Here is a 57,671-nt window from a genome sequence, read left to right as displayed (position 1 = left end):
ATTCGTTAATCTCAAAAATTCTCACTTTGATTTTTGGTGGCGGAGATAAACAAGCTGCACTAACGAGTTCTGTGTCCAATTTTGCAGGAATTAGTAATGATTCTACAAATTCAGTTTTGAATCTTGTTACTGGAGCTACTGCTGGAAGTTTGGGGAAATATATCAATGATAATAATGTTGATATCTCTTCTTTTGGAAATCTCTTGAATGACCAGAAAGGTTTTCTTTATTCCTTGTTACCTGCTGGATTTAGTTTAGGAGCTTTGGGGTTAGGGAATTGGTTTGGAACAGACGAGGGAAAAATCAATATTCCACCGAATACACCAGCTAATGAAGTTCAAGATGTTCCAGTTGTAGAAACTCCGAAAATTGATGTGACAAGAAGCGGAACTACCCATGAGATTGTTTCTAGTAATGATTCTGGAGGAAGTATCTGGAAATGGTTGTTACCACTATTATTGTTATTACTTTTAGGATGGTTTTTCTGGAAACAATGTAATAAAAAAGTAGAACCAGCGCCTGTTGCAACAACAGATTCTACAACAGTAATTGTAGATTCTACCTATACTGCAGATGATACAGTTGTTGTCACCAAGGAAACTACAGTTGTTATCTTGCCAAGTGGAAAAACATTACAAGCTTACAAAGGTGGAATCGAAGATCAAATCGTAACTTTCCTTAAATCTGATAATTATAAAAATGCTACAGAAGCGCAATTGAAAGATAAATGGTTCAATTTTGATAATCTTAATTTTGAATTTGGGAAAGCTGTTTTAACACCAGACTCTCAAGTTCAATTGGATAATTTGAAGGCTATTCTTACAGAGTTTCCAGATGCTAAAATCAAAATCGGAGCATATACTGATAAAAAAGGTGATGAAGCTATAAATCTAAAATTATCTGCTGATAGAGCAAATGTCGTGAAGTCTTCTATTAATTCTACTCAAGTTACAGAAGCAGAAGGCTATGGCTCCAAGTTTGCCAAAGTTCCTGCCGAAGCTACAGATAAAGAAAGAGAATCTGACAGAAAAACTGCTATAAGATTTGTAAAGTAAAAATAATAATTTCGAATAAAAATAAACTGCCAAATTTTGGCAGTTTTTTTATTGGCTTATTGCGAGTTAAGAAAAGTATTATTAGATTTGTTAGTCTAATCTAACAATAATAATTATTTGAATAACTCTGATATCAACAAAGGCTGGAGAAAAGATAAAAGTTCAAACTCTCTTCATGAGGTTTTCTCTAGTATCAATGTTCCGGCAAATGCAAGTTCTTGGAAAAAGTTTATGGCTTATGTTGGGCCTGGATTGCTTGTGGCAGTCGGTTATATGGATCCGGGAAACTGGGCGACTGATATTGCTGGTGGAGCGCAGTTTGGCTATACACTACTTTCTGTTATTTTAATTTCGAATCTATTTGCGATAGTTTTACAACATTTGTCTGTGAAGCTAGGTGTTGTTGCGGAACGTGATTTAGCACAGGCTTGTAAAGATCATTTTCACCCAAGTGTCAATTTTGTTCTTTGGATTTTTTGTGAGATTGCAATTGCAGCTTGTGATTTGGCAGAAGTTATCGGTTCTGCGATTGCTCTTAATCTCTTATTTGGAATCCCGTTGAGTGTGGGAGTCGTAATAACTGTAATAGATGTTTTTCTAATTTTATTCTTACAATCGAGAGGTTTCCGATATATAGAAAGCATTGTTGGAGGATTGATATTTGTAATTTTTGCCTCTTTCTTTTATGAAATAATTCTAAGTAAACCGGATATTTTTCCACTTTTGGAAGGATTAATTCCTAAGAAAGAAATCGTTACCAATCCATCAATGCTTTACATTGCAATCGGGATTTTAGGTGCTACAGTAATGCCTCATAATCTATATTTGCATAGTAGCATTGTTCAAACCAGAAATTATCCTAGAACGACTGAAGGTAAAAAAGAAGCTTTGAAGTTTGCAAGTTGGGACAGTAGTTTATCTTTGATGTTAGCATTTTTCATTAATGCAGCTATTTTGATTATTTCTGCTGCAACTTTCCATACTTCAGGAAACAAAGATGTTGCAGATATCAATGATGCTTATATGTTGTTGACCCCACTTTTGGGAACAACTTTGGCGAGTATTTTCTTCGGAATTGCATTGTTAGCTTCTGGACAGAATTCTACATTGACAGGAACTTTAGCGGGTCAGATTGTAATGGAAGGTTTTTTGAATATCAGACTAAAACCTTGGGTCAGAAGGTTAATAACAAGATTAATTGCCATTATCCCGGCTTTGATTATTTCGATTCTTTATGGGGAAAAGGGAACGGCCGAATTGTTGGTTTTCAGTCAAGTAATATTATCAATGCAATTGAGTTTTGCAGTTGTACCACTCGTTATGTTCACTGGAAGTAAAGCTAAAATGGGAGAGTTTGCTAATAAAATGTGGCTCAAAATATTAGCCTGGATTATTAGTGGAATTATCATTATTCTAAATCTTTATCTTCTTAAAGAAACACTTTTTCCTTAATAACTCATCTGGTAAATCTAGATTTTCGTAAAATTGCAAATTGCATATTTGTTAGAAATTAGAGTTTAAAAAAACAAAATACTAGATTATCACTTTGAAAAAAATCGCTTATATAGAACTAGATACACATGCGGAATTAGCGAATAATTTCTATGAATTGACTAAAGGTTTTGATAGAGCTTCTGTAGATTTTTACTTTTCCAAAAAGATTTTTAAATTCTTGAACATTCATGAGAAAAATGTTTTTCTGACAGACTATTCTCAACTTTTGGAAATTCTAGATAAGAAAAAATACGATTTGATCATTATTGGAACTGTTCATCGTCATTTTATTTTCTACAAAGCGATTGTGCAAAAATTCAATACAGCAATTCTTGTTCATAATCATAATTTTATCAAAGCTTCGAAGTGGGAATTATTCAAAAGTATTTTCAAAAAAGATTTTAAATATCGTCTGAAATTATTCCTTAAAGAAGGACTTCTAGAAGCTTCGAAAGTTTATCAGAAATCCAATTATCTTTTAGGAATTGATGAATTGATGTCAAAGAAAACGGGTATGAAGTTTTTACCAATTTATTTTAATCAATTTGACTCTCAAAATTTTGAAAAAGAAACCATAAAAATTGTGATTCCAGGTGCGGTTTCGCAACATAGAAGAGACTACGATTCTTTTTTTGAAAAGTTGCTGAAATTTGAAAATATTGGAATCAATTATGAAATTATTTTCCTTGGAAAAGCTTCTGGAAAAGAATTAGAAAGTCTAAAGCTAATTTTAATTAAACTTCCTCAATTTATTAAAATTCAGTATTTTGATAAAAAAATAAAACAGTCTATTTTTGATGATTGGATGAAAAAAGCCGATGTTTTATATTGTCCAATTCAGAAAGAAACAGAGTTTTTCTCTATCAAAGAAATCTACGGAAAAACTAAAATAAGTGGCAATATTGGTGATGCGATAAAATATGCAAAACCAGCTATTTTTCCAGGAACTTATGAATCTGATTTAGAATTTATTATTAAAGAACAACCAGACTTGCAAGCTCAATTTTCAGAAGTTAGAAATCTGAAATTCGATTTTAATAACTATTCGAAAGACAACATTTCAAAAAAAATATCGATATTAGTTGAAACATTAATTAATAAAAGTATTTAGATGAAAAATCATACTTTAGTTGCTGTTATTTCTTTATCAATCATTACTTTAACTCAACTGATATACATTTTTCCACGCTTTGGTTTTTCTGAAAATGTTTATAAAATAGCATCTATGTTACAAGTTTTAGGATTTGCTGGATTGACTGCTTTTTTCATCAAATTATATCAAAAACAGAAGTAATATGAACGAAGAACTGAACGAATTATTTGATATTAAAAGTGATAAAAACGAAAACAATAATATCTCGAAACCAAAACAAAATGTTTTAGTTCATAGCATTGTAAGAATTGTTATTCTGGTTGTTACAACAGTTGCAACTTGTGGTATTTTGTTAGTCGCGGCACTAGATGGTCAAATAGGACTTGCTATTTTGGCTGTTGTAATTATTCTAGCTTGGTTTGGAGCAATGATTTTTGAAACTGTAAAACTGAATAGAAAAAAATGTCGAGAATTAGCAAATTCTAATATTATTTTAATTGTCATTGCAATATTGATAATACTGGGAATAACAGCGGAGATTGTTTAGTCGATTTACTTGTCTCTTTGAAAACTTTTGCTCAGAGCAATTTTTGATTTTTTCAAATTCTTTATAGAACTGAACCTGATTCTTTCATTATACAAAAACCAACCGCCAATACAGCCAATAGTACTGCCGATTAAAATTTCTAATAGTCTCATTTTTAAAAGATAATCGGGATTGAGTGAAGTAGAACTTCCTGTTTCTGCGAGTAGGATTCCCATTGGAGTTAAAAACATTACTGCTAATGCATAATGTCTTGTAATCAGCATTTCTACTATGATTTGAAGAGAGATGATGCAAAAACAAATCAAAAGCGGAGAAGTGATGTATGAGAAAATCAACCAAGCAATTCCAAGCCCAATAGTTGTTCCAATAATCCTGTGCAGGCCGCGTTTCCAGATGTGGTATTGATTCACGCCCTGTAAAACTGCCAAACTAGAAATTGGAATCCAATAAGGATAATCAAGGTTGAAAAACTTGCCAATGAAAACCGAAACCAGCATACAAATCCCAATAATAAAGGATTCTACAAGATTCACGTAAGGATTGATGTGGAAAGTTGTAAGGTTTTTGTTTGTTTCTTTTTTTGAGTTTAAAAAACTGTATATTAGGCAGATAAGACAAGCGTTAACTGTTCCGATTGTGAAAATACCGATGCGTCTAGGGATGAGTTCTAAATTATGTGGGAGTCCGATTGCCATGGATGCCATCATGATAAAGAAAAAACTTCCCGGTGGTTTCAGATTAAAATATCTTGCTATATAATAAGCGATTGCCGAAAATATCCCGAAAACCAATGATGCAATCCAAAGATTAAAACTAAACGTCAACCCCAAACCGTACGAAATAATCATCCCAAAAGAACAGACAAACATTTTCATCATCGTTTCGATAAAATCATTGCTTGTTGGGATGTAAATAATAACCAAACCTGCCAAACTTGCTGTAAGAGCAGATTTTATATCACCTAAAAAATAACCAAATATCAATGGGATTCCCACTGCAAGACCTGCCAAGAAAGGGATGTGCCAGCTTCTGGGTGATGGTTTTAATTTGAAAAAAGAGAGAAATTCTTCTTTAATGTGATTAGTTTTCAATGCGTTGGTTTTTACTTTAGATTTAGATTTTAGCAGGCATAATAGCTTATTTTTGCCAAAGCAAAAATACCTATTAATACCCGAATTTCAAACTCGGATGCAATGATAAATTGCTTAAAAATCTCTATTTTTGTTATCTTAAAATTTTGAGAATAGAATGGATTATCTGAAAGGATTGAATGAGCCTCAGTTAGAAGCAGTTACGACTTTGCAAGGGCCGTTGATGGTTTTAGCGGGAGCAGGTTCTGGCAAAACGCGAGTGCTTACGATGAGAATTGCGCATCTGATTACGAATGGAGTAGACCCTTTCAATATTTTGTCTTTGACTTTTACCAACAAAGCGGCGAAGGAGATGAAAGAACGTATCGCAAAACTCGTAGGAGACAGCAATGCGCGTTCGCTTTGGATGGGAACTTTTCACTCGGTTTTTGCTAGGATTTTGAGAAGCGAAGGTCATCATCTTGGTTATCCTTCCAATTTTACAATTTATGATATGCAAGATGCTCTTAATGTGATGAAAAAAGTCATCAAGGATATGAGTATAGATGCAGAAGTTTATAAAGCTAAGAAAGTTTTATCAAGAATTTCTCAGTATAAAAATAATCTTATCACTGTCAACGCTTATTTCAACAATCCAGAATTAATGGAGGCTGACGAGAAAGCGAACATGAAACATATGGGAAATATCTACAAAAAATATGTAGAAGCTTGTTTCAAAAATGGTGCAATGGATTTTGATGACTTGTTGTTGAAAACCAACGAATTATTAACTCGTTTTCCTGAAGTTTTAGCAAGATATCAAGACAGATTTCGATATATTTTGGTAGATGAGTATCAAGATACAAACCATTCTCAGTATTTGATTGTCAAAGCTTTAGCGTCTAAGTTTGAAAATATCTGTGTGGTTGGAGATGATGCACAATCCATTTATTCTTTCCGTGGCGCTAATATTCATAACATTCTGAATTTCAAAAAGGATTATCCTGATGCTGTTACAGTTTCTTTGGAACAGAATTACCGCTCAACGCAGAATATTGTAGATGCGGCGAATGTTGTGATTTCTAAAAACTTACAGCAGTTCAAGAAAAATGTTTTTAGCGAGAATGAAGTAGGCGATAAAATCAAAGTTTATAGAAGTCTTTCTGATGCAGATGAAGCCAATTTCGTTTCAGCTAATATCTTCGAATTGCATAACACGCAACAGCGTCATTTTTCGGATTTTGCGATTCTTTATAGGACTAATTCTCAAACGAGAGCTTTTGAAGACGCGCTTAGAAAGAAGAATATCCCATACAAAGTTTATGGAGGTTTGTCTTTTTACCAAAGGAAAGAAGTGAAAGATTTGGTAGCTTATCTTAGGATTTTGGTCAATGAAAATGACTCCGAAGCTTTGTCTAGAATTATCAATTATCCGGCAAGAGGAATTGGAGAAACCACTCAAAACAAGTTGGTTGTCTTTGCAGATTCTCATAATCTTTCGATTTCTCAAGTTCTAGATAATCTTGGATTTTATGCATCTCAGTTAGGTCTTAATAATGGAATCATTACCAAATTAGGAGATTTCTGGGCCATGATAAAAGCGTTCCAGGTAATGCTGAAAACAGATAATGTGTACGATGTTGCGATGGAAGTGGCAAAACGAAGCGGACTTATCAAATTATTAAAAGAAGATGCAACGCCAGAAGGAATTTCCAGAGTTGAGAATATTCAGGAATTGCTGAACTCGATGCAAGGTTTTATTGATGAACAGACTCAAATTGAAGATGGTGACCCTAGTTTGTCCAACTTTATGGAGAATATTGCGCTTTCTTCTGATACTCAAAATGATAAAGAAGATGATGATAATAAAGTTTCATTGATGACAATCCACTTGTCAAAAGGTTTGGAGTTTCCAGTAGTTCATTTAGTTGGTTTGGAAGAGAATCTTTTTCCAAGTTTCATGAGTTCGTCTACAAGAGAAGAATTGGAAGAGGAAAGACGTTTGTTTTATGTAGCTTTGACTAGAGCCGAGAAACAAGTGTTTTTCACTTATGCAGTTTCCAGATTTCAATGGGGGAAAATCACCGATGCAGAACCATCAAGATTTTTAAGCGAAATAGATGCGAAATATGTCGAAATGATAAATCCTGTCGCCGAACTGAAGTTTATCAATCGTTCCGGATTGGATTCTAATATATTTGATGATACGCCATCAGAACCTAGATTTTATAAAAAGAAAGAGGAGAAAAAAACCTTGGAAAGAAATGCCAATGTTCCACCTCCGAAAAAAACATTGAAACCTGTTGCAACTGCAAGAATTATCAATCCTGCAGGACAATCTTCGCAAGATATAGAAGTGGGAGATATGGTAAGACACGACCGTTTTGGTGTAGGAAAAGTGGAATTCTTGGATGGAACTGATTCTCAGAATATCAAGGCTAAAGTAATTTTTGCCAACGAAGGCGAGAAGAACCTTATCTTGAAATTCGCTAAATTGACGAAAATTTAAGAGACAAGAAAAAAGGCAAAAGATTCAAGTTTATGAAACTACAAAAGACACAAAAGAAATTAAATTATTTTAATCTTTTTTAGACTTTTGAAAAGCTAGAAAACAAAGAAATTTTTGTGACTTTTGTGATTTTAATATATTGATTATAAAAAGCTAAAAGCAATTTGCCATAAGCAAAAACAAACTATGATTCGAGCAAAAAACATACACAAATCTTACGGAACTCTGGAAGTTCTAAAAGGTGTTGATATTCATATAAAATCAAGTGAAGTTGTTTCTATTGTTGGAGAATCCGGAGCTGGAAAATCTACCTTACTTCAGATTTTGGGAACGCTGGATAATCCTTCTGATATTGAAAAATATGGAACTGAAATAACTTTGGATGGCAATTCTTATTTGAAAATGAAAGATAAAGAATTGTCCAAATTCCGAAATAGAAATATCGGTTTTGTTTTTCAGAATCATCAGCTTTTACCAGAATTTACAGCTTTGGAAAATGTTTTGTTGCCTTCAAGAATCGGTGGAATTGCTGAAAAAGAAGTGATTGATAAAGCACATTATTTATTTGAAGACCTTAATATCGCAAGCAGATTGCATCATAAACCTTCGGAATTGTCTGGAGGAGAAGCGCAAAGAGTTGCGGTTGCAAGAGCGTTAATCAATTCTCCGAAGATTATTTTTGCGGATGAACCAACCGGAAACCTCGATTCCAAAAATGCAGATGCGCTTCATCAATTGTTTTTCGATTTGAGAGACAAGTACCATCAGACTTTTGTGATTGTAACGCATAATCCTGTATTAGCGGAAAGTACGGATAGAAAACTGGTAATGAAAGACGGACAGATTATGAATTTATAATTGATAGTTTATAGATGATGATTGATTTTTGCTAAAATTAATAACAAGTAAAACTTTGAGTATCAAATCCCTTGCGGAAGATGACCGCCCAAGAGAAAAATTCCTGTTGAAAGGAAAAGCTTCAGTTTCGGATTCGGAACTGTTGGCTATCATTATGGGAAGTGGAAATAGGGATGAATCCGCTGTGGAATTAGCAAGAAGAATTCTGAATTCGGTGGAAAATAATTGGCACAGATTGAGTCAATTATCAATAAAAGACTTAATGAAATTCAAAGGAGTAGGCGAGGCAAAAGCCATTTCTATTGCAACAGCTTTGGAAATCGGGAATAGAAAATCTCAGCAGGAAGTTCTTGAAAGACACCAAATATCAAGCAGTAAAGATGTTTTCGAAGTTTTACAACCGCATCTTTCTGATCTTTCAACAGAAGAATTCTGGGCGGTTTTCCTTAATCATCAGAATAAAATCCTCTATAAAACCTGCCTTTTCCGAGGTGGAATTGCAAGTTCTGTTGCAGATGTAAGAGTGATTTTTAAAACAGCCTTGGAACATTTTTCTACAAGAATTATCGTTGCTCATAATCATCCTGCAGGAAGTTTGAAGCCAAGTTCGGAAGATATTAATATCACAAAAAAAATAGACGAAGCTGGTAAATTATTAGAAATCGAATTGCTAGATCACATCATCATTGCTCAAAACAAATTTTACAGTTTCAAAGAAGAAGGGATTTTATAATGATAAAACGACTAAAATATCACGAAATTGATTTTGATAAATATAATGCTTGTATAGAAAATTCTTTACAAAATTCGGATTATGCACAAAGAGAATTTCTGGATATCGTAACAAAAAAAAGTTGGGAATTAATCATTTATGATGATTATGAAGCTGTAATGCCTGTTCCTTTGATAGTCAAATTTGGTTTTAAAATTGTTCTAATGCCAAAACTTTGTCAACAATTGGGAATATTCTCCAATCAGGATTCTGTATATATTAATAATCTATTCTATAATTATCTTACAAAAAATTACATTGTTTTATTTTATGCTTTTAATGGAAATAATGAAGTTTCAAATATTGGATTGAAAAAATCTTACATTATTCCAAAAGATCAATATTCTGAAGTCAAAAAAAGATATAGTATCCACAGAAGGAGAAATGTAAGGATAATTGGTGATTTGGAAAACAATATCATATTTCGCAATAGTTTAAAATCTGAAGACAGGGCATTTTTTGTGGAAAATATGAAAGGAATCAAAAAAAAGGAAGATGCCAGCATTTATTTTGATTTGATGCAAACTTTGTATGAGCAAAAACTTATGAATATTGAGATCCTAGAATATAAAAATCAAATAGAATCTATGGCTGGTTTGTATTGTGGTAAAACCAATCATTATCTCAGTCTTTTCGTTAATAAAAACCCTTTATCAAACACCAATATTCCATCTATAGTTATTGATAATTACTTAAAAAAAACTATTGCAGATCAAGATTTTGATTTTATGGGAAGTGATGTAGAAAACGTTGCAAAATTCAATGAACGATTTGGTGCTATAGCTTACAAATATCCTATAGTTTCTAACAGTAAAAAAGAAGTATTGATTCAAATTCTGAAGAAAATCTTCTTTCTTAGATAAATAATTTATTTTCTAATCAAAAAGCATTAATTTTGCAATCCGAATTTGAGATATGTTTGATTCAGATTATTTACCATACGCTGTTGCAGTTATCATCGCATTACCATTTTTGGTTTTTGCGAAACAATTCGTGAACAGCTTTGTCAGACTCAAAAAACAGGAAATTAATTTCTTAGCAACAAAATCAAATAGCGAAATAAAACTTCATTCTTTAGAAAGAATGACACTTTTTCTGGAAAGATTGAAACCAGCAAATCTCATTGCCAAATTTGATAAAAACCTTCAGCCACACGAGTTTGTTTTCTTGACTGAAAAAAATATCGTGGAAGAATTCGAATATAATGCTTCTCAGCAATTATACATTTCAAAATCGTCTTGGGAAGATATTATCACAAGCAAAAATAATATCATCCAAAGTCTTCACAAAACCTATGAAGAATTGAATGAAAACTCAAAATTAGAAGACTTCAAAACTGTTTTCCTGATGAGTTATCTTAATTCTGAAGACTATATTTCGGACACAATAGAGAATCTTAGAAAAGAACTTAACAAAATAATATAAATACTAGATAATAAATGATTCCAAATTTTAAAGCCCATCCGTGGCACGGGATTTCAGCTGGAGAAAAGTCTCCGGAAGTTGTAAACGTTTTTGTGGAAATTGTTCCTACAGATACAATCAAATACGAAGTTGACAAAGAAAGTGGATACTTAAAAGTTGATCGTCCACAGAAGTTTTCCAATATCATTCCTGCAATGTATGGTTTTGTTCCAAGAACCTATTGTGAAGAAGAAGTTAAAAACCTTGCAGCGGCAACCGGAGCAACAGAAGTTACAGAAGGTGATCACGATCCGTTGGATATCTGTGTTCTTAGCTCGCACAACTTCACATCTGGTAATATCCTTTTGGAAGCTATTCCAATCGGTGGATTCCAAATGATTGACAAAGGAGAAGCAGATGACAAGATTATTGCTGTTTTGGTAGAAGATCAAGTTTATGGTCACATCAGAGATATTTCTGAATTACCAAAAGCAGAAGTTAACCGTCTTTTACATTACTTCTTGAGTTACAAAAACTTGCCAACTGAACCTGCAAAAGTTAAAATCGATTTGATCTATGGCGCAGAGCAAGCTAAAAAAGTAATCGTAGCATCTCAAAAAGATTACAACGATAACTTTTCAAAATAGAAATTCTACTTTTCAAATATATAAAACCTTCTTGTCCAGAAGGTTTTTTTATTTCTAAATAATTTGGGCGCCTTTATCCGCCTTCCGTTCCCGCTTTTTTCTGTCATTGCGAACGAAGTGAAGCAATCTGTAGAACTCTTGTACAATCGCAATAACATAAAAAGAGCTCCACTCAAGTCGGGGCGCGCTTCCCCAAGATTGAAGATTTGTCAATCCTATTTTCGCTTTTTAACTTTGATGAGTTTGAAGTTTATACTGAGCTTGTCGAAGTACTTTTGCGAGTCTTAAAAATATTTTCAATAACTTAGATAAAACCTTTGCTGATTTTGCGTTAAATGTTTTTATAGAAGTTTCCCCGTAAGAAACAAACCTGCAACAGAAAAATAGATAATAAGTCCCGTAACATCTACAAGCGTTGCAACAAAAGGGGCGGAAGAAGTAGCAGGATCTAGTTTTAGTTTTTTAAGAACAAACGGAACCATAGAACCAGAAATAGTTCCCCAAAGTACGATGAGCATTAAAGAAACGCCAATACTTAATCCTACAAAAGTCCAATGTTCTCCATAGTTGAAAAGTCCAACTTTTTGCCAAAAAGCAATTCGCATAAAGCCAATAATTCCCAAAATACTCCCTAAGAAAATACCTGTGAAAATCTCTTTCTTCATTACATACCACCAATCTTTCAAACCAATCTCCTGAAGTGCCATTGCGCGGATAATCAAGGTTGCAGCTTGCGAACCAGTATTTCCACCACTAGAAATAATTAGAGGAACAAATAACGCCAACACAACAGCCTTCTGTATTTCATCTTCAAAATGTCCCATAGCAGAAGCGGTTAACATTTCAGAAAAGAAAAGAACAACTAACCAGAATCCGCGTTTTTTTACCATTTCAAAAACTGAAGTCTGAGTATAGGGAAGGTCTAACGCATCCAAACCTCCAAATTTTTGAATGTCCTCCGTATTTTGAGATTCGATCTGATCCAAGATGTCATCTATGGTTACAATCCCAACTAAAACACCATTTTCTGTAATGATTGGTAATGCACTTCTATCATATTTTTCAAAATAAGGAACTGCATCTTCTTTGGAAGTAGTGGTTGTAATAGCTACAAAATGATCGTCAGAAAGTTCTGAAATCAATTGGTCTTCATCTGCCAATAGGAGAGAACCGATGGTAATGTCGTCTATCAAACGATTCCTTTCATCTACAACATAAAGAAAATTGAGCGTTTCTACTTTCTTTCCAACTTTTTTGATTTGCTGAAAACATCTTTTAACGGTCCATTCTTTTCGGATTTGAACATAGTAAGGTGTCATCAATCTTGCGATTGAATCGGCTTCGTAACCTAAAAGTTTCAATGCGACACGACGTTCTTGCGGATTCAAAAGATTGATAGAAGACTTAATTAATTCATCTGGAAAATCTTCGAATAATTGTGTTCTGTCATCGGGTGACATTTCGTTCAAGATATCAGAAACTTCGTGACTTGCAATGCTTCTAATGGTTTCTTCTTGAAAATCAGGGTCTAAGTGAGAGAAAACATCCGCTTTTTCAGATTTCGGTAACTTCAGAAACTGTAACAGACGTTCTTTCACTGGCAATTTGCTCAATGATTCTGCTACGTCAGCTGGATTTAGTATGATTTCTGTATTCTCGATCTTTTAGAATTTTGCATTGCAAAAGTATTAAAATCTTAAAGAATTTCTTTAGAAATAGATTAATAAAGTGTGAATAAAAATTATACTAGAACTAATTTTTTAGCTCTTTGTCCAATTTTCGGATAGCACCTTTTGTTCCAATGATTACAGAATTAGAAGCGGTACCAAGTAATCTTCCGTTTCCTTTGTAAGTATCATAAGAAGTTTCCATGATGTATTCTCCTTTGGAGTTATACAATTTCATACTCACAATCACTTGATTAGAAAATACATACTTTCCAAACCCAACCTTGAAATATTTCACTTTTGGAATTACTGCGACATCTGCATTATTATTTTGACAAATCTCTTTTACAGTTTTAGTATCAACATCATCAAAAGAAATTGGTGTATCAACTTGTAGATATTTGATGTTTCCCAAAGATTTCATTTTATCAGAAGTTGCACTGTGAAAAGCCGTGTACGTTGGTTCTTTTATTTCATTAATATCGGGAAAAACTTCAGGATTAAAATAAAGGATAGTCTTTACCTTTGATACTTTTATATTTTTATTTTTATATAGCAACGCATCTCCATAATTTGCGCAGGAAATAAGAAGGGTTGATATATAGATTGTTATAAAAAAAGAAAGTAGATGTGTTTTCATTTGCTTGGTACAAAATTACAATCAATTTTCTATATATCAATACAATGGTTTAGGATTTTTTTAACAGAATTCAATAGTTCTATTTTAAATTCTTTCAGCCATTAATCATCACATTTTTATTACTTTTGTTTTTATGACTTCTACAGACAAAAGATTATATCTTATTGATGCCTACGCTATGATTTTCCGTGGGTATTTTGCATTCATCAAAAATCCAAGAATTTCTACAAAAGGATTGAATACTTCTGCGATTTTCGGATTCACTAATTCTTTGATAGAATTGATTAAAAGAGACCGTCCAACACATTTGGCAGTTGTTTTTGATGTGGGAAGAACCAATGTTCGACACGATGATTATGCAGATTACAAAGCCAATCGTCTGGAAACTCCCGAACCGATTCTTTTGGCAAAACCTTATATTAATGATATTTTGGAAGCGATGCACATTCCGATTCTTGGATTGGAAGGTTATGAAGCGGATGATGTCATCGGAACGATTGCCTGCAAAGCGGAAAAACAAGGTTACAATGTTTTTATGGTAACGCCGGACAAAGATTTTGCACAGCTGGTTACAGATAAAATTAAAATGTATAAACCAAGTTCCAAAGGCGGTGATATAGAAATTCTTGGCGTTGAAGAAGTCAAAGCTAAATATGAAATCGAAGATCCAAAACAAATCATCGATTATCTTGGAATGATGGGCGACGCTGTCGATAATATTCCCGGATTAGAAGGTGTTGGAGAAAAAACGGCAAAGAAGTTTATTCAAGAATTCGGGTCAATGGAAAATCTTTTAGCGAATACTCATCAGCTGAAAGGAAAACTTAAAGAAAAAGTTGAAGCAAGTGCAGAAAGAGGTTTGTTATCAAAGAAATTAGCAACAATTCTTTGTGATGCGCCAATTGAATTTATTGAAGAACAATACGACTTAGAAGTTCCGGATTTCGAAAAAGTAAAAGAAATTTTTGATGAGCTCGAATTCCGAAGATTGTACGAAAATCTTTACCGTGCATTTTCAAATAAAGAATATGTAGAAGAACTACAAGATTCTGACAACCACCAACCAACAACCAACAACCAAAATCCAGTTCATAAAAACGGAACAATGGATTTGTTCGCCAGCTTCGAACAACTAGAACAAGCGACTACTACCAAATCTACAATCGCAGAAAACGACCACATTTATCAATTCATTGATAACCCGAAAGCGCAAAAAATATTAGTTTCAAATCTCTTAAAGCAGAAAGCAGTTTGTTTTGATACAGAAACAACTTCGCTTAATGAGTTGGAAGCAGAACTGATTGGAATGAGTTTTTCCTACAAAAAAGGCTTAGCGTATTACATTCCGATTTCTGAAAATAGGGAAGAAGCACAAGAAACGGTTGAGATATTCCGTCCGTTTTTTGAAGACCAAAATGTCCTTAAAATAGCTCACAATCTGAAATACGATTACAAAGTTCTTCAGAATTACAACATTGATGTCGAAGGGAAAATCTTTGATACAATGATTGCGCATTATCTTCTGAATCCTGACGGACGACACGGGATGGATTATCTTTCCGAAATGTACTTGGATTACAAACCTGTTTCAATCGAGACTTTGATTGGAAAAAAAGGAAAAAATCAATTGACGCTTCGTGAAGTTGATATCCCAACTCAGACTAATTATGCTGCGGAAGATGCTGATGTTACGTTTCAATTATACGAATTATTTGCACCACAATTAGCCAAAGAAAATGCGGAAAAATTGTTTTATGATGTAGAAATGCCTTTGATGAAAGTTCTTGCGAAAATAGAATTGACGGGTGTTAAACTCGATAGCAATTGGCTTGCGAAGGAAAGTATTGATTTGGAAAATGATTTGAAATTATTAGAATCAAAAATTTTTGAATTGTCCGGAGAAGAGTTCAATATGAATTCGCCAAAGCAATTGGGAGAAATTCTTTTCGATAAAATGCAGCTTGATCCGAAAGCGAAGAAAACCAAAACCGGGCAATTTGCAACGTCGGAAGATGTTCTTCAAAAATTATCTTCAAAACACGAGATTATCTCTTCGATTCTGGAATACAGAATGTTACAAAAACTAAAGTCAACTTACGTTGATGCTTTGCCAGGTCAAATTGATAAAAAAGACAATCGTGTTCATACAACTTTTGCTCAAACTGTTGCAGCAACAGGACGTTTGGCGAGTGTAAATCCGAATCTTCAAAATATTCCAATACGAACATTAAGAGGACAACAAATTCGTGGTGCTTTTGTTGCTGACGAAGGCAAGAAAATCATTTCTGCCGATTATTCTCAAATTGAATTAAGATTAATTGCAGAAATTTCCGGCGAGCAGAATATGATTAAAGCGTTCCAAAACGGAGAAGATATTCACGCTTCAACTGCTGCGAAATTGTTTGGTATTGATTTGAGTGAAGTCTCAAAAACACAGAGAAGTCAGGCAAAAACAGTGAATTTTGGAATTATTTATGGACAAGGTGCTTTTGCTTTGGCGGAACAAACCGGACTCTCCAGAACCGAAGCCAAAAAGATGATTGATTCTTATTACGAGACATATCCGCGTTTGAAAGAATATATGGCTGAGCAAGTGAAAAAGGCGCAAGATCTAGGTTTTGTAGAAACTATTCTCGGAAGAAGGCGTCACTTGAAAGATATTAATTCCAGCAATTTTGTTGTAAAAGCTCACGCTGAAAGAAACGCTGTGAATGCGCCAATCCAAGGAAGTGCAGCCGATATCATCAAACTCGCAATGATAAAAATCGAAAACGAATTGGAAACTCAAAAACTGGAAACCAAAATGCTTTTGCAGGTTCACGATGAATTGCTTTTCGAAGCTCCGATTGATGAAGTGGAAACTGCAACAACACTCATCAAAAAAGAAATGGAATCTGCTTTTGAAACCAAAGTTCCTTTACTGGTGGAAGTTGGAGTTGGGGATAATTGGTTGGAAGCGCATTAATAAAATTATGAATTATAAGTTATAAATGATTAATTATTAAAAACAAACAAATATGAAAGCCGTAATTTTTTACGAACACGCAACTGACAAAACAATGGATGAGTTTATGGCAGTTTTTCCACGCCACGAAGAATTCGAAGCTGAATTTATAAAATCTGAGAAAGTTTTAGGAACCGGTGCTTTTGGTAATCCTGGAGAAGGAGCGATGGCGATTTTTGTGGACAAACAAGCTGCTGAAGCTTTTGTGAATGGCGATCCTTTTGTTCAGGAAGGTTTGATCGCAAAAGTGACTATCAGAGAATGGAATGACGAATTGGCGTAATAAAAATTAATAAAAACCACATAGACACATAGAATATCTGAAAATACAATCTAGAAATAGAAAAAATAGAATCAAAAATTGACTATTTCATCTTAATTTTCACTGAAAATCTATGTGACTATGTGGTTAAAAAATATTTTGTGTAAATTTAAATAGGCTCTTAAAATTCAATATTATGATATCACAGATAATTCCAAAAATTCCTTTTATAGATAAAGGAAAAACAATTGATTATTATAAGAATCTTGGATTCGAGTTTGTTGCGGATTATGATAATTATCTAATTGCGACTTATAATAATTCTGAACTTCATTTTTTTGAGTTCAAGGAATTGATTCCTTCGAAATCAGATTTTATGCTTTATCTCAAGATTTCGAATAATATTGATAAATTCTTTCAACAAGTTAAGTCCAAAAATATCGAAATCCATCCTAACGGAAACCTCGAAACAAAACCTTGGGGAATGAAAGAGTTTTCCTTGCTTGACCCAAATGGAACATTGTTATGTTTCGGAGAAAAAATATAAATTTTCTGTAACAATTAATCTTTGATTTCGACTTAATTATTAAATCTAATTATGAAAAATATAAAACTATACGGTTTTTTGATGGGCGCTGCGCTTGTTACTAGCTGTGCTTCAACAAAGAACTTTTCTTATGAAGGAAAAGGTTTCAAAGATGCTTATAACAGTATTACTTTGGAAGAACTGAAAACCAATCTTTATATAATCGCTGATGATAAGATGGAAGGTAGAGATACCGGAAGTGCAGGTCAGAAGAAAGCAGGCGAATATATGATTGAGCAATACAAAAAGAACGGAATTGGATTTCCTGCAAGCTTAGGTTCTTATTATCAGAAAGTTCCGTCTGAAGCAATGAAAAAATATGGAGAAACTCTTCCTGATTCTGAGAATATTTTGGCTTTCATAGAAGGTTCTGAAAAACCAGACGAAATCATCGTAGTTTCTGCACATTACGATCACGTTGGAATGAAAAAAGGCGAAATCTACAACGGAGCGGATGATGATGGAAGTGGAACTGTTGCGGTTATGGAAATTGCTCAAGCTTTCCAAGAAGCTAAGAAAAAAGGTTATGGTCCAAAACGTTCTATTCTTTTCTTGCACGTAACTGGTGAGGAGCACGGGCTTTTCGGCTCAGAATATTATTCGGATCATCCGGTTTTTCCTTTGGTGAATACAGTTGCTGACCTTAATATTGATATGATTGGACGTGATGATCCAGAGAACAGAGGCAAGCAATATGTTTATGTAATCGGTTCGGAAATGTTGAGTTCTGAATTGAAAAAAATCAATGTTGCAGCCAATGATAAAACTGTAAAATTGGAACTTAACTATAAATATGACGATCCAAAAGACCCTCAAAGATTATATTACAGATCAGATCATTACAACTTTGCGAAGCATAACATTCCGGTAGCATTTTTCTTTGACGGCATCCACGAGGATTACCACAAACCAACTGATACTCCTGATAGAATTGATTACCCATTACTTCAAAAAAGAGCACAATTGGTTTTCACGACAGCTTGGGAACTGGCAAACAGACCGGACAGGATTGTGGTTGATGGAAAGAATGACAGATAAGAGTAAAACTTTAATATAAAACAAAACCAGCTTGTTACTAAGCTGGTTTTTTATTTGAGATTAATTAAATTATTTATCAAAATCCGATTTTTTAATTTCGGAGCCCTCCAAGAATCGATACAGATAAGGCGCTTTGTTCGCCGAACCTGTAAAATGTTTTTCCAATCTTTCTAAGATGTTCATACTCAGTATCTTTCTTTGGAAATTGTTTCTTCTTAGAGGTTCTCCCAAAATAGATTCATAAAGATTTTGTAATTCTTTCATTGTGAATTTATCAGGAAGAAGATTACTTCCCATGACTTGATAATCAATGTTTTTTCTGAGATAGAGTAATCCTTTTTCAATCATTTCTTTATGGTCAAACGCCATATTCGGTAATTTGTCTACATCAAACCATTGACAAATCTCGTTGAAAGAATCAGGAAATGTGTAAGTTAAAGTGTAATCTACCAACGCACAATATCCAACAGATATAAAACGCTGATAAATCCAGTGATTGGAATCAACTTCTATATTTTTGTTTTCTAAAAGTTTCTGGTGCGTATTATTTTCAGTTCTTTTAATATCTCCAAAAGTGTAGAATTGCTCCATAAAAACATCCGAAAGATGTGTTCTCTCGTATAATGTTCTTGCGGCAGCATCATTCAGATTTTCATCATTAAAAACAAATCCACCAGGAACAGCCCAAAGATCCAAATCGTGGTATTTCAGCAACAAAACTTTGAGCGTATCTTTATGAAATCCAAAGATAACGCAGTCCACAGAAACGTGTTCTACAAAATCATTGGTATCAATTAATTCTCTTAGATTCTGTTTATTCTTATTGATTTCGGTCATAGGTTATAGGCGTTTTATTTAGAAAAAATGTGAGTCCAAATATAATTAATAATGGGAATAAAATAAATAAAGGATAAAAATTACTAACATTTTTATGAAAAATGCCAGCCATATACAGAGATCCAACTGAACTTCCCAAAGAAGAACAGACGACAACAATTGATACAAGAAGATGGGTTTTCTCTTTTGGAACTTTGTTTAATATTTCTGAATTGTAAAGTGGAAAAAGTGGTGATAAAAATAATCCAATCAATGGCATTATAAATATCAATAAAAATTTCAAATCCGTATAAAAATAATAGATCAAAACTTGGCAGGCAATCAATATTGAAAAGACAAAAAGTAAGCAAATCAAAACAAACTTGAACCAATGAAATCTAAGTATTAGCCGGCTTGTAACCAATCTTCCGATGAAAGAAAATAAAGCTAGAAAAGCAGATGCTTGTAAGGCAAAATAAGAGTTGACTTTCAAATTATTTTTAAAAAAACTTGGAAGCCAAGAATTGAAACTCTGCTCTACAAATACCATAAAAAAAACAATAATGAAGAAGTAAATCAATTTTGGTTTTAGAAAAAATTTCCATCCTCCAGATTCTTTTTTATTCTCTGAAATTTGCTCTTTCTCAATCTTTGAATTTCGTAACATCAGAACATTAATGATGCTTAGTAGGGCAATAATCCAAAATCCATATTTCCAATATTGCGCGTAATTACTCGTTAACAAGCTGCCAAAACCTATATTAACGAAAAAGATTCCAATCATAAAAGAAGCATCTACGCTGGAAACAGCACTTGCCAATTGCTTGTCCTTGAAATTATTTTTGATAATACTGAAAACTGTAATTTTTGCAATAGCAAAACCAACCCCAACAATACTTAACCAAATCTTAAAGAACCAAAAAACTTCAACCAACGGGAGAGCAATAGAGCTAATCATTATAAAAATTAAAGCAAAAATGAGAGCTTTCTTATTACCAGTTTTTGCAATCCAATTAACACATAATAAGGAAACTATCGCCATCGGAATGTCTTTAAAAGACTCCAAAACGCCAAGACCTTTGTAAGAAATTGTTGTCGACAATTGCAAGATAATCACACCCATACTATTTAGTAGCATTGAGAAGATCAAGAAATTAAGCATTAGAGGTAGCTTAATTTGATTTTTATTAACATTCATGTAATGAAGCCTTAACTTTTTTTAACAACTAAGAGCTATTTTAGTGATTTCAAAAGTACAAAAATTAATAGAAATCAATAAAAAAAATATGCACAACTGTTTATAAATAAAGGATAAATTAAAAAAATATAAAAATTATTTTGTGATGTAAAAAAAAAAACTACTTTTATTGTCTCAGTTTGAGATTAACAAAAATTAATTAAAATATGAACTTAAAGTATTCAAAATGTCTTGGTTTAGCTGCTGTGCTTTATTTCACTGCAAACTACTCAGCTCAACAACGGGTAATTGACACAGCTTCTAAAGAAAAAACAATAGAAGAAGTTGTCGTTATCGGTTATGGGACTCAAAAGAAAAGCAATGTTACGGGTGCAATTTCAAGTATCAAAGCTTCGGATTTAGAAAATGCTCCAGCAGCAGGTAGACCTGAGCAAGTCTTGCAAGGTAGGGCAGCTGGTGTTTCTGTAATATCTAATTCTGGGCAACCTGGTTCAACACCAACAGTGAGAGTACGTGGTATAACCAGCTTTGGAGCTGGAAGTAACACTCCTCTTTGGGTAGTTGATGGTATTGTTGTAGACAATATTGGATGGTTAAGCCAATCTGATATTGAAGGTATGGAAATTCTGAAAGATGGAGCATCATCAGCAATTTATGGTGTTTCTGCTGCAAAAGGAGTTGTTTTAATTACAACTAAAAAAGGAGCAAAAGGTAGAATGAACCTTTCTTATAATGGCTTTTATGGTGTAGGAAGCGCTGCGAAAAAGTTAAATCTTTTAAATGCTACAGAATATGCAACAATTATGAATGAGGCATATACTAATGACGGATTAACTCCCGTATTAGGAAATCCTTCTTCTTATGGCATAGGCACAGATTGGCAAAAACAAATTTTTAACTCAGCTGCACGTCAGTCTCAAGAATTTAGTATCAGTGGAGGAAGTGATAAATCTACATTCTTCTCATCTTTTGGCTATTATGATCAAGACGGCATTGTTTTAAAAGATATCTCAAATTATAAAAGAATTAATGCGAGATTAAACTCAACACATAAAGTTTTGGACTGGTTGACTATTGGACAAACTTTTGCCTACACACACGTAAAAGCACGTGGAATTACGGAAAACGGAGAATTTGGAGGACCTTTAAGCTCTGCTATCAACCTAGATCCAATTACACCAGTTGTATTAACTAATGGTACAAGTGGCCAGCCTAATGCAAATGATTACAACAACTCATTTATTGTTCGTGATCAAAATGGAAATCCGTACGGTATATCACCTTATGTGAGTAAAGAAATGACTAACCCACTAGCTTTCAAGCAAACTCAGTTAGGCATGTACAGATGGTCAGACGATATTATTGCTAATGTTTTTGCAGAGATTAAGCCTGTCAAGAATATTACCTTCAAATCAAGTATGAATGGTAAACTTTCTTATTGGGGAAATCAATCATTCACACCAACAAATTATTTGAGTTCTGCTGTTCAAAATAGTTTTAACAGTTTATTTAGACAAACAGAGCAAAAATTTGAATGGAGTACTGAAAATACAGTGACATATCAAAATAAATTTGGACAACATAGTTTTAATTTTCTATTAGGTCAAGGTTATTATGAATACAACATCTCTTATGGGCAAAATATAACCTATCAAAATCTGCCTGTTAACAATTGGCAAGATGCTTCTTTCAACTTTGATATTTCTGCTGATAATAAAACAGGTAATGCCTGGGATGGTGTAAACACTCATAAAGCTTCTTATTTCGCAAGATTGGTTTATGATTATGATAACAAATACCTTTTGACTGGTACTATACGTAGAGATGGTTCTTCTAAATTTGGAGCAAATAATCACTGGGGAAATTTTCCAGCAGTATCTTTAGGATGGAACGCATCCAATGAAAGTTTCTGGCCAGAAAATAATGTTGTTACAAGCCTTAAGCTTAGAGGAGGTTATGGAGTTTTAGGAAACGACGCAATTGATGATTTTCAATTCGCTAACTTTTTAGTAGGAAATGTCAATTATACATTTGGTGATAATATTATCCGTGTAGGGTATGCACCTAGTACATTGGAAAATCCTGATTTAAAATGGGAGCAGACATCTCAAATGAATATCGCTGCAGACCTAAAATTATTCAAAAATTTTGACTTAAGTGTAGATGTTTACAGAAAGAAAACAAGTGATATCTTAAGACAAGTAGAAGTTCCTGGATATTTAGGTCTACTTAATAATCCTTGGAGAAACATTGGAGATATGAATAATGATGGGATTGAAGTAACTCTAGGTTATAAAAAGAACTGGGGAGATTTTGGTTTTTCAGCCAATGGTAATTTTGGTTATTTGAAAAATGAAATCACAAGACTGGAAAATGATAGAGAATATCTGAACTTTGCTTCTTATCAAACCTTAGGTGCTGTTTCTAGATTACAGGTAGGTCAATCTTACGGATCTTTTTACGGTTACCAAAATTTAGGTATTTTTCAAAATCAAGCTGAAATAGATGCTTATAAAAATGCTTCTGGTGGGTTGATTCAGGATAAAGCAAAACCAGGAGATTTCAAGAGATTGGACGCCAATGGTGATGGAAAAATTGATGAGAATGATTATGTAAATCTCGGTAATTCTGTACCAAAATATACTTTTGGTCTAACAATTAATGCTAATTATAAAAACTTTGATGTAATGGTATTTGCACAAGGTCAAGCAGGAAACAAAGTATTCCAAGGTCTTAGAAGACTTGATATTCTTGAAGCTAATTATCAAACTGATATTCTTGGTCGCTGGACTGGTGAAGGAACATCTAATGATATTGCTAGAATTACAAGAAATGATGAAAATACCAATTACACAAGAATGTCCGATTATTATTTGCAAAAAGGTGACTACTTACGTTTGAAATTGGTACAAATAGGTTATACACTTCCTAAAGATATATCTCAAACTATTGGAGCCAACAAAGTAAGATTTTACGTAACAGGAGAGAACTTGGTTACTTTTACCAAATATACAGGTTATGATCCAGAAATTGCTGGTGGAGATACATTCGGAATTGATAGAGCTTATTACCCTCAAGCAAGAACTTTCCTTTTTGGAGCTAATATTCAATTTTAAATCTTAAGAACATGAAAAATAAAACATTTATATATAAAAGTATTTCTGCTCTAATGTTAGTAGGAATTAGTCTTGGAGCCGTTTCTTGTGATAATGGAAACCTCGAAGATGTGGAAAATAAAGGTGCTTTTGATGCCTCTAATTACTTTAATAATGAAGAACAAGCTTTTACAGGTTTAGTAGCTACTTATGATATGCTTAGAAAATATTCTGGTGGATTTGAAAATATGGTAACATTCTTCAATGGAGCTTCGGATGATTTCTATTCTGGTGGTGGGAACTCTTCTGATGGAGCAGGAATCCAAGGTTTTTCTAATTATACAATCAATCCGATTATTATGCCTGCAAGCTATTGGAAAGATTATTATAAAGGAATTGCAAGTGCAAATCTTTTGTTAGAAAGAATTCCTAATGCATCTATGAATGATCAGACAAGAAATAGATACATTGCAGAAGCTAAAGTTTTAAGATCATTATACTATTTCGAATTACTTAGGATGTTTAAAAATATTCCTCTTATTCTAAAACCTGTTTTAGTTTCAGATGATTATTATAATATTCCACAAGCAACTCCAGAGGCAGTTTATGCACAAATAGAAGGTGATATAATTTCTGCACTGCCAGATCTTATGATGAAAGCTTCAGGAGCAAACGAAAAAGGAAGAATCACGCAAGGAACTGCTCGCGCAATTTTGGGTAAAATTTATCTTTATGATAAAAAGAATGTAGAAGCTGCAGCTCAATTTGAAATGGTAAACGGTACACCTGGTGGAACAAGCCAATACGGATATAAATTAGTTGATAATTTTGCTGATTTGTGGAAAGTTGGCCCAGTGGATGACCCAGGAAGATATAAATTTTTATCAGAATCTATTTTGGAAGTAATGCACACCAACGGAAGTAGAGCAGATTGGGGCTTCTGGGGATCTGGTCAAGATGAAGGAAACTCTATTAATGTAATGTTAGGAATTATTTCTTACAAACGTACTGACGTAGCAAATAATGATGCACCTGATATCTATGCAAGCTGGGGATTCAACCCAATTACAGATGATTTGTTCAATTTTATGCAAGGAGATCCTAGAGCAGCAGCTACAATTCTTGATGCCAAAAAGTATAAAGAAGAAGGTAAAATCACTTATTCTCCAGGATTTAGAGACACAGGACGTTTCTTAAATAAATTTGCACCAAGAAATGCTGATAAAAGTAATCTTACAGGAGCTACAGAACTTAATTTTCGTCAAAACTATATAGCAATCAGATTAGCCGATACTTATCTTATGGAGGCAGAAGCGCTTGGAGCTAGTGGAGCAAGAGCACAGGCATTATTGGATGCAGTAAGAGCTAGAGTAGGATTAGCCTCAGTTCCTGTAACTCTTCAAGCTATTAAAGATGAGAGAAGAAGAGAATTGGCTGGAGAAGGGCACCGTTGGTTTGACCTTGTAAGATGGGGAGATGCGCCAGTAAAATTAGGTGGAAGAGGATTTGTAACTGGTAAAAATGAGATTCTTCCAATTCCTTTCAACGAGATGATTGGTACTGCATTAAAACAAAATCCTAATTATTAATCTTCATTTATTAAATAAAATTGAAGATACATTAAAGAAAGGATTTTAATTAAAAATTAATTTTTCTTATTATATTCTTAGGGTGAAAGAGGCTTTTTATGGCCTCTTTCATTTTTATTAAATTCTCTAGTAAAGAGCATTGCTCAAGCTTAAAAATTTGTTCCTCAGAATTCTCAAAGAATTGCTTCTACACAGCCGGGAAGCTTAAGTTCTGTAGCTTTTGTAACACCTAGTGGAAAAATCACACTTATAGTTCTGAATGAAGGTAACAATACCGAAAACTTCAATATCAGATATAATAATAAAAGTGCAGCAACTCCTTTAACACCTAAGTCTGTAGCGACTTTCGTATTTTAATCTGATAAATTAATTAATCGCCCGAAGATGAATCTTTTTCAAAATTTTTATATTTCAATTTTCCAGAAACCTTACTATGTATCAGGTTTTCGATTTTCAACGTGCGTTTGTTTGCCATCATTTTTTTCGCATGAATTTAAGAGAACAATTCCAGATAGAATTAACATTAAATTTTTCATAATCGTTTATTTTTAGATAGAATGAATTTATAAAATATTATAATAAAATATCAGATCAAAATAGAGCTAAATCTCTCCTTTTTCATAAATTATAAAATGTCCTATAATTTATATTATGTTAAATTAGATTATTTAATCATTTAATAATTAATGATTTTTACAAATTATCAATTCAATAAAAACAGCCAAAATTTGCAAGAATTTTGGCTGTTTTTATTTTCTGTGTGAGATTATCTTCACTAAAAAAAAATTACATTAGAATCTCAACGATTAGCATTTTAAATTATTCAATTCTAAAATCAACTAAAGCATCAAGCTTTGGAAATTTCTTAACGGAAACAAATTTCTTATCTGTACAGTCAATTTCTGTCCAGCCTTTTTTATGATTCAAATCACCAACTTCAATAACATACGGTTGATAAGTCAGATTTTTGTTATCATCCAAGATTTCTTTGTATTGTACAGCAATATCCAAAATACATTCGAACTCTGTGTTAAGTCTGACATTTCTGTAAATCAAATCAAAATGAGTTTCTCTGTTCTGTGGAATTTCAAAATAAGTTTCATAGCTGTAAGTATCACCTTTAAGCACTGAGATTGCCTTCAAAGCAAAATATAAAGCGTGCGTGTAATATTCTCGAGTTTTTTCTCTTTTGAGGTCATTCTCATAAAAACCACCTTCAAATAAAATTGGAGTAACTCCTGCTTTCATAAAATTGTCACCGCTTGATGTTGGGTAAAATTCGTCTGTATATTTAGCAATTCTGTTAGGTAGGATTTGCTTCATCTGAAGATAAATTGCCGCGATCACAGTCATACTTTTTTTTCTGTTTTCTGTAATGGTTCTTTCAACATTTTCTGAAGGAGCCAGAAATGATAATGTCGCAGGATGCTTACCATCAGTTGTGAAAATCGTGCGTTGGTCGTGGAGATTCAAAGCGTAATCGTAATTTCCTTCTAGAACGATAGATTTCAGGATTTTTATTTCGATACTAGACATTCTCAGATAATCTCTGTTGATATCGATATCAAAAGCGTTTCTTCTGGTCCAAACTTCAGAACCATCAGGATTCAACATAAAAATGAAATCTAACTGAATCAATTCAAAAAGCTTTTCTTTCAGTTCCGGATGTTTTTCCCAGATTGATAACAAGTCCAACATTGCTAGAGTTGCTGTAGATTCATTACCATGCATTTGTGACCAAGCTACAACTTTAGTTTTACCATTTCCCAAAGTCATCATATAAATAGGTTTCCCTAAACTAGATTTTCCGACCTCTTTTATGTAATCGCTGTAATTGCTCTGTAGGTAAGAAAATAATTTTTCAGGGGAAATATAGCGATTAGGAAAATCAGCATTTTGTGAGTAAGGAAAACTATTGGTCATTTTATCTTGGTTTGATTTGTCACAAAAATAACATTTAATCTCAAATTAGACTATTTACATTTGTAAAATATTTAAACAAAACCAAATGTCACTTTGTCTGTTGGTTTTTTTGTGGATTACATTATAATTATTTTAAAAAAATAAATTATTAATTATCAGTGATTTATATAATTTAAATAAAGTATAAATTTATATTTACTTTAATATGGTTTTTAGCTGTAGTCGTTGATTTGTTTATCAAAACACTAAACGTATTTTTAATCACAATTTATATAATATTACAAATGTATAACGTCTTATATTTCAATTATTTTTCTATTTTCACTCATCGTTATCCACAATGGATATATTTTGAATATGTTCTCTTTTATTTTTTCCAAGTACAACAATTATGTTAAATCAGAATAAGCAGAAAATCTCAATGTCATAACCACTTCCCTGCTCTACTCACAAATAACTAAGCTTAAAAATCAATGAAAATAAAGTCTATAATTTTATTCGTTACAATTCTAATTTCAACCAATATTTTTGCCTGTAAATGCGAAAATCCGGATATCAAAACATCTTTTGAGCGAGCAGATTTTGTTTTTATTGGAGATATTTATGATGTTCTCAGAACGCCATCCGGGTTCAAAAATGTTGATGATTATCTAAGCAAAGTGAAAATTGGAAAGATATATAAATCAAATAATTACGATGGCTTTTACAAAAGTAATGCGACAATTTACGCTTCACAACTTCGTTCTTGCGACATTATATTTGATGAGAAAGGAAAATATCTGATATTCGCTTACAATGAACCAGATACAGGCTTTTTGTTTTCGCAGCAATGTATGAATACAAAGAAACTTAATTTAGCTTCTAAAGAAGATTTAAAAACCTTAGATATTTTAAGCCATTCTTACTTCGAAAAATTGAAGATTGAAAGCTCAAAGCCGATTGATGTCGATAATATCGAAATTGTTATTGATGACTACTTTAATCAGCCGAATCGACAAATGATTAGACTTAATAATGAAAATGAACAATTAAAAATTGAAAACAAGAATTATAAAACCTGGATTCTTGTAATTTCTACAATTTCATTGTTTATAACTGTTATTTTGCTGTTTGTAAAATTTAAATCAAAAATAACAATTTCGTAATTAATTGATTTTATGACTAATGTTTGTTATTATCTAAATTTAATTTGAAGTAAGAAGAATTTGAAGTTTTAATTCAAGTATGAATATGAACAATAATTACTGATAGTTTTCAAAATAAGGTTTTCCACAAATCTTTATAGATGTGAATTTATATTACTTTTATAAACAATAGAATCTGCAACAAGTTGTATTTTAACTAATTATTGTTTAAATATGTGTAATTACAAAAGTAAATTAATGAAATTACAAATGTAATCTGAATTAAAATTAATTTCTTTACATTTGTAATATGGATTTTAATGATAGAATTACAAAAGTAATCGAATATTCTAAGTTGTCTCCTGCGGAGTTTGCAGAGGAGATTAATGTTCAACGTTCTAGTATTTCTCATATAATTTCTGGTAGAAACAAACCTTCATTAGATTTCATTACAAAAATAAAAACAGTCTTTCCTGATATCGAATGGGATTGGCTAATCAACGGACAAGGAGAAATGCTGATTTCCGAAAAAGTAATAGAACCTATTGTCGAAGAAAAACCAGAAATTGTAGAAAAGAAAAAATCATCTTTACCAGATTTGTTCTCTTTAATCAATGATGAGAATTTTGGACTTACAGAAAGTGAAGATAAAATTGAAAAAACTAAGCCACGAGAATCTAATATATCTAAGCCAATGACAGATAAAAATATTTTAAAGGATTCTCAGCCATTAGAAAATATTGATAAAAAACAAGAAAATTCGTCAAAAAAAATTAAACGAATTGTATTTTTTTATCAAGATGGGACTTTTGAAACTTATGAAAATTAATTAAATTTATTTCTATCTTTTTTGGCTTCATAGTTCAACGGATAGAATAGAAGTTTCCTAAACTTTTGATCCAAGTTCGATTCTTGGTGAAGCCACTATTTTCCAAGTTTATAAACCTTATCTTTGCAAAAAATTCCTTTTGAAAGATATTCTTCTTATCACGCCACCTTTCACGCAACTTAACACGCCGTATCCGGCAACAGCATATATAAAAGGATTTCTGAATACAAAAAATATTTCTAGTTATCAGGTAGATCTTGGTATTGAAGTGATTTTGTCGTTATTTTCTAAAAATGGAATTCAAAAGATATTCTCTAAAGAAGTCGTTATTAAAAGTATTTCTGAAAATTCCCGACGAATTTTTGCATTGAGGGATAAATACATCAAAACAATAGATCAGGTCATTCTTTTCCTGCAGAATCAAAATCCAACTTTAGCGAGGCAGATTTGTTCTATGAATTTTCTTCCGGAAGCTTCCCGTTTCAATCAACTCGATGATATGGAATTTGCTTTTGGAAATATGGGTTTGCAGGACAAAGCTAAACATTTAGCGACTTTATATCTTGAAGATCTTTCTGATTATATTGTTGAAAATATCGACTCTGATTTTGGTTTTAGTAGATACGCTGAACGATTGGGAAAAAGCGCAAATTCTTTTGACGAATTATATTCTAAAATTAATGATAATCAGACTTTTATTGATAGTATTACTTTGGATATTCTCAAAGAAAAATTAGATGTTGTTCAACCAAAATTAGTATGTTTTTCAGTTCCTTTTCCAGGGAATTTATATTCTGCTTTTAGATGTGCAAAATTCATAAAAGAGAATTATCCCAATATAAAAACCGCAATGGGCGGTGGTTTTCCAAATACTGAATTAAGAGAAGTTAAAGACAGGAGAGTTTTTGAATTCATTGATTTCATAACATTAGATGATGGTGAATTACCACTTGAATTGGTGTATGAGAATGTAAGTAAAGATTTTCAAGCTGAGACTCTCGAAGCAACTTACAAAAGAACATTCTTAATTGAAAACGAAGAAGTTACTTACAAAAATAATTCTACAAAACACGATTACAAACAAGCGCAAGTTGGAACACCGGACTATTCTGATTTGAAATTAGATCAATATATTTCTGTTATAGAAGTCGCTAATCCAATGCACAGTTTATGGAGCGACGGACGTTGGAACAAGCTTACAATGGCGCACGGCTGTTATTGGGGAAAGTGTACTTTTTGTGATATTTCACTTGATTACATAAGAATTTATGAGCCTGTTTCAGCTAAAATTCTAGTTGACAGAATGGAAGAATTGATTGCTTCAACTGGCGAAACGGGGTTTCATTTTGTGGATGAAGCTGCACCTCCTGCTCTAATGCGCGAAGTTGCGCTAGAGATTCTGAGAAGAAATCTGGTTGTAACTTGGTGGACTAATATTAGATTTGAGAAAAGTTTCACTCAGGATTTGTGTTTTTTACTTAAAATTTCTGGTTGTGTTGCAGTTTCTGGTGGATTGGAAGTAGCAAGCGATCGATTATTGAAATTAATAGATAAAGGTGTTTCTGTAGATCAAGTCGCACGAGTCACAAGAAATTTTACTGAAGCTGGAATTATGGTTCACGCTTATCTAATGTATGGCTACCCAACTCAAACCGTTCAGGAAACCGTGGATTCTTTGGAAATGGTTCGTCAGCTTTTCGAAATGGGAATTTTACAGAGCGGTTTTTGGCATCAGTTTGCAATGACAGCGCACTCACCTGTCGGGATTAATCCTGAAGAATTTGGTGTAACTCCAATAAAACAAGAGATTCTTTTTGCCAATAATGAAATCGATTTTACAGATAAAACAGGAATCGATCATTCTAAATTTAGTTTTGGACTGAAGAAATCTTTGTTCAATTATATGCACGGGATTAATTTTGAAATGCCTTTGCAAAGCTGTTTTGATTTTAAAATTCCAAGAACTACAATTCATCCGGATTATATTCACGACTCGCTTTTGGAAGAAGAAGATTTTAAATTTAAGCCCAATTCAAAAGTTGTTTTCTTAGAGAAAAATGCAATTAAAGAAGATTTTATTAAAACTAAAAAAGGTAATTCTTGGGAATTGACACGTCTTACTTTTCATTTGAAAACCAATATTCTAAAAATTGAATTAGATAAAGAAAAAGCAAGTTGGTTGATTAAAATCCTTAACGAAAATTCTATAGAAAGTTCTAAAAAATCAAGTCTTCTGCAGCTTAAAAATCAATTTGAAGAATATTTCGAAGATTTTGAATTGTTCTGGTTTTCAAAACCAATTCAGCAATTGAAAGAAAATGGAATTATATTGAGTTTGTAAAATAAAAAAATCCCGAAAAATTACTTTTCGGGATTTTTTATTTATATGAATTAGAAATCTATTCGCAAAGAATAATTCCTTTATCATTATTGAATTCTAGCACTCCGCTTTTGATCTCATAAGAATAAGATGATTTAGCTTCAGTTTCTTTGGTAAGGTATTTTTGGTAAGCAGAACCTACTTTTTCAGTATAGATTTTTACTTTTCCACCAACCAAAGCCGATACAATCGCAGCGTGATTTTCAAATATCTGGAACTGGCCGCTTTTTCCAGGCAATAGAACAGATTCTACCTCGCCATCAAAAACTACATATTCCGGAGTTAAAATTTTTATATTCATTATTATGAAATTATAGATTGTAGATTTTAAATTATAAATTATTGCAATTCAATCTAAAATCTAAAATTTGACATTTAAAATTTCTTAAGCGTTTTCAGCAAGCATTTTTTGTCCTGCAGCAATCGCTTCTTCAATGGTTCCTTTTAGGTTGAATGCTGCTTCCGGATACTGATCCAGCTCACCATCTATGATCATATTAAACCCTTTGATGGTATCTTTGATATCTACCAAAGATCCCGGGATCCCTGTAAACTGCTCAGCAACGTGGAAAGGCTGAGATAAGAATCTCTGTACTTTTCTAGCTCTGTAAACCACCAATTTATCTTCTTCAGACAATTCTTCCATACCAAGGATTGCAATAATATCCTGCAATGCTTTGTATCTCTGTAGAATTTCTTTTACTCTCTGAGCACAGTTATAATGTTCTTCACCAATGATTTCCGGAGCCAAGATTCTTGACGTAGAAGCCAATGGATCTACCGCCGGATAAATACCTAATGAAGCAATTTTTCTATCTAATACCGTAGTTGCATCTAAGTGAGCAAACGTAGTTGCCGGAGCCGGGTCAGTTAAGTCATCCGCAGGTACGTAAACCGCTTGTACAGATGTAATAGATCCGTTTTTAGTGGAAGTAATTCTTTCCTGCATCGCACCCATTTCAGATGCCAATGTTGGCTGGTAACCTACCGCTGATGGCATACGACCCAAAAGTGCAGATACCTCAGAACCAGCTTGTGTAAAACGGAAGATATTATCTACGAAGAACAATACATCTCTACCTTGACCAGTTTCTCCTCCATCTCTATAATATTCAGCCAAAGTAAGACCAGACAATGCTACTCTCGCTCTTGCTCCTGGTGCCTCATTCATCTGTCCGAAAACGAAAGCAGCTTTAGAATCTTTCATAGCTTCAAGATCTACTTTAGAAAGATCCCAACCTCCATTTTCCATAGAATGCATGAAGTCATCACCATATTTAATAATTCCTGATTCTAACATCTCTCTCAAAAGGTCATTTCCTTCTCTTGTTCTTTCTCCTACTCCTGCGAATACAGAAAGACCACCATGTCCTTTTGCAATGTTGTTAATCAATTCCTGGATCAATACTGTTTTACCAACACCAGCTCCACCGAACAATCCAATTTTACCTCCTTTTGCATAAGGCTCAACAAGATCGATAACTTTGATACCTGTGAAAAGAACTTCAGCAGAAGTTGATAACTGGTCAAATTTCGGTGCTTCTCTGTGGATTGGCAAACCTCCTTCTTTAGATAAAGACTGAATTCCATCAATAGCATCTCCAACTACGTTGAAAAGACGTCCGTTAACACCTTCTCCGATTGGCATTGTAATTTGAAGACCTGTCCCAGTAACTTCTTGTCCTCTCTGAAGTCCATCGGTAGCATCCATTGCGATACATCTTACCATATCTTCTCCAATGTGTTGCTCTACCTCCAATACCACTTTTTCACCATTAGATTTAATGATTTCTAAAGCGTCATATATTTTTGGTAATTGTTCAACTTCATTAAAGACTACGTCAATAACTGGTCCAATAATTTGTGAAATTTTTCCTTTAATTTGGTTTGCCATTACTAAATTTTTACTTGTGCGCAAAGATAATAAAAGTTTGCAATTCTGCATTGTCAGAAAAAAAGATTTTTATCATATTGTAATTAAAAAATGTCAAGAACTCAAATCTTGACATTTTATTGATTTTACAAATTAAACAACTTCCTATTTTTTTATAAATTTTTTGGTACTAATACTTCCTGTTTTAGAATTAAATGACAGTAGATAATTTCCTTTTGGAAGTTTTGAAACATCAACAGATTCACCTTTAGCACTAGTTTGCTTTACCACTTTCCCTGAAAGATCTGTTATTCTCACATTAGAAACTTCTTCTGAGAAATGGAGAATATCTTTTACGGGGTTGGGATAGAGTATTAAATTTTTATCATCATTTTTAATATCATTTGTACTCAAAGATATTGTTCCTGTGAATGGCGTTGTAAAATCTAATGTTGCTGAGTCTTGCATTAAAGAAGCCTGATAAAGACAACCTTGAGAAGTGCTACGATAGATTTCTACTTTAAGTGTGTAATTTGAGATGGGGGAAGGTAAGTTAATCTGAAAATCATTTTCTAGATTACTAATAGCAGGAATAAAGTACATATCATAGCAAACTTTTAGTGTAATAGTATTACCACTATAGTCGATGATAAATTCATTATAATCAGCTAAATCAGGAGAATAGACTTTTAGGTTTACATTTAGTTGGTTTTCGCTGATTTGCGTAATATCAAAATCTTTAATAAATAAATTTTTATCTTGCGATTGTAATTTGTTATTTGTTAAAAATATTAAAATCAGTAAAAGGTAAATTTTTTTCATGATAACATTTTTTATTGTTTGATTAATGCTTTAGAATCCACAACTTCACCATTTACTACTAAAGCAATGATGTATTGACCAGATAAGTAATTGCTAATACTTATACTTGTTTGCGTGGTATTTAAATCTAAATCATAAGTATTTGTAGAATTGTTACTCGATTGGCTAACAATCATCAAAGAAGCTGACCTTGCCTCTCGCAGAATATAATTAACTTCTATGTTGTGGCTTGCAGGATTGGGAGCAATACTTTCTAAAGTACTAAGTTGCAAAGGTTCTTGAAAACCTTGATTGCAAGGATTTGTGGAAAGTGTATTTCTTGCCATTAAAACAGCAGCATAAGCATCAATTAGACCATAACCCATTTGGTTATTCCAAGTTCCATTAGACCTATTTGGATTATTATCATATGAATAAAGATCTGTTCTTGTTTTTTGAGAAGTCTGTTCTATTATATCCCTTACTTGTTGACCCGTCAAGCAAGGATTTACCGATAATATCAAAGCTGCAAGTCCTGAAACATATGGAGCAGCAAAAGAAGTTCCTTGATCCTCGGAAATGTTTTGATTGGGACTTGTTGACCATATATTCTTACCAGGCGCAACAACATCTAACTTACTTCCAAATGATGAAAAATCTGCTTTTATACCATTATTACCAATTGCTCCGACAGTTACTATTCTGTCATCAAAACTACCTGGATAAAGAACATTTGAATTATTATTACCTGCGCTAAAGACAATAACACAACCCTTTCCATCTCTACCATAATCAATAGCATTAGTGATTGATTCTTCTAATAACTGACTATCCAACCATCCACTATTTGAATACCAAGAATTATTTATTATATCTGCATTCTCACTATTCCAAGCCCAAGAGATGCCAGATGCGAGTTGAGCGGAAAAAGTACTATTGACAATTGCTTCATTTTCATCTTTTTTAAAGTCGTGACTAATGGGAATGATGGTGGATTTTGGAGCAACTCCAACGATTTGTCTATTATTATTTCTAACAGCACTTATTACTCCTGCAACTTTTGTCCCATGGGTATTCCCTGCAATATAAACACTTCCATCATTGCCTGACTTGGCGTCATATCCAGCGCTGCCAATATTTGGACTCAAATCCAAGTGAGGTAAATAAATACCTTGATCCACAACCGCAACACTAATGTTCTTACCTTGAGAAATCCACCAAGCTTCACAAGCATTGATATCAATTTCAGGATTAGTAGTATTTTTCAATCCCCACAAAAGATTAAAATTTGAGTCATTAGAGCATATAATTCCATTGACGATGGGTGCCTTATTGCTAACCTCTTCAATATCCACCTCGTCATCATTAGAGAAACGAAGCATAAATGCCGGATCAACAGCTTCAAATAATCCGGTTTCATAAAATTGGTTACACATTTCTAATGATGCATTGCTATTTCCTGCTGATACTGCAAGAATATACCATTGTGGCATATTGGGAACTTGTTTTACAATTTCTACATTTTTTTGTAAAGCTGTCTGTTGCAAAACATTATAATCATTTATATTTTTAAGTTTTACATAAAAATGCTTAGAAATGCCTACAGGATCCCCTTCACCATTTTCAAAAAACAAACCTACATATTCTACATTAGGTAATTGCTTTACCTCATTTAGCTTTTTATTATAAACTGTAAAATTATTAGGTTCATTGATTAATTCTATTTGTGCATATTTTGCATTTTCAGAAGTAGCGTCATCCAATAGTGTATAATCTTGAACACCAATATTTGTAGTTGATAATTTTTGAAAATAAGCATTCGTAAAAATGTTAAATGATTTTTTGTCTACAGTAAGATACTTTTTCTGCCCTTTATAATAGTAATAAAAATTGTTTTGAGCATGTAAAAAGCTAAATGTCGTTAACAAAAATAAAAAAAGATAATTTTTTTTCATAATATCATGTTTAATAGTTTAGTTGTAAATTTAATGAATTATAAATAAAATGGATTAATGGTTTTTAATTTTTAAAAAAAATATTAAATTATTTATTGTTTAAACAATTTAATATTTGTCTGAAAAAAGATACTTTTGCAAAAGCAAAATTTCAGAGTTTGAAAATCATCAGAGATCTTACAGATTATCAAAGTAAAGCACCATTAGCATTATCATTAGGAATGTTCGATGGTGTTCATCTTGGGCATTTATCTATCATCAATAAATTAAATGAAATCGCAGAAAAAGAAAACCTTGAATCTGCTATCTTAAGTTTTTGGCCACATCCCAGAAAGTTTCTCAATCCTGATGATGATGTCAAAATGCTTAACACATTAGAAGAAAAATTAGAACTTCTTGAAAAAAGCGGAATCAAGAATATTTTTCTTAAGACTTTTGATGATGAATTTAGAAATCTTACAGGAACTGAATTTTGTGAACAAGTTTTGGTTAACAAACTGAATGTTAAACATATTATAATAGGTCATGATCATACATTCGGTAAGAATAAAAGCGGAAATTTTGAACTATTAAAATCTCTTTCTGATGAATTAGGTTTTGAAGTCAATCAGTTAGAAGCGGTTCAAACCAACGATCTCGAAATCAGTTCTACAAAAATTAGAATTGCTTTGACAGAAGGTAGAATCAAAGATGCGAATGAAATGTTGGGTTACAGTTATCCTTTGACTGGAAAAGTGATTCACGGAAAAAAATTGGGCAGGACAATTGGTTATCCAACAGCGAATATCGAAGTTCCGATTAATAAACTTCTTCCAAAAAAAGGGGCTTATATTGTTGAAGTTTGGATTGATGGACATTTCTACAAAGGTATGTTAAGCATTGGAACCAATCCAACAATTGACGACAAAAATGAATCTTTACATACAGAAGTGTATATTTTGGATTTTGATCAGGACATTTATGATAAAGAAATCACTATTAAATTCAGAGATTTTCTTCACGATGAAATTAAATTCGAAGGTTTGGAAAAATTGATTGAAAAATTGGATTTAGATAAAAAATTGACTGAGGAATTTCAGTTTTAAGAATTGTTAATTTCCGCTTGCAATTTTTTTGTCAAAGAGTTGAAAACCAAATCGTAAGAATGATCAATCAATTTCACAATCAATTCTTTTTTAAGACCTTCACAAAGAACTGAATTCCAATGGTTTTTATTTAAGTGAAATGCGCCAGCAATCTGGAAGTATTTTTCTCTGAGTTCCTCGCTCCAAGCTGGGTCGGTTTTTACAGAAAATGTTGGTTGAGAACTTTCCAAAGGCAGAAACAAAAATATCTTTCCTCCAACCTTGAAAACCAAAGTTTCATTATCAAAAGGAAAACCTTCCGTTACAGCTTTTTTGGATAGACAATATTCGCGGATTTCCTCGAATTCCATTGATGAGAAATTTAGAATTTAAAAGTATTCTTTGGTAATTCTTTATTGATTTCGATTTTATTAATCATCATTACATAATCGCTGTCTTTTTTAGGCGAAGACGACTCGATTCTGTAAGGCATTAATAAGTTTCCTACTTTTCTGTAATCAGAATAAGTCAACGTTTCATCTTTCTTGATTTCACGATACAGCGAATAATTTTTGACATCAAAATAATAGATAGTTTTATTAACGTTTTTTGTCAATTCTACTTTGAAATAAACTTGTTCTCCGATTTTTTCTTTTCCTAGAAGTTCAGCTTCAAAACCTTTACTTTCGTAATCGATAAAATCATTATCAAAGTTTTCAGGAACATAGTCATTATATTGCGTAAGCTTGTTCTGAGCGTAATTCATCGCATAACCATTCTTCCCATCAAAACCTTCAACAGGCGTTTCTTTTCCAGCTAAAAGGATGGCTGTTTTAGTAAGATTGGGGCGTTGCTGATAGATTTTCATTAGATAAGAATCATTCACGCCAAGCGTTACTCGTCCTTGTATTTGTACTGTATTCAGAAGTTTCCATTGGGTAAGACCTCCCGAACTTTCGATATTTCTATCGATGATTTCCTTTGCGGTTTGTGCAAAAATAATTTGTGAAAATATAATAGCAAAAAGGACAATTATTCTGTTCATTCAAAAATTTTAGGATTTCAAAGATAGGATTTTTATTAAGTTTTGAAATTTTTAGAGATATTAAATCTAACTAAAAACGACATTAATCATTATATCAGTAGTTTGGCTTTCTCCAAATCTTCCGGAGTATCAATCCCAATTCCAACAAAATCCGTTTCTACCATTTTAATTTTCATTCCGTTTTCCAAATAGCGCAATTGCTCTAATTTTTCAGAAATTTCCATTGGTGTCATTTCCAAAGAAGAAAATTTAATCAAAGCTTCTTTTCGGAAAGCATAAACGCCAATATGTTTATAATAGTTGACATTATAAGATAATTCTCGGTGAAAAGGAATTACAGAACGACTGAAATACAATGCAAATCCATTATTATCTGTAACGACTTTTACGTTATTTGGATTCTGGATTTCCTCCGATTCTTTTAATTGAATTTTCAATGAAGCTAAAGAAACTTCTTTTTTATCGTCTTTAGTAAAAACGTTAATTAATTGTTTCAAAGGTTCTTTTTTGAGAAAAGGTTCATCGCCTTGAACATTGATGACGATATCACAATCGATGTTTTGAACAGCTTCTGCAATTCTATCGCTTCCCGTTTCGTGTTCGCCCGTCATTACAGCTTTTCCTCCGTTTTTTGAAATTTCATCAAAAATCAATTCGGAATCTGTAGCAACAAACACTTCATCAAACAAACCTGTTTCCACAACATTCTGATAAGTAGTTGTGATAATAGTTCTGTTCCCCAAAATCTCCATCATTTTACCCGGAAATCTTGTAGAATTATAACGAGCAGGAATAACTGCGATGATTTTGTTCATAGATTTTTGTTATTTTTTTTAAGGAATTCACGAACCTTTAGGTTTCATTATTTGTATTGTTTTACGATTTGTTCCAATCTGTCATCAGGTTCAAAATTGAGAACGTCAATTAATTTTACTTTTTTAAAATCTTTATGAAATGTATTGATTACGATATTCCAATTCTCCGGAACTACCGCAGAAGGAACTTTCAGACAAAGCTTTTCATCAGCATCAAACCAAGCATTTCCAATCTTTTGACAATCGGAATAATTCCGAAAGTCTCTCCAATTTTTAGATAATTCTGAAGTCTCAACAATTTGAAATTCTGCATTATTAGGAATCTTGATGACCATTATTCTAAAGTCTTTATTAAATCCCAATCCCTTTCTATGTGCTAGAGTTTCCAGATAAGCCAAAGAAATGCTATCAGCTGTGTAAAGAACTTTTTTTCCTTCGGAGTTCCATCTTCCTTCCAGCCCACTTGCAAAAAGAGAATCGGTGTATTTTTTATGAACAATTCTGTAAACCAACATTGTTATACCGGATAACCTTGTGCTAATTTCTCAATTTCCTCATAAATCAAATCTACACCACCAGAAGTAGAAATAAAATCGATTGGCTTATCCTCAGAATTCCAAAAAGGACGGTTCATCCAAAGTGTAAACTCGTCCAGATTTCCAAAAATCTCTTTTCCAAAACTGTAAAGATTGATTAGTTTTAAGAGGTGCTCACTGTAAATTGGATCCAAATCTTTTTCCTGATCTCTATAATTGCTAATAGTTCTTGGCGAAAGATTGATGACAGATGCCAAAGTTTTCTCTGGCATCTTTATAGCATCTGCAAGGGAATAGAAAACATCTGTTTTCAAACCTTCTCTTGCTTTTTTCAAAAGTTTATAATCGTCTTGGATAGAAAACCGATTAAAGATAGAAGGTCTTGCTCCATAAGTTGCAATTGGTTCTTCTACTTTTGATTTTTTCGGATTTTCTTTTGGTTTATAATTTTCCATCTCTATAATCTTTACACAAAGATAGAATTTTTTCCAAACACAAAACGAATTTTTTCTATTTATTTCAAATTTTCTAAAGCTTGTTCTAACTTTGGAAGACAATCTTTAATATCATCCAAAGAACAACCTCCAACAGAAGCTCTGAACCAAGGCACTGACTTATCGTTTCCAAATGCTGAGAACGGAACCAAAGCCATTCCTGCATTATTAATCAGATAGAAAACCAAATCGCTAGAGTTTTCTATTGTTTTCCCATCTGGTGTAGTTTTTCCAAGATAATCCAATTTGATTGTCAAATAAAGCGCTCCCATTGGCGAAATACTTTCCACAGCAAAACCTTTCGACTTCAAATCTTGGATTCCTGCGTGAAGTTCTTTCAGGCTTGTATTCAGTTTTTGTTTGTAATCGTCTAAGAATGTATCCACTGCAGAATCATCAGCTAAAAACTCAGCAACAGCTTCCTGTTCCGGTTTTGGCGCCCAAGCTCCTACGTGTGTCAAAAGAGCTTTCATCTTATCAATCACCAAACTTGGTCCAAATCCCCAACCAACTCTAACTCCGGTCGCTGCGAAACATTTAGATGTTCCGTCAACGTAAATCGTGTAATCTTTCATTTCTGGGAAAAGATTTACCGGATTGTAATGGTCTGAACCGAAAGTCAACATTGCGTAGATTTGGTCATACATCAAATAAAGCGGTTTTTCGTCTGCTCCTCTTCTTTTATTTTCTTCTAAAACCAATTCGCAAATATCGGACAATTGCTCTTTTGTGAACATTGTTCCGGTTGGATTGAGTGGAGAACAAAGGCAAAGTAATACTGCGCCTTCTAAATGTGGTCTTAAATCTTCCGCTGTTGGTAAGAAATTATTAGATTCCTGAGTCTGAACTTCAACCGCATTTGCATTGGTTAAATAAGCGTAATGATTGTTATTCCAAGAAGGAATCGGATAAATCACTTTATCGCCTTCGTCCACAATTGTTTTGAAAACTGCGTAAATTAAAGGTCTTGAACCTGCTGTAATCAGGATATCATTAGCTGAGTAATCCAGATTCCAACGTTTTTTCAAGTCATTGCTTACCGAAGTTCTTAAAGATTGAACACCATTTGCAGGCGGATAGTTTGTAAGATTATTCTTATAGGCTTTCTCAATTCCTTGTTTCAACTCCGATGGAATTGGATAGATATTAGAATTAAGGTCGCCGATTGTAAGATTTGAGATTTGTGCACCTTTGGCTTTCAAATCGTTAACTTCATTTCCGATTTTTATGATTTCTGAACCAATCAGGTTTGATGCGAGTTTTGATACTTTCACTTATTTATTTTTTGATGTTTTTCCGAAACTTAATTCGGATTTTTATTTTTTATGATTTACAAAAGTCTTAAATGCAACTGAGTAAATCAAATTACATAACAAAAAAGTTCTCAAAACTAAATTAAATCAGTAATTGAGAACTTTATATTAAAAATATTTTAGATTATATTTCTATTCTAATAAAAATTTTCAATTACAGATTTAAATCCTGTTTTACCTTAGCGATTTTCTCTTCAAGCTTAGGAAGTTTGGCAACAAAATCTTCTTTGGAAGAGATGCTGTCTTTTACAGAAACATAGAATTTGATTTTTGGTTCGGTTCCTGAAGGACGAACACAAACCTTGGTTCCGTCTTGAGTATAGAAAATCAATACGTTAGACTTTGGAATATCGTCCATTACTTTTTTCTCGTTCTTAGAAACAACGAAACAAGTCTGCTCTTCGAAATCCTTTATTTCTTCTACAGGAGAACCAGCAATTTCTTTCGGCGGATTACTTCTGAAATCGCTCATCATCTGCGTGATTTCTTCCGCTCCTGTTCTACCTTTTCTTACAACATTAATCAAACCTTCATAATACAATCCAACTTCTTTATAGATATCAATCATGTATTCATACATGGTTGTTCCATTGGCTTTACACCATGCAGCGATTTCACAAGCAGTCAAGATTGAACCACAAGAATCTTTGTCACGAACGAAATCTCCGGTCATAAAACCGAAACTTTCTTCACCGCCACAAATGAATTTTTCCTGACCTTCAAAATCACGAATCATTTTTCCAATCCATTTGAATCCAGTCAGTCCAACTTTGCAATCTACTCCGAATTTCTCAGCAACATCAAAGAAAACATCAGAAGTCACAATCGTAGAGCCAATGAATTCTTTTCCTGTGATTTTTCCAGCTTTTTTCCATTGGTCGAGGATATAATAAGTCAGGATTGTATTACATTGATTTCCATTCAACAATTGGATTTCGCCTTCAAGATTTCTAACTGCAATTCCTAATCTATCGCCGTCTGGGTCTGTTCCGATAACGATATCAGCATTGGTAATTCTAGCCAAATCCATTGCCATAGAAAGCGCTGCAGGTTCTTCCGGATTCGGAGAAGCTACCGTTGGGAAATTTCCACTTGGAATCATTTGCTCCTGAACCAAATCTAATTTTGTAAATCCTGCTTTTTTCAATGCTTTTGGAACAGTTGTATAAGTTGTTCCGTGGATAGATGTGAAAACGATGTTTAGATTATCTCTTCCAACATTTTGGTAAAGAGAATTTTCCATACAAGCATCGATGTAAACATCATCTTGGTCTTCGCCAACCCATTCGATTAGATCATCATTTCCATTAAATTTGATATCTTCAAACTTAGTCGCATAAACTTCTCTGATGATATTTTCATCATTAGGAGGTACAATTTGTGCACCGTCATTCCAATATACTTTGTAACCGTTATATTCTGGTGGATTGTGAGAAGCCGTCAAAACGATTCCTGCGTTACATTTTTTATCACGAACGGTGAAAGATAATTCCGGAGTTGGACGGTGTTCTTTGAACAACAGAACTTTGATTCCGTTCGCTGTCAAAACATCAGCAACGATTTTCCCGAACTCTTTCGAATTGTTACGAACGTCATAAGCAATTGCTACTTTGATTTCTTCATTTGGAAAAGATTGATGAAGATAATTTGCCAAACCTTGAGTAGCTTGTCCTAATGTGTATTTGTTAAGACGATTGGTTCCAACGCCCATTACGCCACGCATTCCGCCTGTTCCGAATTCTAATTCTCTGTAAAAAGAATCTTCCAAATCTGGCGAATTTGAATCAATGAGGGCTTGAACAGCTGTCTTGGTTTCAAGGTCGAAAGCATCAAGAAGCCAAAGTTTTGCTTTATCTAATGTTGATAATTCTGTCATTATTTTATAGTTTTTTGTTTCTTAAATAATTTTTATTTTCCGTGAGTTACTTGTATAACTTCTCCATTATTTGAATCGATTATAATATTGAATGTACCTCCAAATTTTAGAGTTCCTAATTCAGAGTTTTCCATTGTTCCGTTAATTATCCAATAATTGTTAACTTTATTTATTTCATAAGGACGTTCCTCTTTAATCTTTTCTTGACCATAAATCTTAAAAAGAATAGGCTCCGCTACTTTTACAGCTGTTTCTTCATCAGTTATAAGAGGTTTCAAACTATTAAACTGTTGCTTATTTTTAATAGCATCTGACAACTGATTACTTGCAAATCTAGAATTTTCACCAATGTAATAATCCACTTTCTGTTCACAAGAAATGAAAAAAATTAAACTAAAAAAAAGTATATTGAGTTTCATGTTTAACTTAATCCAGTTTCTTATTTTCCAAAGTCGCTTTTTCAGTGACTTTCAGTTTTTTCGAAGGATTTCCATAATAAACCAACTTCGAAGTATTACCGATTTTTCCTTTGATTTCTTCATCCACATTCAGTTCTGCATAATTTCCGTTCTGAGACTCGATTTCCAAATCTTTGATATACCAATATGGCGAAATAATACTCGCTGTATCTTTGATATTAAGCTTAGCTAAAGTTGTTTTTCCCAACAGATTAGCCCGGCTTTTGTTCATCATTTCTATCTCCGACTTCTCTGAAATCACTGAACCGATAAATTTAGCATTATCTTTTAAATGAAGTGCGAAATTTTCAACTTTCATTTGGCTTGAAATGTTAAGTTCTACAGAATCAGCGATTTTAATCACATCAAAAGGATTTTTTCCATAAATCGTAATATTATAGAAATCCACTTTATCCGTTTCCCTTTTCTCTGTGATTGACAGATTTTTATCTTTAACTTCAATATTAAGATTATCAAAGAAATTAGGGTAAGTTTCTACATTCACAAAGTTATGTGGACTTTGAACATAAAACACACGGAATTTTCCTTTCAAATCGAGTTTTGAAAACTCAGAAAGCTCAATGTCTTTGGATTGGATTTCGCCTTTTGGAGAGACTTTTCCGCAGGAAATAGCAATTATCGAAAAGATAAAGAGATATGTAAAGGAATTAAGAATTTGTTTCAATTGAGTAATTTTTAGTCGAAGCAATTTACAATTATTTTCAGAAAATCAGAAGATGACTTTAATCAAAAAGAAAGTCCGCCGTATCTTACGAAACTTCCTAATAGTAACATCAAAACACCGATTGTTGTCACAGATAAAATGTGAAAAGCCATTAATGGTAAAGTTTTAGCAGTCAGTTTTGGAATCACAAAAAAATTAGCGCTGATTGCAAAAAGTACAGTTATCAGAAGTAAAATCAATTTCAGAGAAATTACAGTTTCTATAGGATTCGAAAAATGAAACCAATTTGAAAATCCAATTCCGAATTTGTAAGACATCCAAACGCCAGAAATGACCATCAAAAGCAAAGCTGGAATTCCTATTTTCTCATACTTTCGTTCGAAATCGAGGAGAATTTCCACATCCTTTTTTTTCAAAACTTCTGGCAAAATTGTTACCGCTAAAATCAAATGTCCGCCAACCCAAACCGTAGCGCCTAAAAGATGGATAATCAATAGCAAATGATGACTCATAATTAAATAATTTCCTCAATATGATAATTCTTGTGGTCGCGATTGCTTCTGATAATCAATTCGCCTAAGAATCCTGCCACAAACAATAAACTTCCCAGAATCATCATCGTCAATGCAATGAAAAACCAAGGATTATCAGCAATCAGATTTCCATAAATTTTGAAAATATAAACGTCAATCAGTTTTGAAACACCCAGCCAAATTGCAGATAAAAATCCAATAATGAACATTAGCGTTCCTCCTGCACCAAAGAAATGCATTGGTCTTCCACCAAATCTGCTCACAAACCAAAGTGTCACCAAATCCAAAAAACCACGAACAAAACGTTCCGTTCCAAATTTTGAAGTTCCGTAAGGTCTTGCCTGATGCTGAACCGGTTTTTCCGTAATATTTCTGAAACCTGCATTAGCAGCCAAAACCGGAATATAACGGTGCATATCACCGTAAACATCAATAGATTTTACAACTTGTTTCTTGTAAGCTTTCAAACCACAATTGAAATCGTGAAGTGAAACCCCCGAAACCTTTCTAGCTGCTGCATTGAAGAGTTTTGAAGGAATATTTTTGGTCATCACATTATCGAAACGCTTCTTTTTCCAACCGGAAACAATATCGTAATTGCCTGTGGTTACCATTTCGTAAAGCTCAGGAATCTCTTCTGGGAAATCCTGTAAATCAGCATCCATTGTAATAATTACGTCGCCATTTACTTTTTCGAAAGCCGCGTGAAGCGCCTGAGATTTTCCATAGTTTTTGGAGAATTTAATCCCGTGAATCTGCGGATGCTGGATTTTCATATTTTCTATGATAGACCAAGACAAATCTGTACTTCCGTCATCTATGAACCAAACTTCGTAAGATAATTTGTTGTCTCGACAAACTTGGTCGATTCTGGTAAAGAGTTCTTCCAGAGATTCTTCTTCGTTGAGAAGTGGAACTATAATAGATAAATTCAAATGGTTCAACTTTTAAGTTTTTTATTAATGTAAATAATTGCTTCGTCAGGTGCAAAAACCGAAATTTCTGAGGTAGAGAAATCTTTCATATCACGGGTGATAATGCCTGTTAAATTTTCTGTTTTATGAGCACAAAAAATCTGTACAGCATCTTCATAATCTTTATGAATTGATTTTAAACCTTTTTGCAAAATTATTTTATCTACAGAAATAATCTCTATTATTTCAAGAATTTCTGACAGAGATTTTCTCACTTTTTCTTCTGCAAAAGCTTTTTTTAAAATATAATGTGAGGTTAATACCGATTGTGATGATGTATAAAGAAAAATATGTTTGTTATAAGCCAAATTGAATATCTGATTGGCATTTTCTGCAAATGGTTTGCGTTCTGATAAGAAGTCTAAAATCAGATTGCTATCTATAAAGAAATTCATTATAAATCATATTTTTCTTTATAATAATCATCTAATGCTTTATCATAATCAAAATTTTCAGGAAGTTTCAAACTACCGGCTAGCTTTTTGATTTTGGGCGAAAGTTCACTTTTATCGGATTCTTCAACCAAAGATTCCAAATATTTCTGAACCATCTCAGAAAGGCTTCTCTGTGTTCCTTTAGCGTATTTTTTTGCTTTTTCTATAACTGATTTTTCCACAGTCAAAGTCAATTTTGTTGTCATCACGTATTATTTTAGTAAAGATACGTATAAAATTGATACCAAACTATTCGTAGCGTTTTTTGTTTTTCAAAAATCCTGCAATTACGATGGACAAAAGTAAATAAAATAGTAAAACGCCTCCAAAAATAGCAGACAAAAAACTGAATGAAAAATAATTAATATTTTGCTTTTTGGCGCCATTGATACCGATGCTCATTTTTTTGTACTCATCATTCAAGCTTTTAATTTTTTCCGTGTCTTTTGGATTTATCTCTTTGATTTGCTTATTGTAAGACTCATCCAACTTTGTCAATTCTGATTCAATATGTTGATGATTCAGCATATCTCTGGCATCTGTATCAACATAATTAAGAAACAAAAAAATCGACATAAAAGATAGAAAACCGCCAACAAATAATGTCACGAAAATCTGTTTAAATGCCTGAGGATAAGTGATTTCTCCAATATTCTTTCTCAGATAATAAACAGAAAGAAACCCCATTAAACTGTAAATGAAAGTCAATCCAAACGCATTAACATTAATCGATATATTGAAATAATCTGGTCCTGCGAAAAAATAATACACTACGAAGAATAAAAACATAGTGATTGCGTACAAACCAAAGCCAAAAGCTATCGGGTTTTTTGTCATAAATCTAAATTTTGATACTTAATTAATTAAAAAAATGAAAAATTTTGTCCTTAACAATCAATTTATTAACCTCAATTATATCGATAGTTAAAGGATTTTTCATTAATTCTGTTTTTGAAATTGCAATATTTTCCTATCTTTGCACCGGCAAGTCCTAAACAACCAGCTCCTGAGAATCCTCCAGGGTGGGAACGCAGCAAAGGTAATCGGTTGTAGCGGTGTGATTTAGGTAGCTTGCCATTTTTTATTTCTATAGGTTAAGAGATTAAGTCATCTTCAAGATTTTGAATTGACTTAATCTCTTAATTTTTTGTTAGAATTCGAACTCCTCTCCTAATTTTGGTAAAGAAAACTCGATGTTTTTATCAGAGAAATGCTTTTTAGCCTCTTCGTGATTAATTTCAATCGGTGGAAAAGTATCGAAATGACATCCGATTACTTTTGGTGTTTTCAATAATTCTGATGCTGCGAAAGCTGCCTTTCTAGGACACATTGTGTAATGTTTTCCAACCGGAAGAATTGACAAATCCAACTTTCCAAAGACCTGTGGAAACAAGCTCATTTCTGCTGTTACACCCGTATCTCCGGCCAAATAAAGATTTCTTCCATCTGCAAATCTAAAGATGTATCCAGAAGCCAATCCGCCGTAAGAACCGTCTGGAAAAGAACTTGTATGTAATGCAGGAACCATAGAAATCTTCAAACCTTCCAATTTTGCAGAACCTCCAAAATTGAGATCGATATTATTAGAATGTCCAAAGTATCCGCAAATCTCAGGCTGACCAATTAAAGTCGCTTCAGGATGATTTTCAAGAACTTCTTTCACATCTGCAGTGTGGTCGCCGTGCGCGTGCGTAATCAAAACATAATCGATTTTCTGAGCCGTGATATCAAAACCGGATTGCGCTTTCTGATAGTTGTAAAAAGGGTCAGAAAGGATTGTTATACCGTTGTATGTGAACAAAAAACAGTTTTGTCCTAAGAATTTTATTTTCATTTTTTATTTGATTTATTAATTAACAAAATTAAGTCCGACAGCGGTCAAAACAGCCATCATAAAAGTTAAGATTCCAACTTGCTTTAAGAATGGGTCAAGCAATTTTGGCTCTTGAATTTTCATAATTGTTCTTCGTAATTTCATAAAAGGAAATATCAGAATCATCACGATAAATGGATAATAAAGACCTTTTTCCTGAAATCCGTTGTACATTAAAAAAGCTAGCATCAGCAAGATTGGAAGTTGCAACAAAATAATCTCATAAACCATCGCCTTCTTAAATCCTAATCTCAGTGCTAAAGTTTTTTTGCCAGACAATTCATCATTTACGATGTCTCTCATATTGTTCAGATTAAGAACTGCCATACTCAACATTCCAATTGCTGAAGCTGGAATTAAAATATCATAATCAAATGATTTGGTAAACAGAAAATAACTTCCACAAACCGAAACCAATCCGAAAAAAATAAAGACAAAAATATCGCCCAATCCCATATATCCGTATGGTTTTTTCCCAACTGTATATCCAATTGCCGCCAAAATACAAGCAATTCCTAATCCGATAAAAATCCAGAATTCTCTAATATTTGTAGGATAAAAAGCAACATATAGTAAAGCAACTGTTGCTACAAATGATAAAATAGAAAGCAAAATAACAGCATTTCTCATTTGAGTTGCAGTAATTTTCCCTGAAGCTACTGCTCTACTTTCTGCTTCTCCAATTCTATTTTTGTCTGTTCCTTTTACACCATCGCCATAATCGTTGGCAAAGTTGGAAAGGACTTGATAAAATAATGTTACGAGAAGCGCCAAAACGAAAATTCTCCAATCCCAAATTCCACCTTCTTGAGAAAGTCTCCATTTTGCAATGAAAGCTCCCATAATAATCCCACTGAGTGAAAGTGGTAACGTTCTAAGCCTTGCAGCTTGTATCCAATGTTTCATTTATTTTTTTGTGAAAAGTAAAATGTACAACGTACAATGTACTTTTTTGTTTGAAGTTTATAAATACCTTTTGCTTTGTACTTTTGACAATGTAAAATATCAAGAAATCCACTGGTCATCACCAAAGTTAGGCTTACGTTTTTCTAAGAAAGCATTTCTACCTTCTTTTGCTTCTTCTGTCATATAAGCCAAACGTGTTGCTTCGCCTGCAAAAATCTGTTGACCAACCATTCCGTCGTCTGTTAAATTCATTGCAAATTTTAGCATTCTGATTGATGTTGGAGATTTAGCAAGAATTTCCTGAGCCCATTCGTAAGCTGTATCTTCTAATTCAGCATGAGGAATTACGGCGTTTACCATTCCCATTGCTTCAGCTTCCTTTGCTGAATAGTTTCTTCCTAAAAAGAAAATTTCTCTGGCTTTTTTCTGACCAACCATTTTCGCCAAATAAGCAGAACCATAACCTCCGTCAAAGCTTGTTACATCTGCATCGGTTTGTTTAAAAATAGCGTGTTCTTCACTCGCCAAAGTCAAATCGCAAACCACGTGAAGTGAATGCCCACCGCCAACTGCCCAACCATTAACTACAGCAATTACAGCTTTTGGCATAAAACGAATCAAACGTTGAACTTCTAAAATATTCAAACGATGTCTTCCGTCTTCGCCAACGTAACCTTGATGTCCGCGAGCTTTTTGGTCGCCTCCGCTGCAAAAAGCGTGACCACCGTCTTTTGGACTTGGCCCTTCGCCTGTTAATAAAACAACTCCGATTGATGAATCCTCGTAAGCGTCATAAAAAGCATCGTATAATTCTGAGGTTGTTTTTGGTCGGAAAGCGTTTCTGACTTCTGGTCTGTTGATAGCGATTCTTGCTACACCATTTGATTTTTTATAGGTAATATCTTCGTATTCTTTGACGGTTTTCCAGTCTGCCATTTTTTGAAAATTTAGAGTGTAAATATAAGCAGAATTGATGGGGTTTCAAAAGAATTATGCAAATGAGAATAGGATAATTATTTTCAAAATCTATATCTCTATTTCTTTTATAAACACAAAGTTTGCAAAGATTTTTTGAAATTATTGAGAATATTACAAGGTTCGCAAAGGCGTAAAACTCAGCAAAGAAATTAATTGATTCAAATTGAGAAAAGTTACCTCTAGAAAAGTGTGAATCTTCTGCCATTGCGTAAGGGATAGTAGCGGTTATCCTTTTTTTGATTTGGGAAAAGCTTGGGCAAAAAAGATATGAGCGGATAGCCCGACCCGCTTGTTTTTCTATGGCTAATTTTGATTTTTCTTACCAATGTTTTGGAAAAACAAAGGGTTACGCCCAAATAAAAAAGCTCCGGAAAAATCCAGAGCTTATAAATTATATTGTAATCAAATTATTCTACAACTTTGATAGCGCTTGCCAAAAATCTTGTTTCAGTTTTCGGTTCTGTAATAGCATCTATTTCTGCTTGTGGTTTTTTAGCATCTTCTGCGTAATGTTGTAATTCTTTTACAGAAGTGGTTTTGCTTTCTGCACTGCCTTCCAACACAACAGTTTTACCTTCCAAAGCCGTTGGAACGAAGAATGCGTAATCTTTCATCTTAACGAAAAAAGATTCGCCAGAATCGGTTGCAATACTTACCCAACATCCTTTTTTAGGACAAACGCCGGTCACTTTTCCTTTCACGGAAGTTTTAGCGATTTTTGGAGTTGCTTTCAATTCTTTATTAAGTTTATCCGTAGAAATGGCTTTTTTAACGGCTTTTAAAGAAACATCCTGACCGTAGAACTCTCCTACTTTTGCATCACCAGCCGGTGGGCCAGATTGCGCAAATGCGGAAACAGACAAACCAATCAAAACGAATGCGAATAATATATTTTTCATAAAGAATTGTTTTATTTTTAATGATGTAAATTTAGAAAATTAATTAAAATGAAAAATTTTATTTTTTGATGTAATGAAAACAACTTTTCAATTGTCATATTAATTAACAAATCAAAACTATAAAAAATTATTCTTATGAAAATAAAACTTTTATCCCTAGTTCTTTTGGCATCGGTTACCAATTTTTCTTGCATACAAACCAAAAACGGTTCCAATGATGTGATGTTTTCTCACCTATTATCAGATTCCGGAAAAGGTGAAGTGATTGAGAAATCTTATTCGGTTGACTTTGACGAATTGCAGATTTCGACTTCTCTGAGCGCAGAAGTTTATAAATCCAGTGAAGAAAAAATTGTTGTTTACGCACCTTCTGACCTAATGCAATATGTAGTTGTAAAGCAAGAAGGAAGAAAAGTTCAGGTAAAAATCCAATCTGAAGGTAAACTGAATATATCAACCGACAGAATCAAAATTAAAGTTTATGCAAAAGATTTTGAAGGATTAGTTGCCAACTCAAGTGGAAGCATTGTTTTGAAAGATGATTTCAAATTCTCGGACCTTGATGTAAAAGTTTCAAGTTCTGGAAATATCAAAGGAAACATTAATGGTGATAAAGTGAATATCCAAGCTTCCAGCAGTGGAGATTTCAACGGAGAAATTATGGCTAGAAGTCTTAATCTTCAAACTTCTTCATCAGGTGGAATCAATATCAAAGGAAAAGTTGACAATGTGAGCGCACAAGCTTCTTCATCAGGAGATATCAAGGCTGAAAATCTAACAGCAATCAGCGCGGTTCTTACAAGTTCTTCTTCAGCTGACATTACAATTGGTGTTCGTAATAGTTTGACAGCAAGTGCATCTTCCAGCGGAGATATCAATGTTGTGAAAAGAGGCGACTTGAACAAAATAACCAAAAACGAAAGCAGCTCCGGTTCTATTAATATCCGGTAATTATATTATTTTCTCAAACTGAAAAGAGACCTGATTTTCAGGTCTCTTTTGTTATTTATCAAAATCAAATTCTGATTAGAACTTGATAATATCTTCCATTTTAGCAGTTTCTTCGTTTACCAACTCGTCATCTACCAAGATTTTTCCAGAATGCTCATCGATAATGATTTTCTTTCTCTGAGCAATTTCCATTTGCTTTTGTGGTGGAATCGTGAAGAAAGAACCTTTTGGTGCACCTCTTTCCAATCCTACAACTGCAAGACCTGTTGATGAACCTTGACGGATTCTTTGGTAAGAAGCTAACAATCTATCGTCGATTTTTTCTGCAAATTCCTTAGATTTTTCCAATAGATAATCTTCTTCTTTCTGAGTTTCAGAAATCAAATTATCCAATTCGTTTTTCTTGTGGTTCAAGTGGTTTTTCAACTCCTCGATTTTAGCATTCAAATCAGACAAAGTTTCTTTTTTGTGGTCGATTTTTCCACCGAATTCTCTGATTCTTTTTTCAGCTAACTGAATTTCCAATTCCTGATATTCTACCTCTTTTGATAAAGCTTCGAATTCTTTGTTATTTCTAACGTTATCTTGCTGTGTTTTATATTTATCAATAAGAGATTGAGCTTGTTTAATCAAGTCTTTTTTGCTGTTGATTTCAGCATTTTGCTCAGCAATTTCAGTTTCGAATTTTTGGGCTCTTTTTTCAAGACCTTCAATTTCTATCTCAAGATCTTCTACTTCAATCGGCAACTCGCCTCTTGTATTGCGAATCTCATCCAAACGGGAATCGATGATTTGCAAATCGTAAAGAGCTCTTAATTTTTCTTCAACAGAAATTTCGTTTACTTTAGCCATATCTATATAAAATAATTAACAGGATTTGTTTTTATTGTCGTTTTAGCGATTGCAAATGTAGTGAATTTTTCGGACAAAATTTCAAATAATTGTTGAGTTACAAATTGTTCTGATTCAAAATGTCCAATATCGCAAATCAGCATTTTATCTTCCGCTGAAAAGAAATCGTGATATTTTACATCGCCGGTCAAATAAGCATCACATTTTGCTGATATTGCGGACTTAATTCCACTTGCTCCACTTCCGCCTAATACACCTACTCTTTTGATTTTTTTTTGAGTTAAAGAATTGTGTCTGATAATATTAAGATTAAATTTTTCTTTAACGAATTTTAGAAAATCAGTTTCATCCATTTCCGTTTCCAAATCTCCAAATCTTCCCAAACCTGTATATTGATTTTCGTTTTCGAGAGAAATTAATTGATAAGCCACTTCTTCGTAAGGATGATTTTGTTTCATCGCAAAGAGAATCTGATGTTTTTTATAATCTTCGAAAATCACAGAAAGTAAGACTTCATTGGCGTTTTCTCTTTCATTTTGAGTTCCGGTTACGGGATTTGAGCCTTCTAAAGGTCGAAAAGTTCCGTTTCCGTTGATTGAAAAACTACATTCGTCATAAAAACCAATATTTCCAGCTCCAGCTTCGAACAAAGCATTTTTCAAATTTTCAGCGGAATCAACAGGAACATAAACTTCCAGTTTTTTTAATTGATTTTGTTTTGGTATTAATATTTGCTGATTCTTCAATCCAAGAACTTCACAGATTTTATAATTAACCCCAAAATAATCATTATCAAATGCTGTATGAATCGCATAGATTGCAATTTTATTTTCCAAAGCTTTCAGAACTGCTCTTTCAACATAATTTTTTCCAGTAATTGATTTTAATCCAGAAAAAATAATTGGGTGAAAGCAAAATATAAAATTGAGATTCTTTTCAATAGCTTCATCAACTACGGCTTCTAAAGCATCGTGAGAAATTAAAACTCCTGAAATTTCTCTATCAGGATTTCCGCAAAGCAAACCAACATTATCAAAATCTTCCGCTTGTCTTGCCGGAATTATTTTTTCAAATTCATTTATAAATTCTTTGATTTTCATTTAATTTGATTTTTATCTGATGAACAATCTGTCATCAAAAGTAAACTTTTCTATTTTCTTGATTCTGACTTCAGAAAAATTAATATGTCGCGGATTAATAATATAATTGAATTCCCCTTGCACCGCCGCAGAAGGAATTTTCATCAATAGAAACTTATTCTCTTTAAGAAATTTATCTCCAATTTTCTGAGTACTGTTTGGATGTGGAAAAATATTCCAATCTTTCGGTAATCTTTTCGGTTCAACGAATTCAACATCTGGAATTTCTATATGAACCAAACGATAATCTTTTGGTAAAATCCCCAACGGAATATGAACCGCAATTTCCGCCACGCACAACGCAATCGACTGCCCTGTGTAAAGAGCAGGTCTTCCTTTGCTATTCCATCTTGCACCAGCAATTTCTGCACCTTTTCCAGAAAGGTCGTTGGCGTAGATTTCTTTTGAAAGTCTGTAAACAATCATCCGAATTATGCTAAAACGCCGTGTTCTATACGAGTGAGTTCATCCATAAGAAGAGATATTCCGAAAACACTTCCTAATAAATCCTGTGGTTTTGTTTTTCCTAGAGCAACGTTTTCTGATTGTAACCATATCAAGAAATTCTCAGAAGAACCAAAAACCTCCTGGCCTCTTTTGTAAAGGATTTCTATTTGTAAGATTTTTTCTGATTGTAATACATCAAATGATTTATCTTCTTTCTGATAACGAGATAAGGTTTTGCCAGAAATATGAAGATAATCTGCCCAATCTTGCATCGTAAAAGGAAACTTTTTTGAAATACCGTCGAAGAGTTTGAATGAAATACCTTTTTGAGTAATATCAATCAAGTTAAAAACACCAACATCATCAAAGTTTTGGTAACTATAAGTCATAGCAGTCTCTTGAACAACATTTTTAGAAGGCTCTGAAGTTTTATATTTTTTCATTTTTGTAATTTTTCTTTTACAAATATATGACTTTTGTCTATGTTAAAAAGACTTTTGTCTGTTTTTTTAATAATTAATTAGATAATATTTTTTTACTACATTCATCGTTTATTTAGCTGTTATGAAAATTAAGCCAGAATTTGACCTTATCTCTGAAGAAGGTTGGAGAAAGAAAATTTATGAAGTTATTTATTTATCGCACACTAGAGCTGGTAAAATATTTGATATTAGTTTACTTGTCTTGATTTTGTTTAGTACGATTTTATTAATGGTGGAAACCATTCCTATTATAAGACTTCAGTATTACAAAGAGTTTTATTACGCTGAATTTTTCATCACTTTAATATTTACAATAGAGTACATTCTTCGGATTATTTGTATAAAAGACAAGGAGGAGTATGTTTTTAGCCCATTGGGAATTATAGATTTTTTGTCAATTGTTCCTTTTTACATCAGTTTATTTTTCCCTATTTGGCATTTTGTAGCAATCATAAGAATGTTGAGAATCTTAAGGATTTTCAGAATCTTCAATCTTGCAGACTATATGCACGACGGAAGATTTATTGTTTCTGCTTTGAAGCATAGCTCAAGAAAAATTTACATCTTTCTTTTGTTTATAATTATTTTCATTGTTATAATTGGCTCGTTGATGTATATTGTTGAAGGTGGTAAAAATGGTTTTAGTAGTATTCCGCAAAGTGTCTATTGGGCTGTTGTGACTATAACTACAGTTGGCTATGGAGACATATCACCCGGGACACCTTTTGGTAAAGTATTATCAATGATCGTTATGCTTTGCGGTTATAGCATTATTGCGGTTCCAACAGGTATTGTGACTTCTGAATTCAGAAAGCAGAAAAAGACTAATTTCCAATGTCGAAGATGTGGAAATCAAGACAACGACGAGGATGCAAGGTATTGTAAAACTTGTGGAGAGAAGATAAGAGACTCTCACGTATGATTATTTAGTCTTATCGTGTGAGAGCGTATTAAAATTAGTATTATTATTTTATAATCAAAATATCGAGACCCTTTAAGAAGAAAAAAACAGTAAGTAATTATTGCTTTCTTAAAAACATTAAAGTGAATTCTTCCTCATTTTCTATAAAAGAACGTTTAGCTTCATTGTAGCCGATTTCAAAAATCTCATCTAAACGTTGAGGGTTTCTTTCGAAAATACCATATTTCGATAGCTTTTTTGATGTAATGAACCAATCACAAAAAGCGAATTTATAAATCTCTGTTCTATGAGATAACAATTCGTAAGCTCGAGTTGTCACAGAACGGATACTTTTCAGGTCATTTATTTCTACATCTTGTGGAGGTGTTACATAAACGCCAATTATGTTTTCACATTCGTTATGGATGATATCAGCTGGAAAGTTGTTCAGAACTCCTCCATCGCTGTACATTTCATCATTAATAAAATAAGGTGTGGAGATTCCGGGGATACAGGACGAAGCTATAATCGCATCCACAACTTTATAGTTTTTTTCAAATACTTTTTGATTCCCAGTAATGAGCTCAGTTGCGACAATTCTGACATCTTTTTGTAAGTCTCCCAAAGTCATTTCTTGAAAAATAGGATTAAGATAAGTTGTGAAAATAGCAGATGAAACCAAGCCCGGTTGATTAAATGTAAAATGTTTCCAATTGAAAAAATAGATAGATTTAAAAAAATCCAAAATCTCTTCCGGTGATTTTCCGAAAGCATAAAGAGAACCAACAATAGAACCTGCACTACAACAAGAAAGGATATCTGGTTCGATATTTTTTTCTTTAAGAAACTTTAGAACTCCTGCGTGAGCTAATCCACGTGTTCCTCCTCCAGATAAAACCAATCCTATTTTCGAATTCTCCATTAAGTAAAATTAAAAAAACCACAGATATTTCTGTGGTTTTATATTATGAATATTATGTTAATCTCATTAAATATGAATCACCTCTCCATAAGCAGCAGCAACAGCTTCCATTACCGCTTCTGAAATTGTTGGGTGTGGGTGAATAGATTTAAGAACTTCGTGTCCTGTAGTTTCTAATTTTCTAGCAACAACAGCTTCAGCAATCATATCGGTAACACCATCACCAACCATATGACAACCTAACCACTCTCCGTATTTCGCATCGAAGATTACTTTGATAAATCCGTCAACATCACCGTTTGCCGTAGCTTTTCCGGATGCTGAGAATGGGAATTTACCAACTTTGATATCGTATCCTTTTTCTTTGGCCTGCTTTTCAGTCAAACCAACAGAAGCGATTTCCGGGTGACAATAAGTACAACCTGGAATATTTCCGTAATCGATAGCTTCTACATGAAGGCCTTTGATTTTCTCAACACAAGTGATTCCTTCTGCTGAAGCAACGTGAGCTAAAGCCTGAGTTGGGATGATGTCTCCAATTGCATAGTAGCCAGGAACAGAAGTCTGATACCATTCGTTAACCAAAACTTTTCCTTTTTCAGTTTTGATTCCAACAGCTTCTAGACCGATTCCTTCAACATTAGCCGCAATTCCGACAGCAGAAAGAAGGATATCAGCTTCAAGCGTAATTTCTCCTTTTGCAGTTTTCACTTTCGCTTTCACACCTTCTCCAGATGTGTCAACAGATTCTACAGAAGAATTGGTCATTATTTCGATACCTGCTTTTTTCAAAGATTTCTCAACGTGTTTTGAAACCTCCTCATCCTCCAAAGGAACGATGTTTGGCAAGAATTCTACAACAGTT

At 33.1% G+C, this 57,671-nt stretch carries 58 protein-coding genes, 1 tRNA gene and 1 other RNA gene (2 of these 60 cut by a window edge); 26 read left to right on the top strand and 34 right to left on the bottom strand.

What is annotated here, in order from left to right:
• From DRF58_RS05310 to DRF58_RS05290, 5 genes are all read left to right on the top strand, one after another.
• Nucleotides 1-1,055 carry the 3' portion of an OmpA family protein gene (locus DRF58_RS05310; RefSeq protein ID WP_116033618.1) on the top strand. The gene continues 238 nt to the left of window position 1, outside the view, so only the last 1,055 of its 1,293 coding nucleotides appear in the window; the start codon falls outside the window, past its left edge; its stop codon occupies nucleotides 1,053-1,055.
• A 117-nt stretch (nucleotides 1,056-1,172) separates the two neighbouring features.
• Nucleotides 1,173-2,507, top strand: coding sequence for an Nramp family divalent metal transporter (locus DRF58_RS05305; protein ID WP_116033616.1), 1,335 nt, complete (start codon nucleotides 1,173-1,175; stop codon nucleotides 2,505-2,507).
• Between the two features lie 94 nt (nucleotides 2,508-2,601).
• Nucleotides 2,602-3,660: a hypothetical protein gene (locus DRF58_RS05300; protein WP_116033615.1), complete on the top strand. Its 1,059-nt coding sequence runs from the start codon at nucleotides 2,602-2,604 to the stop codon at nucleotides 3,658-3,660.
• Complete coding sequence (locus tag DRF58_RS05295) at nucleotides 3,661-3,843, top strand: hypothetical protein (RefSeq protein ID WP_116033613.1); 183 nt, start codon at nucleotides 3,661-3,663, stop codon at nucleotides 3,841-3,843.
• A 1-nt stretch (nucleotide 3,844) separates the two neighbouring features.
• On the top strand, nucleotides 3,845-4,189 hold the full coding sequence (locus DRF58_RS05290) for a hypothetical protein (RefSeq protein ID WP_116033612.1): 345 nt from the start codon (nucleotides 3,845-3,847) through the stop codon (nucleotides 4,187-4,189).
• A gap of 5 nt (nucleotides 4,190-4,194) precedes the next feature.
• On the opposite strand, the gene DRF58_RS05285 is transcribed toward DRF58_RS05290, so the two are convergent.
• Nucleotides 4,195-5,280, bottom strand: a complete 1,086-nt coding sequence (locus DRF58_RS05285) for an FUSC family protein (protein ID WP_116033610.1) — start codon at nucleotides 5,278-5,280, stop codon at nucleotides 4,195-4,197.
• 157 nt (nucleotides 5,281-5,437) lie between these two features.
• Between DRF58_RS05285 and DRF58_RS05280 the strand changes: the two genes are divergently transcribed.
• The 6 genes from DRF58_RS05280 (at nucleotide 5,438) to DRF58_RS05255 (ending at nucleotide 11,449) form a co-directional block, all read left to right on the top strand.
• The gene (locus tag DRF58_RS05280; protein ID WP_116033608.1) at nucleotides 5,438-7,768 is read left to right on the top strand and encodes an ATP-dependent helicase; all 2,331 of its coding nucleotides are present in this window, start codon (nucleotides 5,438-5,440) and stop codon (nucleotides 7,766-7,768) included.
• Nucleotides 7,769-7,954: 186 nt separating this feature from the next.
• On the top strand, nucleotides 7,955-8,626 hold the full coding sequence (locus DRF58_RS05275; RefSeq protein WP_116033607.1) for an ABC transporter ATP-binding protein: 672 nt from the start codon (nucleotides 7,955-7,957) through the stop codon (nucleotides 8,624-8,626).
• Between the two features lie 55 nt (nucleotides 8,627-8,681).
• The gene (gene radC, locus DRF58_RS05270) at nucleotides 8,682-9,359 is read left to right on the top strand and encodes a RadC family protein (RefSeq protein ID WP_116033605.1); all 678 of its coding nucleotides are present in this window, start codon (nucleotides 8,682-8,684) and stop codon (nucleotides 9,357-9,359) included.
• Nucleotides 9,359-10,261 carry a hypothetical protein gene (locus tag DRF58_RS05265; RefSeq protein ID WP_116033604.1) on the top strand — a complete coding sequence of 301 codons (903 nt, stop codon included), beginning with the start codon at nucleotides 9,359-9,361 and terminating at the stop codon, nucleotides 10,259-10,261. Before radC ends, DRF58_RS05265 begins: the two co-directional genes overlap by 1 nt.
• Before the next feature lie 52 nt (nucleotides 10,262-10,313).
• Entirely contained in the window at nucleotides 10,314-10,823 is a 510-nt protein-coding gene (locus tag DRF58_RS05260) for a DUF7935 family protein (RefSeq protein WP_116033602.1), read from the top strand.
• Between the two features lie 14 nt (nucleotides 10,824-10,837).
• Nucleotides 10,838-11,449, top strand: a complete 612-nt coding sequence (locus DRF58_RS05255) for an inorganic pyrophosphatase (RefSeq protein WP_116033600.1) — start codon at nucleotides 10,838-10,840, stop codon at nucleotides 11,447-11,449.
• Between the two features lie 341 nt (nucleotides 11,450-11,790).
• On the opposite strand, the gene mgtE is transcribed toward DRF58_RS05255, so the two are convergent.
• Both mgtE and DRF58_RS05245 read right to left on the bottom strand, forming a co-directional pair.
• Nucleotides 11,791-13,110 (bottom strand): magnesium transporter, encoded by a 1,320-nt coding sequence (gene mgtE, locus DRF58_RS05250; protein ID WP_116033599.1) that lies wholly within the window; start codon nucleotides 13,108-13,110, stop codon nucleotides 11,791-11,793.
• A 91-nt stretch (nucleotides 13,111-13,201) separates the two neighbouring features.
• The gene (locus DRF58_RS05245) at nucleotides 13,202-13,756 is read right to left on the bottom strand and encodes a pyruvate decarboxylase (protein WP_116033597.1); all 555 of its coding nucleotides are present in this window, start codon (nucleotides 13,754-13,756) and stop codon (nucleotides 13,202-13,204) included.
• A 133-nt stretch (nucleotides 13,757-13,889) separates the two neighbouring features.
• Here DRF58_RS05245 and polA point away from each other — a divergent pair, with 133 nt between their 5' ends.
• From polA to DRF58_RS05225, 4 genes are all read left to right on the top strand, one after another.
• On the top strand, nucleotides 13,890-16,721 hold the full coding sequence (gene polA, locus DRF58_RS05240) for a DNA polymerase I (protein WP_116033595.1): 2,832 nt from the start codon (nucleotides 13,890-13,892) through the stop codon (nucleotides 16,719-16,721).
• 52 nt (nucleotides 16,722-16,773) lie between these two features.
• On the top strand, nucleotides 16,774-17,043 hold the full coding sequence (locus tag DRF58_RS05235; protein WP_116033594.1) for a YciI family protein: 270 nt from the start codon (nucleotides 16,774-16,776) through the stop codon (nucleotides 17,041-17,043).
• Nucleotides 17,044-17,218: 175 nt separating this feature from the next.
• Complete coding sequence (locus DRF58_RS05230) at nucleotides 17,219-17,569, top strand: bleomycin resistance protein (RefSeq protein WP_116033592.1); 351 nt, start codon at nucleotides 17,219-17,221, stop codon at nucleotides 17,567-17,569.
• A 51-nt stretch (nucleotides 17,570-17,620) separates the two neighbouring features.
• Nucleotides 17,621-18,646, top strand: a complete 1,026-nt coding sequence (locus DRF58_RS05225) for a M28 family metallopeptidase (RefSeq protein ID WP_116033590.1) — start codon at nucleotides 17,621-17,623, stop codon at nucleotides 18,644-18,646.
• Between the two features lie 69 nt (nucleotides 18,647-18,715).
• On the opposite strand, the gene DRF58_RS05220 is transcribed toward DRF58_RS05225, so the two are convergent.
• On the bottom strand, nucleotides 18,716-19,483 hold the full coding sequence (locus DRF58_RS05220) for an NUDIX hydrolase (RefSeq protein ID WP_116033589.1): 768 nt from the start codon (nucleotides 19,481-19,483) through the stop codon (nucleotides 18,716-18,718).
• The gene (locus DRF58_RS05215; RefSeq protein ID WP_262510753.1) at nucleotides 19,467-20,624 is read right to left on the bottom strand and encodes an MFS transporter; all 1,158 of its coding nucleotides are present in this window, start codon (nucleotides 20,622-20,624) and stop codon (nucleotides 19,467-19,469) included. The genes DRF58_RS05220 and DRF58_RS05215 overlap by 17 nt, the downstream gene beginning before the upstream one ends.
• Before the next feature lie 242 nt (nucleotides 20,625-20,866).
• On the opposite strand from DRF58_RS05215, the gene DRF58_RS05210 reads away from it, so the two are divergent.
• The 3 genes from DRF58_RS05210 (at nucleotide 20,867) to DRF58_RS19105 (ending at nucleotide 25,701) form a co-directional block, all read left to right on the top strand.
• A complete protein-coding gene (locus tag DRF58_RS05210) occupies nucleotides 20,867-23,776 on the top strand; it encodes a SusC/RagA family TonB-linked outer membrane protein (protein WP_116033585.1) in 2,910 nt (969 codons plus the stop codon).
• Between the two features lie 11 nt (nucleotides 23,777-23,787).
• Nucleotides 23,788-25,344, top strand: coding sequence for a RagB/SusD family nutrient uptake outer membrane protein (locus DRF58_RS05205; protein WP_116033583.1), 1,557 nt, complete (start codon nucleotides 23,788-23,790; stop codon nucleotides 25,342-25,344).
• Between the two features lie 180 nt (nucleotides 25,345-25,524).
• Nucleotides 25,525-25,701 carry a glycoside hydrolase family 30 beta sandwich domain-containing protein gene (locus DRF58_RS19105; protein WP_116033633.1) on the top strand — a complete coding sequence of 59 codons (177 nt, stop codon included), beginning with the start codon at nucleotides 25,525-25,527 and terminating at the stop codon, nucleotides 25,699-25,701.
• Between the two features lie 462 nt (nucleotides 25,702-26,163).
• Here DRF58_RS19105 and DRF58_RS05195 read toward each other — a convergent pair whose 3' ends face one another.
• A complete protein-coding gene (locus DRF58_RS05195) occupies nucleotides 26,164-27,267 on the bottom strand; it encodes a M14 family zinc carboxypeptidase (RefSeq protein ID WP_116033582.1) in 1,104 nt (367 codons plus the stop codon).
• 473 nt (nucleotides 27,268-27,740) lie between these two features.
• On the opposite strand from DRF58_RS05195, the gene DRF58_RS05190 reads away from it, so the two are divergent.
• From DRF58_RS05190 to DRF58_RS05175, 4 genes are all read left to right on the top strand, one after another.
• Entirely contained in the window at nucleotides 27,741-28,412 is a 672-nt protein-coding gene (locus DRF58_RS05190; protein ID WP_116033580.1) for a hypothetical protein, read from the top strand.
• A gap of 289 nt (nucleotides 28,413-28,701) precedes the next feature.
• Nucleotides 28,702-29,220 (top strand): helix-turn-helix domain-containing protein, encoded by a 519-nt coding sequence (locus tag DRF58_RS05185; protein WP_116033579.1) that lies wholly within the window; start codon nucleotides 28,702-28,704, stop codon nucleotides 29,218-29,220.
• Between the two features lie 23 nt (nucleotides 29,221-29,243).
• Nucleotides 29,244-29,315, top strand: a tRNA-Arg gene (locus DRF58_RS05180).
• A gap of 44 nt (nucleotides 29,316-29,359) precedes the next feature.
• Nucleotides 29,360-31,561, top strand: a complete 2,202-nt coding sequence (locus DRF58_RS05175; RefSeq protein ID WP_116033577.1) for a B12-binding domain-containing radical SAM protein — start codon at nucleotides 29,360-29,362, stop codon at nucleotides 31,559-31,561.
• 58 nt (nucleotides 31,562-31,619) lie between these two features.
• Here DRF58_RS05175 and DRF58_RS05170 read toward each other — a convergent pair whose 3' ends face one another.
• From DRF58_RS05170 to DRF58_RS05155, 4 genes are all read right to left on the bottom strand, one after another.
• The gene (locus DRF58_RS05170) at nucleotides 31,620-31,901 is read right to left on the bottom strand and encodes a FoF1 ATP synthase subunit delta/epsilon (protein ID WP_116033575.1); all 282 of its coding nucleotides are present in this window, start codon (nucleotides 31,899-31,901) and stop codon (nucleotides 31,620-31,622) included.
• An 84-nt stretch (nucleotides 31,902-31,985) separates the two neighbouring features.
• On the bottom strand, nucleotides 31,986-33,494 hold the full coding sequence (gene atpD / locus DRF58_RS05165) for a F0F1 ATP synthase subunit beta (RefSeq protein ID WP_116033574.1): 1,509 nt from the start codon (nucleotides 33,492-33,494) through the stop codon (nucleotides 31,986-31,988).
• 144 nt (nucleotides 33,495-33,638) lie between these two features.
• The gene (locus DRF58_RS05160) at nucleotides 33,639-34,295 is read right to left on the bottom strand and encodes a T9SS type A sorting domain-containing protein (RefSeq protein ID WP_116033572.1); all 657 of its coding nucleotides are present in this window, start codon (nucleotides 34,293-34,295) and stop codon (nucleotides 33,639-33,641) included.
• An 11-nt stretch (nucleotides 34,296-34,306) separates the two neighbouring features.
• Entirely contained in the window at nucleotides 34,307-36,229 is a 1,923-nt protein-coding gene (locus DRF58_RS05155) for a S8 family peptidase (protein ID WP_116033571.1), read from the bottom strand.
• 158 nt (nucleotides 36,230-36,387) lie between these two features.
• On the opposite strand from DRF58_RS05155, the gene DRF58_RS05150 reads away from it, so the two are divergent.
• Complete coding sequence (locus DRF58_RS05150) at nucleotides 36,388-37,314, top strand: bifunctional riboflavin kinase/FAD synthetase (protein ID WP_116033632.1); 927 nt, start codon at nucleotides 36,388-36,390, stop codon at nucleotides 37,312-37,314.
• On the opposite strand, the gene DRF58_RS05145 is transcribed toward DRF58_RS05150, so the two are convergent.
• From DRF58_RS05145 to DRF58_RS05080, 14 genes are all read right to left on the bottom strand, one after another.
• Complete coding sequence (locus DRF58_RS05145; RefSeq protein ID WP_116033569.1) at nucleotides 37,311-37,664, bottom strand: MmcQ/YjbR family DNA-binding protein; 354 nt, start codon at nucleotides 37,662-37,664, stop codon at nucleotides 37,311-37,313. The two genes, DRF58_RS05150 and DRF58_RS05145, sit on opposite strands and share 4 nt — an antisense overlap.
• Nucleotides 37,665-37,675: 11 nt before the next feature.
• The gene (locus DRF58_RS05140) at nucleotides 37,676-38,338 is read right to left on the bottom strand and encodes a histidine kinase (protein WP_116033567.1); all 663 of its coding nucleotides are present in this window, start codon (nucleotides 38,336-38,338) and stop codon (nucleotides 37,676-37,678) included.
• Between the two features lie 89 nt (nucleotides 38,339-38,427).
• Entirely contained in the window at nucleotides 38,428-39,153 is a 726-nt protein-coding gene (gene kdsB, locus DRF58_RS05135; protein WP_116033565.1) for a 3-deoxy-manno-octulosonate cytidylyltransferase, read from the bottom strand.
• 47 nt (nucleotides 39,154-39,200) lie between these two features.
• Complete coding sequence (locus DRF58_RS05130; protein WP_116033564.1) at nucleotides 39,201-39,668, bottom strand: RES family NAD+ phosphorylase; 468 nt, start codon at nucleotides 39,666-39,668, stop codon at nucleotides 39,201-39,203.
• Nucleotides 39,669-39,670: 2 nt separating this feature from the next.
• Nucleotides 39,671-40,144: an antitoxin Xre-like helix-turn-helix domain-containing protein gene (locus DRF58_RS05125; protein WP_116033562.1), complete on the bottom strand. Its 474-nt coding sequence runs from the start codon at nucleotides 40,142-40,144 to the stop codon at nucleotides 39,671-39,673.
• Between the two features lie 59 nt (nucleotides 40,145-40,203).
• Nucleotides 40,204-41,457 carry a pyridoxal phosphate-dependent aminotransferase gene (locus DRF58_RS05120; protein WP_116033560.1) on the bottom strand — a complete coding sequence of 418 codons (1,254 nt, stop codon included), beginning with the start codon at nucleotides 41,455-41,457 and terminating at the stop codon, nucleotides 40,204-40,206.
• Nucleotides 41,458-41,650: 193 nt separating this feature from the next.
• Nucleotides 41,651-43,372, bottom strand: coding sequence for a phospho-sugar mutase (locus DRF58_RS05115; protein ID WP_116033558.1), 1,722 nt, complete (start codon nucleotides 43,370-43,372; stop codon nucleotides 41,651-41,653).
• Nucleotides 43,373-43,404: 32 nt separating this feature from the next.
• On the bottom strand, nucleotides 43,405-43,734 hold the full coding sequence (locus DRF58_RS05110) for a YbbC/YhhH family protein (protein WP_206605215.1): 330 nt from the start codon (nucleotides 43,732-43,734) through the stop codon (nucleotides 43,405-43,407).
• Nucleotides 43,735-43,798: 64 nt separating this feature from the next.
• Nucleotides 43,799-44,515: a GIN domain-containing protein gene (locus DRF58_RS05105; RefSeq protein WP_379883814.1), complete on the bottom strand. Its 717-nt coding sequence runs from the start codon at nucleotides 44,513-44,515 to the stop codon at nucleotides 43,799-43,801.
• Nucleotides 44,516-44,577: 62 nt separating this feature from the next.
• The gene (locus DRF58_RS05100) at nucleotides 44,578-45,027 is read right to left on the bottom strand and encodes a copper resistance protein CopD (protein WP_185144530.1); all 450 of its coding nucleotides are present in this window, start codon (nucleotides 45,025-45,027) and stop codon (nucleotides 44,578-44,580) included.
• A 2-nt stretch (nucleotides 45,028-45,029) separates the two neighbouring features.
• Nucleotides 45,030-45,983 (bottom strand): glycosyltransferase family 2 protein, encoded by a 954-nt coding sequence (locus DRF58_RS05095; RefSeq protein ID WP_116033628.1) that lies wholly within the window; start codon nucleotides 45,981-45,983, stop codon nucleotides 45,030-45,032.
• 5 nt (nucleotides 45,984-45,988) lie between these two features.
• Complete coding sequence (locus DRF58_RS05090) at nucleotides 45,989-46,417, bottom strand: type II toxin-antitoxin system VapC family toxin (protein ID WP_116033547.1); 429 nt, start codon at nucleotides 46,415-46,417, stop codon at nucleotides 45,989-45,991.
• A complete protein-coding gene (locus DRF58_RS05085) occupies nucleotides 46,417-46,662 on the bottom strand; it encodes a DUF6364 family protein (protein ID WP_116033545.1) in 246 nt (81 codons plus the stop codon). The genes DRF58_RS05090 and DRF58_RS05085 overlap by 1 nt, the downstream gene beginning before the upstream one ends.
• 43 nt (nucleotides 46,663-46,705) lie before the next feature.
• Nucleotides 46,706-47,293, bottom strand: a complete 588-nt coding sequence (locus tag DRF58_RS05080; protein WP_116033544.1) for a DUF4199 domain-containing protein — start codon at nucleotides 47,291-47,293, stop codon at nucleotides 46,706-46,708.
• A gap of 145 nt (nucleotides 47,294-47,438) precedes the next feature.
• Between DRF58_RS05080 and ffs the strand changes: the two genes are divergently transcribed.
• An RNA gene (gene ffs / locus DRF58_RS05075) (signal recognition particle sRNA small type) lies at nucleotides 47,439-47,536 on the top strand.
• A gap of 70 nt (nucleotides 47,537-47,606) precedes the next feature.
• On the opposite strand, the gene DRF58_RS05070 is transcribed toward ffs, so the two are convergent.
• The 4 genes from DRF58_RS05070 to DRF58_RS05055 all read right to left on the bottom strand — a co-directional run bounded on the left by DRF58_RS05070 (nucleotide 47,607) and on the right by DRF58_RS05055 (nucleotide 51,112).
• A complete protein-coding gene (locus tag DRF58_RS05070; RefSeq protein WP_116033542.1) occupies nucleotides 47,607-48,290 on the bottom strand; it encodes a metal-dependent hydrolase in 684 nt (227 codons plus the stop codon).
• A 15-nt stretch (nucleotides 48,291-48,305) separates the two neighbouring features.
• The gene (gene menA / locus DRF58_RS05065; RefSeq protein ID WP_116033541.1) at nucleotides 48,306-49,235 is read right to left on the bottom strand and encodes a 1,4-dihydroxy-2-naphthoate octaprenyltransferase; all 930 of its coding nucleotides are present in this window, start codon (nucleotides 49,233-49,235) and stop codon (nucleotides 48,306-48,308) included.
• Nucleotides 49,236-49,334: 99 nt separating this feature from the next.
• The gene (locus tag DRF58_RS05060) at nucleotides 49,335-50,171 is read right to left on the bottom strand and encodes a 1,4-dihydroxy-2-naphthoyl-CoA synthase (protein WP_116033539.1); all 837 of its coding nucleotides are present in this window, start codon (nucleotides 50,169-50,171) and stop codon (nucleotides 49,335-49,337) included.
• 449 nt (nucleotides 50,172-50,620) lie between these two features.
• Nucleotides 50,621-51,112, bottom strand: a complete 492-nt coding sequence (locus tag DRF58_RS05055; protein ID WP_116033537.1) for a DUF4920 domain-containing protein — start codon at nucleotides 51,110-51,112, stop codon at nucleotides 50,621-50,623.
• A 135-nt stretch (nucleotides 51,113-51,247) separates the two neighbouring features.
• Between DRF58_RS05055 and DRF58_RS05050 the strand changes: the two genes are divergently transcribed.
• Complete coding sequence (locus tag DRF58_RS05050; protein ID WP_116033536.1) at nucleotides 51,248-52,063, top strand: head GIN domain-containing protein; 816 nt, start codon at nucleotides 51,248-51,250, stop codon at nucleotides 52,061-52,063.
• Nucleotides 52,064-52,138: 75 nt separating this feature from the next.
• Here the strand turns inward: DRF58_RS05050 and DRF58_RS05045 are convergent, their stop codons facing one another.
• Genes DRF58_RS05045 through parS form a run of 4 tightly spaced genes read right to left on the bottom strand, consistent with a single transcriptional unit; the run spans nucleotide 52,139 to nucleotide 54,944 of the window.
• Nucleotides 52,139-52,915, bottom strand: coding sequence for a zinc ribbon domain-containing protein (locus DRF58_RS05045; protein ID WP_116033534.1), 777 nt, complete (start codon nucleotides 52,913-52,915; stop codon nucleotides 52,139-52,141).
• Between the two features lie 2 nt (nucleotides 52,916-52,917).
• Nucleotides 52,918-54,015, bottom strand: coding sequence for a Nif3-like dinuclear metal center hexameric protein (locus tag DRF58_RS05040; protein ID WP_116033532.1), 1,098 nt, complete (start codon nucleotides 54,013-54,015; stop codon nucleotides 52,918-52,920).
• Between the two features lie 12 nt (nucleotides 54,016-54,027).
• Complete coding sequence (locus DRF58_RS05035) at nucleotides 54,028-54,480, bottom strand: RES family NAD+ phosphorylase (RefSeq protein ID WP_116033531.1); 453 nt, start codon at nucleotides 54,478-54,480, stop codon at nucleotides 54,028-54,030.
• Nucleotides 54,481-54,485: 5 nt separating this feature from the next.
• Nucleotides 54,486-54,944, bottom strand: a complete 459-nt coding sequence (gene parS, locus DRF58_RS05030) for a type II RES/Xre toxin-antitoxin system antitoxin (protein ID WP_206605214.1) — start codon at nucleotides 54,942-54,944, stop codon at nucleotides 54,486-54,488.
• 121 nt (nucleotides 54,945-55,065) lie between these two features.
• Between parS and DRF58_RS05025 the strand changes: the two genes are divergently transcribed.
• The gene (locus DRF58_RS05025) at nucleotides 55,066-55,905 is read left to right on the top strand and encodes an ion transporter (RefSeq protein ID WP_116033529.1); all 840 of its coding nucleotides are present in this window, start codon (nucleotides 55,066-55,068) and stop codon (nucleotides 55,903-55,905) included.
• 97 nt (nucleotides 55,906-56,002) lie between these two features.
• Here DRF58_RS05025 and DRF58_RS05020 read toward each other — a convergent pair whose 3' ends face one another.
• Nucleotides 56,003-56,806, bottom strand: coding sequence for a patatin-like phospholipase family protein (locus DRF58_RS05020; protein ID WP_116033527.1), 804 nt, complete (start codon nucleotides 56,804-56,806; stop codon nucleotides 56,003-56,005).
• 66 nt (nucleotides 56,807-56,872) lie between these two features.
• Nucleotides 56,873-57,671, bottom strand: partial view of a dihydrolipoyl dehydrogenase gene (lpdA, locus tag DRF58_RS05015; RefSeq protein WP_116033526.1) — the 3' portion only. 593 nt of this gene lie beyond the right edge of the window; only the last 799 of its 1,392 coding nucleotides appear in the window; the start codon falls outside the window, past its right edge — the gene reads right to left on this strand; its stop codon occupies nucleotides 56,873-56,875.

It is taken from the genome of Epilithonimonas hispanica (assembly GCF_003385395.1).
In the GTDB taxonomy this organism is placed as follows: domain Bacteria; phylum Bacteroidota; class Bacteroidia; order Flavobacteriales; family Weeksellaceae; genus Epilithonimonas; species Epilithonimonas hispanica.
This window is presented reverse-complemented; position numbering and strand designations above follow the sequence as displayed.

Coding starts and splice junctions, on each gene's coding strand:
- DRF58_RS05050 (WP_116033536.1), top strand. CDS start 51,248: ATGAAAATAAAACTTTTATCCCTAGTTCTTTTGGCATCGGTTACCAAT.
- DRF58_RS05020 (WP_116033527.1), bottom strand. CDS start 56,806: ATGGAGAATTCGAAAATAGGATTGGTTTTATCTGGAGGAGGAACACGT.
- polA (WP_116033595.1), top strand. CDS start 13,890: ATGACTTCTACAGACAAAAGATTATATCTTATTGATGCCTACGCTATG.
- menA (WP_116033541.1), bottom strand. CDS start 49,235: ATGAAACATTGGATACAAGCTGCAAGGCTTAGAACGTTACCACTTTCA.
- DRF58_RS05245 (WP_116033597.1), bottom strand. CDS start 13,756: ATGAAAACACATCTACTTTCTTTTTTTATAACAATCTATATATCAACC.
- DRF58_RS05210 (WP_116033585.1), top strand. CDS start 20,867: ATGAACTTAAAGTATTCAAAATGTCTTGGTTTAGCTGCTGTGCTTTAT.
- DRF58_RS05145 (WP_116033569.1), bottom strand. CDS start 37,664: ATGGAATTCGAGGAAATCCGCGAATATTGTCTATCCAAAAAAGCTGTA.
- DRF58_RS05170 (WP_116033575.1), bottom strand. CDS start 31,901: ATGAATATAAAAATTTTAACTCCGGAATATGTAGTTTTTGATGGCGAG.
- DRF58_RS05160 (WP_116033572.1), bottom strand. CDS start 34,295: ATGAAAAAAATTTACCTTTTACTGATTTTAATATTTTTAACAAATAAC.
- DRF58_RS05220 (WP_116033589.1), bottom strand. CDS start 19,483: ATGACCGAAATCAATAAGAATAAACAGAATCTAAGAGAATTAATTGAT.
- DRF58_RS05195 (WP_116033582.1), bottom strand. CDS start 27,267: ATGACCAATAGTTTTCCTTACTCACAAAATGCTGATTTTCCTAATCGC.
- DRF58_RS05280 (WP_116033608.1), top strand. CDS start 5,438: ATGGATTATCTGAAAGGATTGAATGAGCCTCAGTTAGAAGCAGTTACG.
- DRF58_RS05235 (WP_116033594.1), top strand. CDS start 16,774: ATGAAAGCCGTAATTTTTTACGAACACGCAACTGACAAAACAATGGAT.
- DRF58_RS05230 (WP_116033592.1), top strand. CDS start 17,219: ATGATATCACAGATAATTCCAAAAATTCCTTTTATAGATAAAGGAAAA.
- DRF58_RS05265 (WP_116033604.1), top strand. CDS start 9,359: ATGATAAAACGACTAAAATATCACGAAATTGATTTTGATAAATATAAT.
- DRF58_RS05085 (WP_116033545.1), bottom strand. CDS start 46,662: ATGACAACAAAATTGACTTTGACTGTGGAAAAATCAGTTATAGAAAAA.
- DRF58_RS05215 (WP_262510753.1), bottom strand. CDS start 20,624: ATGCTTAATTTCTTGATCTTCTCAATGCTACTAAATAGTATGGGTGTG.
- DRF58_RS05115 (WP_116033558.1), bottom strand. CDS start 43,372: ATGACAGAATTATCAACATTAGATAAAGCAAAACTTTGGCTTCTTGAT.
- DRF58_RS05090 (WP_116033547.1), bottom strand. CDS start 46,417: ATGAATTTCTTTATAGATAGCAATCTGATTTTAGACTTCTTATCAGAA.
- DRF58_RS05045 (WP_116033534.1), bottom strand. CDS start 52,915: ATGGCTAAAGTAAACGAAATTTCTGTTGAAGAAAAATTAAGAGCTCTT.
- DRF58_RS05125 (WP_116033562.1), bottom strand. CDS start 40,144: ATGGAAAATTATAAACCAAAAGAAAATCCGAAAAAATCAAAAGTAGAA.
- DRF58_RS05140 (WP_116033567.1), bottom strand. CDS start 38,338: ATGAACAGAATAATTGTCCTTTTTGCTATTATATTTTCACAAATTATT.
- DRF58_RS05205 (WP_116033583.1), top strand. CDS start 23,788: ATGAAAAATAAAACATTTATATATAAAAGTATTTCTGCTCTAATGTTA.
- parS (WP_206605214.1), bottom strand. CDS start 54,944: ATGAAAAAATATAAAACTTCAGAGCCTTCTAAAAATGTTGTTCAAGAG.
- DRF58_RS05295 (WP_116033613.1), top strand. CDS start 3,661: ATGAAAAATCATACTTTAGTTGCTGTTATTTCTTTATCAATCATTACT.
- DRF58_RS05185 (WP_116033579.1), top strand. CDS start 28,702: ATGGATTTTAATGATAGAATTACAAAAGTAATCGAATATTCTAAGTTG.
- DRF58_RS05100 (WP_185144530.1), bottom strand. CDS start 45,027: ATGAGTCATCATTTGCTATTGATTATCCATCTTTTAGGCGCTACGGTT.
- DRF58_RS05290 (WP_116033612.1), top strand. CDS start 3,845: ATGAACGAAGAACTGAACGAATTATTTGATATTAAAAGTGATAAAAAC.
- DRF58_RS05060 (WP_116033539.1), bottom strand. CDS start 50,171: ATGGCAGACTGGAAAACCGTCAAAGAATACGAAGATATTACCTATAAA.
- DRF58_RS05260 (WP_116033602.1), top strand. CDS start 10,314: ATGTTTGATTCAGATTATTTACCATACGCTGTTGCAGTTATCATCGCA.
- DRF58_RS05025 (WP_116033529.1), top strand. CDS start 55,066: ATGAAAATTAAGCCAGAATTTGACCTTATCTCTGAAGAAGGTTGGAGA.
- DRF58_RS05035 (WP_116033531.1), bottom strand. CDS start 54,480: ATGATTGTTTACAGACTTTCAAAAGAAATCTACGCCAACGACCTTTCT.
- DRF58_RS05190 (WP_116033580.1), top strand. CDS start 27,741: ATGAAAATAAAGTCTATAATTTTATTCGTTACAATTCTAATTTCAACC.
- DRF58_RS05275 (WP_116033607.1), top strand. CDS start 7,955: ATGATTCGAGCAAAAAACATACACAAATCTTACGGAACTCTGGAAGTT.
- atpD (WP_116033574.1), bottom strand. CDS start 33,494: ATGGCAAACCAAATTAAAGGAAAAATTTCACAAATTATTGGACCAGTT.
- DRF58_RS05155 (WP_116033571.1), bottom strand. CDS start 36,229: ATGAAAAAAAATTATCTTTTTTTATTTTTGTTAACGACATTTAGCTTT.
- kdsB (WP_116033565.1), bottom strand. CDS start 39,153: ATGAACAAAATCATCGCAGTTATTCCTGCTCGTTATAATTCTACAAGA.
- DRF58_RS05040 (WP_116033532.1), bottom strand. CDS start 54,015: ATGAAAATCAAAGAATTTATAAATGAATTTGAAAAAATAATTCCGGCA.
- DRF58_RS05255 (WP_116033600.1), top strand. CDS start 10,838: ATGATTCCAAATTTTAAAGCCCATCCGTGGCACGGGATTTCAGCTGGA.
- DRF58_RS05055 (WP_116033537.1), bottom strand. CDS start 51,112: ATGAAAAATATATTATTCGCATTCGTTTTGATTGGTTTGTCTGTTTCC.
- DRF58_RS05070 (WP_116033542.1), bottom strand. CDS start 48,290: ATGAAAATAAAATTCTTAGGACAAAACTGTTTTTTGTTCACATACAAC.
- DRF58_RS05225 (WP_116033590.1), top strand. CDS start 17,621: ATGAAAAATATAAAACTATACGGTTTTTTGATGGGCGCTGCGCTTGTT.
- DRF58_RS05080 (WP_116033544.1), bottom strand. CDS start 47,293: ATGACAAAAAACCCGATAGCTTTTGGCTTTGGTTTGTACGCAATCACT.
- DRF58_RS05130 (WP_116033564.1), bottom strand. CDS start 39,668: ATGTTGGTTTACAGAATTGTTCATAAAAAATACACCGATTCTCTTTTT.